Source organism: Psychrobacter sp. 1176_08 (genome assembly GCF_052850615.1).
Genome location: NZ_VXCU01000010.1, coordinates 57672 through 114301, shown reverse-complemented (window position 1 = coordinate 114301; position 56630 = coordinate 57672). Strand labels below are relative to the sequence as shown.

48 protein-coding genes (1 of these 48 only partly in view) are annotated in these 56630 nt (G+C 43.9%); 25 read left to right on the top strand and 23 right to left on the bottom strand.

Translation table 11 applies throughout. The features are described from left to right. Nucleotides 1-463: 463 nt before the first annotated feature. Nucleotides 464-1027 carry a DNA glycosylase gene (locus tag FW759_RS12880; protein ID WP_446443191.1) on the bottom strand — a complete coding sequence of 188 codons (564 nt, stop codon included), beginning with the start codon at nucleotides 1025-1027 and terminating at the stop codon, nucleotides 464-466. 419 nt (nucleotides 1028-1446) lie between these two features. Between FW759_RS12880 and upp the strand changes: the two genes are divergently transcribed. Further along, a complete protein-coding gene (gene upp / locus FW759_RS12875; protein WP_062845579.1) occupies nucleotides 1447-2106 on the top strand; it encodes a uracil phosphoribosyltransferase in 660 nt (219 codons plus the stop codon). A gap of 82 nt (nucleotides 2107-2188) precedes the next feature. Continuing rightward, the gene (locus tag FW759_RS12870; RefSeq protein ID WP_443530538.1) at nucleotides 2189-2941 is read left to right on the top strand and encodes an SDR family NAD(P)-dependent oxidoreductase; all 753 of its coding nucleotides are present in this window, start codon (nucleotides 2189-2191) and stop codon (nucleotides 2939-2941) included. A 24-nt stretch (nucleotides 2942-2965) separates the two neighbouring features. On the opposite strand, the gene FW759_RS12865 is transcribed toward FW759_RS12870, so the two are convergent. Next, nucleotides 2966-3649 carry a hypothetical protein gene (locus tag FW759_RS12865; protein ID WP_443530537.1) on the bottom strand — a complete coding sequence of 228 codons (684 nt, stop codon included), beginning with the start codon at nucleotides 3647-3649 and terminating at the stop codon, nucleotides 2966-2968. Nucleotides 3650-3982: 333 nt separating this feature from the next. On the opposite strand from FW759_RS12865, the gene FW759_RS12860 reads away from it, so the two are divergent. Together FW759_RS12860 and FW759_RS12855 are read left to right on the top strand one after the other, a co-directional pair. After that, nucleotides 3983-4936: an alpha/beta fold hydrolase gene (locus tag FW759_RS12860; RefSeq protein WP_443530536.1), complete on the top strand. Its 954-nt coding sequence runs from the start codon at nucleotides 3983-3985 to the stop codon at nucleotides 4934-4936. Nucleotides 4937-5154: 218 nt separating this feature from the next. Then, nucleotides 5155-5991: an alpha/beta fold hydrolase gene (locus FW759_RS12855; protein WP_446443189.1), complete on the top strand. Its 837-nt coding sequence runs from the start codon at nucleotides 5155-5157 to the stop codon at nucleotides 5989-5991. A gap of 76 nt (nucleotides 5992-6067) precedes the next feature. Here the strand turns inward: FW759_RS12855 and FW759_RS12850 are convergent, their stop codons facing one another. From FW759_RS12850 to tyrS, 3 genes are read right to left on the bottom strand one after another with little or no spacing between them, the layout of a single operon-like run. Beyond that, complete coding sequence (locus FW759_RS12850) at nucleotides 6068-6307, bottom strand: DUF1653 domain-containing protein (RefSeq protein WP_443530534.1); 240 nt, start codon at nucleotides 6305-6307, stop codon at nucleotides 6068-6070. A gap of 11 nt (nucleotides 6308-6318) precedes the next feature. Then, entirely contained in the window at nucleotides 6319-7095 is a 777-nt protein-coding gene (locus tag FW759_RS12845; RefSeq protein WP_446443188.1) for a TIR domain-containing protein, read from the bottom strand. Between the two features lie 2 nt (nucleotides 7096-7097). Beyond that, the gene (tyrS, locus tag FW759_RS12840; protein ID WP_443530532.1) at nucleotides 7098-8312 is read right to left on the bottom strand and encodes a tyrosine--tRNA ligase; all 1215 of its coding nucleotides are present in this window, start codon (nucleotides 8310-8312) and stop codon (nucleotides 7098-7100) included. A gap of 119 nt (nucleotides 8313-8431) precedes the next feature. On the opposite strand from tyrS, the gene FW759_RS12835 reads away from it, so the two are divergent. The 3 genes from FW759_RS12835 to FW759_RS12825 all read left to right on the top strand — a co-directional run bounded on the left by FW759_RS12835 (nucleotide 8432) and on the right by FW759_RS12825 (nucleotide 12292). Beyond that, on the top strand, nucleotides 8432-9802 hold the full coding sequence (locus tag FW759_RS12835; RefSeq protein WP_446443187.1) for an anhydro-N-acetylmuramic acid kinase: 1371 nt from the start codon (nucleotides 8432-8434) through the stop codon (nucleotides 9800-9802). 257 nt (nucleotides 9803-10059) lie between these two features. After that, entirely contained in the window at nucleotides 10060-11331 is a 1272-nt protein-coding gene (gene fabF / locus FW759_RS12830; protein WP_257011776.1) for a beta-ketoacyl-ACP synthase II, read from the top strand. 124 nt (nucleotides 11332-11455) lie between these two features. After that, the gene (locus FW759_RS12825; RefSeq protein WP_446443186.1) at nucleotides 11456-12292 is read left to right on the top strand and encodes a hypothetical protein; all 837 of its coding nucleotides are present in this window, start codon (nucleotides 11456-11458) and stop codon (nucleotides 12290-12292) included. Nucleotides 12293-12502: 210 nt separating this feature from the next. Here FW759_RS12825 and FW759_RS12820 read toward each other — a convergent pair whose 3' ends face one another. The 5 genes from FW759_RS12820 to FW759_RS12800 form a co-directional block, all read right to left on the bottom strand. Continuing rightward, on the bottom strand, nucleotides 12503-14320 hold the full coding sequence (locus FW759_RS12820; RefSeq protein WP_446443185.1) for an aminopeptidase P family protein: 1818 nt from the start codon (nucleotides 14318-14320) through the stop codon (nucleotides 12503-12505). Between the two features lie 338 nt (nucleotides 14321-14658). Beyond that, complete coding sequence (locus FW759_RS12815; protein WP_446443184.1) at nucleotides 14659-16221, bottom strand: peptide MFS transporter; 1563 nt, start codon at nucleotides 16219-16221, stop codon at nucleotides 14659-14661. A 370-nt stretch (nucleotides 16222-16591) separates the two neighbouring features. Continuing rightward, a complete protein-coding gene (locus tag FW759_RS12810) occupies nucleotides 16592-17041 on the bottom strand; it encodes a hypothetical protein (protein WP_446443183.1) in 450 nt (149 codons plus the stop codon). 144 nt (nucleotides 17042-17185) lie between these two features. Then, nucleotides 17186-18766 carry an apolipoprotein N-acyltransferase gene (gene lnt, locus FW759_RS12805; RefSeq protein WP_446443182.1) on the bottom strand — a complete coding sequence of 527 codons (1581 nt, stop codon included), beginning with the start codon at nucleotides 18764-18766 and terminating at the stop codon, nucleotides 17186-17188. Nucleotides 18767-19013: 247 nt separating this feature from the next. Next, complete coding sequence (locus FW759_RS12800; protein ID WP_062845593.1) at nucleotides 19014-19913, bottom strand: transporter associated domain-containing protein; 900 nt, start codon at nucleotides 19911-19913, stop codon at nucleotides 19014-19016. 251 nt (nucleotides 19914-20164) lie between these two features. Here FW759_RS12800 and FW759_RS12795 point away from each other — a divergent pair, with 251 nt between their 5' ends. After that, complete coding sequence (locus FW759_RS12795) at nucleotides 20165-21529, top strand: Lnb N-terminal periplasmic domain-containing protein (protein ID WP_443530525.1); 1365 nt, start codon at nucleotides 20165-20167, stop codon at nucleotides 21527-21529. Nucleotides 21530-21651: 122 nt separating this feature from the next. Here the strand turns inward: FW759_RS12795 and FW759_RS12790 are convergent, their stop codons facing one another. Continuing rightward, nucleotides 21652-22179, bottom strand: coding sequence for a YcgN family cysteine cluster protein (locus FW759_RS12790; protein WP_443530543.1), 528 nt, complete (start codon nucleotides 22177-22179; stop codon nucleotides 21652-21654). 236 nt (nucleotides 22180-22415) lie between these two features. Between FW759_RS12790 and FW759_RS12785 the strand changes: the two genes are divergently transcribed. From FW759_RS12785 to mutY, 4 genes are all read left to right on the top strand, one after another. Beyond that, nucleotides 22416-23153 carry a dienelactone hydrolase family protein gene (locus FW759_RS12785; protein ID WP_095569682.1) on the top strand — a complete coding sequence of 246 codons (738 nt, stop codon included), beginning with the start codon at nucleotides 22416-22418 and terminating at the stop codon, nucleotides 23151-23153. Between the two features lie 212 nt (nucleotides 23154-23365). Beyond that, nucleotides 23366-26500, top strand: a complete 3135-nt coding sequence (locus FW759_RS12780; RefSeq protein ID WP_446443181.1) for a DUF2339 domain-containing protein — start codon at nucleotides 23366-23368, stop codon at nucleotides 26498-26500. 211 nt (nucleotides 26501-26711) lie between these two features. Then, nucleotides 26712-27668 (top strand): ribosome biogenesis GTPase YlqF, encoded by a 957-nt coding sequence (gene ylqF, locus FW759_RS12775; protein ID WP_131401174.1) that lies wholly within the window; start codon nucleotides 26712-26714, stop codon nucleotides 27666-27668. A gap of 245 nt (nucleotides 27669-27913) precedes the next feature. Then, a complete protein-coding gene (gene mutY / locus FW759_RS12770; protein ID WP_443530522.1) occupies nucleotides 27914-29182 on the top strand; it encodes an A/G-specific adenine glycosylase in 1269 nt (422 codons plus the stop codon). A 163-nt stretch (nucleotides 29183-29345) separates the two neighbouring features. Here mutY and FW759_RS12765 read toward each other — a convergent pair whose 3' ends face one another. Beyond that, the gene (locus tag FW759_RS12765) at nucleotides 29346-30248 is read right to left on the bottom strand and encodes an acyl-CoA thioesterase (protein WP_443530521.1); all 903 of its coding nucleotides are present in this window, start codon (nucleotides 30246-30248) and stop codon (nucleotides 29346-29348) included. Between the two features lie 379 nt (nucleotides 30249-30627). Then, nucleotides 30628-33516 carry an RNA polymerase-associated protein RapA gene (gene rapA / locus FW759_RS12760; protein WP_446443180.1) on the bottom strand — a complete coding sequence of 963 codons (2889 nt, stop codon included), beginning with the start codon at nucleotides 33514-33516 and terminating at the stop codon, nucleotides 30628-30630. A 363-nt stretch (nucleotides 33517-33879) separates the two neighbouring features. Here rapA and FW759_RS12755 point away from each other — a divergent pair, with 363 nt between their 5' ends. Next, nucleotides 33880-34827, top strand: a complete 948-nt coding sequence (locus tag FW759_RS12755; RefSeq protein WP_446443179.1) for a D-2-hydroxyacid dehydrogenase — start codon at nucleotides 33880-33882, stop codon at nucleotides 34825-34827. A gap of 170 nt (nucleotides 34828-34997) precedes the next feature. On the opposite strand, the gene FW759_RS12750 is transcribed toward FW759_RS12755, so the two are convergent. Together FW759_RS12750 and FW759_RS12745 are read right to left on the bottom strand one after the other, a co-directional pair. After that, nucleotides 34998-36617 (bottom strand): flavin-containing monooxygenase, encoded by a 1620-nt coding sequence (locus FW759_RS12750; RefSeq protein ID WP_446443178.1) that lies wholly within the window; start codon nucleotides 36615-36617, stop codon nucleotides 34998-35000. Nucleotides 36618-36862: 245 nt separating this feature from the next. Beyond that, nucleotides 36863-37576, bottom strand: a complete 714-nt coding sequence (locus FW759_RS12745; RefSeq protein WP_446443177.1) for an RluA family pseudouridine synthase — start codon at nucleotides 37574-37576, stop codon at nucleotides 36863-36865. A 372-nt stretch (nucleotides 37577-37948) separates the two neighbouring features. Between FW759_RS12745 and trxA the strand changes: the two genes are divergently transcribed. From trxA to FW759_RS12730, 3 genes are all read left to right on the top strand, one after another. Beyond that, complete coding sequence (trxA, locus tag FW759_RS12740) at nucleotides 37949-38275, top strand: thioredoxin (RefSeq protein WP_062845604.1); 327 nt, start codon at nucleotides 37949-37951, stop codon at nucleotides 38273-38275. Between the two features lie 537 nt (nucleotides 38276-38812). Continuing rightward, nucleotides 38813-40081 (top strand): transcription termination factor Rho, encoded by a 1269-nt coding sequence (gene rho, locus FW759_RS12735; RefSeq protein ID WP_025651526.1) that lies wholly within the window; start codon nucleotides 38813-38815, stop codon nucleotides 40079-40081. Between the two features lie 502 nt (nucleotides 40082-40583). Then, nucleotides 40584-40829, top strand: a complete 246-nt coding sequence (locus FW759_RS12730) for a hypothetical protein (protein WP_062845605.1) — start codon at nucleotides 40584-40586, stop codon at nucleotides 40827-40829. A 162-nt stretch (nucleotides 40830-40991) separates the two neighbouring features. Here the strand turns inward: FW759_RS12730 and ypfJ are convergent, their stop codons facing one another. Beyond that, nucleotides 40992-41885, bottom strand: coding sequence for a KPN_02809 family neutral zinc metallopeptidase (gene ypfJ / locus FW759_RS12725; protein ID WP_446443176.1), 894 nt, complete (start codon nucleotides 41883-41885; stop codon nucleotides 40992-40994). Nucleotides 41886-42408: 523 nt separating this feature from the next. Between ypfJ and FW759_RS12720 the strand changes: the two genes are divergently transcribed. Continuing rightward, the gene (locus tag FW759_RS12720; protein ID WP_062845607.1) at nucleotides 42409-42777 is read left to right on the top strand and encodes a hypothetical protein; all 369 of its coding nucleotides are present in this window, start codon (nucleotides 42409-42411) and stop codon (nucleotides 42775-42777) included. A gap of 243 nt (nucleotides 42778-43020) precedes the next feature. Here the strand turns inward: FW759_RS12720 and FW759_RS12715 are convergent, their stop codons facing one another. The 5 genes from FW759_RS12715 to rpmI all read right to left on the bottom strand — a co-directional run bounded on the left by FW759_RS12715 (nucleotide 43021) and on the right by rpmI (nucleotide 48119). Next, entirely contained in the window at nucleotides 43021-43320 is a 300-nt protein-coding gene (locus FW759_RS12715; RefSeq protein ID WP_062845608.1) for an integration host factor subunit alpha, read from the bottom strand. Between the two features lie 258 nt (nucleotides 43321-43578). Further along, entirely contained in the window at nucleotides 43579-45984 is a 2406-nt protein-coding gene (gene pheT, locus FW759_RS12710; RefSeq protein WP_446443175.1) for a phenylalanine--tRNA ligase subunit beta, read from the bottom strand. A 103-nt stretch (nucleotides 45985-46087) separates the two neighbouring features. Continuing rightward, nucleotides 46088-47143 (bottom strand): phenylalanine--tRNA ligase subunit alpha, encoded by a 1056-nt coding sequence (pheS, locus tag FW759_RS12705; protein WP_443566552.1) that lies wholly within the window; start codon nucleotides 47141-47143, stop codon nucleotides 46088-46090. A gap of 302 nt (nucleotides 47144-47445) precedes the next feature. After that, a complete protein-coding gene (gene rplT, locus FW759_RS12700; RefSeq protein ID WP_011281252.1) occupies nucleotides 47446-47802 on the bottom strand; it encodes a 50S ribosomal protein L20 in 357 nt (118 codons plus the stop codon). A gap of 119 nt (nucleotides 47803-47921) precedes the next feature. Then, nucleotides 47922-48119, bottom strand: coding sequence for a 50S ribosomal protein L35 (gene rpmI, locus FW759_RS12695; protein ID WP_062845610.1), 198 nt, complete (start codon nucleotides 48117-48119; stop codon nucleotides 47922-47924). A 429-nt stretch (nucleotides 48120-48548) separates the two neighbouring features. Here rpmI and FW759_RS12690 point away from each other — a divergent pair, with 429 nt between their 5' ends. From FW759_RS12690 to FW759_RS12660, 7 genes are all read left to right on the top strand, one after another. Further along, entirely contained in the window at nucleotides 48549-48992 is a 444-nt protein-coding gene (locus FW759_RS12690; protein WP_446443174.1) for a thioesterase family protein, read from the top strand. A gap of 119 nt (nucleotides 48993-49111) precedes the next feature. Next, nucleotides 49112-49948, top strand: a complete 837-nt coding sequence (gene hisIE, locus FW759_RS12685) for a bifunctional phosphoribosyl-AMP cyclohydrolase/phosphoribosyl-ATP diphosphatase HisIE (RefSeq protein ID WP_443566554.1) — start codon at nucleotides 49112-49114, stop codon at nucleotides 49946-49948. A 197-nt stretch (nucleotides 49949-50145) separates the two neighbouring features. Continuing rightward, nucleotides 50146-50418: a Sec-independent protein translocase subunit TatA gene (tatA, locus tag FW759_RS12680; protein WP_446443173.1), complete on the top strand. Its 273-nt coding sequence runs from the start codon at nucleotides 50146-50148 to the stop codon at nucleotides 50416-50418. 50 nt (nucleotides 50419-50468) lie between these two features. Then, nucleotides 50469-51077: a Sec-independent protein translocase protein TatB gene (tatB, locus tag FW759_RS12675; protein WP_446443172.1), complete on the top strand. Its 609-nt coding sequence runs from the start codon at nucleotides 50469-50471 to the stop codon at nucleotides 51075-51077. 149 nt (nucleotides 51078-51226) lie between these two features. Continuing rightward, nucleotides 51227-51964: a twin-arginine translocase subunit TatC gene (gene tatC, locus FW759_RS12670; protein ID WP_443566595.1), complete on the top strand. Its 738-nt coding sequence runs from the start codon at nucleotides 51227-51229 to the stop codon at nucleotides 51962-51964. Between the two features lie 207 nt (nucleotides 51965-52171). Continuing rightward, complete coding sequence (locus FW759_RS12665) at nucleotides 52172-53671, top strand: UvrD-helicase domain-containing protein (RefSeq protein ID WP_062845616.1); 1500 nt, start codon at nucleotides 52172-52174, stop codon at nucleotides 53669-53671. 72 nt (nucleotides 53672-53743) lie between these two features. Then, nucleotides 53744-54763 carry a tRNA dihydrouridine synthase gene (locus FW759_RS12660; protein ID WP_446443171.1) on the top strand — a complete coding sequence of 340 codons (1020 nt, stop codon included), beginning with the start codon at nucleotides 53744-53746 and terminating at the stop codon, nucleotides 54761-54763. 48 nt (nucleotides 54764-54811) lie between these two features. On the opposite strand, the gene FW759_RS12655 is transcribed toward FW759_RS12660, so the two are convergent. Together FW759_RS12655 and FW759_RS12650 are read right to left on the bottom strand one after the other, a co-directional pair. After that, a complete protein-coding gene (locus FW759_RS12655; RefSeq protein ID WP_446443170.1) occupies nucleotides 54812-55237 on the bottom strand; it encodes an MAPEG family protein in 426 nt (141 codons plus the stop codon). A 14-nt stretch (nucleotides 55238-55251) separates the two neighbouring features. Further along, complete coding sequence (locus FW759_RS12650; RefSeq protein WP_353670546.1) at nucleotides 55252-55665, bottom strand: OsmC family protein; 414 nt, start codon at nucleotides 55663-55665, stop codon at nucleotides 55252-55254. Between the two features lie 645 nt (nucleotides 55666-56310). Between FW759_RS12650 and FW759_RS12645 the strand changes: the two genes are divergently transcribed. Continuing rightward, on the top strand, nucleotides 56311-56630 hold the 5' portion of the coding sequence (locus FW759_RS12645; protein WP_062845620.1) for an RNA pyrophosphohydrolase. Its footprint extends 202 nt past the window's final position; the window shows 320 of its 522 coding nt (coding positions 1-320); its start codon is at nucleotides 56311-56313; its stop codon lies off the right edge, out of view.

Below are 56630 nucleotides of genomic sequence, written 5' to 3'. Positions count from 1 at the left end.
GTCTCAATCACTGTCGTCCAGTCATCGATATATAGGGTATTACTTTCGCTATTCGCTCATCCCGTTACCGGTTAAGCTATCTAGCGAGCCGACTATCTTATCATAATGATTTGAATTGTCAAGCTTTTTTATAATTTGTTTCATCAGGTTAACTGCGTTAGTAATGTGTAATTCACACATCCTTCACTGCCAGTCCGTCTTGATGAGGGCGTATTATAGAGAGTTTGAACGAAGTGTCAACCAATTTTATACAAGTTTCTTCATTTATTTTACCAAAATATGGAAATACTAATTTTTTCAATAGCTTAGGTTTTGACTATTTTTGATAGATCGAAAGATCAGCTATAGGTATGTTTTTTATTATAGTTTGCCCTAGCAAAAATAGTCGGTTTCAGTAGATAGATGGCTTTTACTATTTTTAGACCTTCTTTTCTATTAGAGCAATCCTCCCTATACTTTTACTTTATAACTTTCCCATCTTTTCAAAAAATTCTCTATAAGCAGCGACTTTTTTGTCTAATGCTAGCGGATAAGCGCGTGAGGTAGATGGCAACCTATATAAAGTTAAGTCATTAACAGAACTGGTTTGCTCATCGGTTTGCCACTGGTAAGGATAGTCCATACTTTGATTGGTCTTAGGATATTTTGATTTGGCTGGTGGGGTCTCAAGCAAACTCATCAAAACTTCTGTTGCCTTACCGCCTGTGGTAAATAAAGTCTTTACTTGGGGCACTTGCGGCAAAATACTGTCCAAATCAACGCGAGTAACGACTGTTAGGTTTTTATCAGAAGCATTGCCCGTCTCTCGAATGGCTTGTTTGACCGTGGGACAAGAAGCGATGCCGCGCTCAAACATAAAGGCACGAATACGTTCAGGATCGAAACGTTTTTCGTCGTCTACCCGAAAATAGTCAGCATCATCGAAGAACACACGACCATAAATCCGCCACATATCATTATAAAAGTTAGGGTAATGAAAGCTCATTGCCCATTTGTCAGCCGTGGGCGGGAACGTTCCCATCATCATAACAGTGGCATGCGCTGGCAGCACAGGAGGAAATGGATGCGTTTCTATTGCAGCGGCTCTTGTATTGGATAATATTGTCTGCTCAGCATCTGAGTGATTATGGTTTTGAACATTAGCAGGTTGTGTAGTCATGATATTCTTCATCAGAAAAGTGGTTTTTTTGGTATCATAGCAGGCCTAAACACTGCCTCACTTAGAGTGGCTTTATATAGCCAAGTATAGTGAGTGAAATACGGCCGGCTTTTATAGTGGTTATAGGCGCTGAAAAAATAACGCTGAGCCAATCTGGCTGTTATGGCTTTGATCTTACTATGTGGCCATAATTTATAGCGTTAAAGTGCGGTAAGTGTTTGTATCTTTTATACTAATAGCAACCGCAGTGACTGCGCAAGCATCAGACCAAAACCAAGAGAGTTCTTATGAGTGACTTAAACAGCGATTTAAACATTACGGTAATTGATCATCCACTAGTCCGTCATAAGCTCAGCCTAATGCGCGAAAAAGATTGTAGTACTTATAAATTTCGCACATTGACCAAAGAGCTTGCGCGCTTGATGGCTTATGAAGCAAGCCGTGATTTTGAGATTGAAACCTTCCCAATGCAAGGCTGGTGTGGCGAAATCACTGGTGAGCAAATCATCGGTAAGACAGCGACGATTGTACCGATTTTGCGTGCGGGTATTGGCATGCTTGATGGGGTGCTCGATTTGATTCCTACTGCCAAGATTTCTGTTGTGGGTTTACAACGTGATGAAGAAACCTTACAGCCAGTGCCTTTCTTTGAAAAGTTTGTGAGCCACATGGACAAACGCCCTGCACTTATCATTGATCCAATGCTCGCAACGGGCGGCTCAATGGTTGCGACCATTGAGATGCTAAAGAAAAACGGCTGTACCAATATCAAAGCGTTGGTTTTGGTTGCGGCACCTGAAGGCGTACGCTTAGTCAATGAAGCGCATCCTGACGTGACCATTTATACCGCTGCGCTTGACAGCCATTTGGATGAGCACGGTTATATCATTCCTGGTCTGGGTGATGCGGGTGATAAAATCTTTGGTAAGCAATTATCAAATAGATAAATCGAATGGATAATTAGTATCAAGATAAAAACCGTCATCAAGATTATATAAAAGCACACAGCATCAATGATAAGGAGCAGTAATGAACGTATTGATTACAGGAGCAAGTGCTGGTTTTGGTAAAGCACTGGCTGAGCGTTTGGTCGCAAAAGGTCACCGTGTCATTGGTTGTGCCAGGCGTTTAGATAAGCTTAATGCCTTGGCAAAGACTTTGGGCGAAAACTTTTTACCTGTGGTGATGGATGTCAGCGATACTGATTCGATTCCGAATATCATTGCCAATCTGCCGGACGGTTTTAATCAAATCGATGTCTTGGTCAACAATGCTGGTCTCGCACTCGGTACAGAGCCTGCACACAAAGCCAGTCTTGGTGACTGGATGCGCATGACCGATACCAATGTTAAAGGTTTAATCGCACTGACTCATGCTGTCTTGCCAGCGATGGTGGATCGTGACAGCGGTTACATCATCAATGTCGGCTCGATTGCGGGCAACTGGCCATACTTTGGCGGCAATGTCTACGGCGCAACCAAGGCATTTGTCAAACAGTTCAGCTTAAACTTGCGCGCTGATCTGGTCGGTACGCAAGTGCGTGTGACCAATATTGAACCGGGCGTCGTGGCAGGTACTGAGTTTTCAAATGTGCGCTATCATGGCGATGATGATAAGGCTGCAAAAGTATATGATGGCTTTAAAACCATGACGGGTGAAGATATTGGCGATATTTTATTATGGCTGATTGAATCGCCTGCTCATATCAACGTCAATCGCTTGGAAGTAATGCCAGTGGCACAAACTTATAATGGTTTGACAATTGCCAAGCAAGACAAATAAACTTTTATCTTACGGTAAAGTCTATCAACGTAATTCGTAAGACCGAAGCAACATAGTCTCTATAAACATAGATTCTATCAACATAGACTCTATGTTGCTTTTTTTTATATCCTCGATGGTTCTCTCATTGACCAAGCGTAAATCCTGAAAATCTAAAATCAAAACCTCATTTCGCAGGCGCTCACTGGTGCGTTTGTTGTGACGTATAGGGAATCCCAATACTTGCTTACCTGTGACTTTTATTTCATTAACAATCATCTTTGAGCCGTTTGTAGTCTTTTTTTCCATCATTTTTTTTGCATTGGCTATGACGGTGGCTGGATTGACTGTGGTGGTAAGTAGCTTGGTTTGTCGAACGCTTTTTGGCAAATCCCCTGCAAAAAATAATATCTGCTCTAGTGGCAAATACTGCGCGTGACGCGTCAACTCTTGACGAAATAATGCAGGCATATCGGTATTGAAGCTGTCTTCTGTTTGCTGAGAGTACGCTGTAAACTGCCTGTGCAAGTAACGTCCAAACACAGTGGTGTTGACCCATTCTATATAGACATCGTTTGCAAGCAACTGCTTGGTGAATGTCTGCGCATCTGGTGTGATACGTCCTGTCAGCATCGCTATCAAAAAATCTTGCGGACTGATAAAGGTTTGCTGCTGCCAAACTTGCGGATAAAGACTATTATCCAATAGTGGTAAGGTTAACTTACTCATGCACTAACCTCCTTGTTTATTGGCAAACAGATGACTTACTAACCATCGAAGTTTTTACCGCTGGTTTTTATGCTATGGTTCTTTTGATGATCCTAATATGTAGTCAATTCAATTTAAAATAAATACAGCAATGCCAACGTCATATTTGCTTGCTGTGCCTTAGCAGATAGAGGCGACGAAAATATACCGTTGGCAGTGGATTATCATTGTCGTACCTTTTTTATTTAGAATTAACTATAGCAGTCTTTTCTTGGTGCAGGTTACCTAAAATGGCTGGCTAAATAAGTGGACATAAAATCGGCTACATTTACTTTAGACTTGCTGTGACTTGATATGAAAATAAACCGACTTTCTCTACCGACTCATTATCCATTCAAGACCATATATATCGCGGCGGCTGATGGCACGCAATTACCAGTTTCTGTTATTGGCAACGGTCAACCTATCATGATGCTACATGCTTATGGGATGGATGCGCGTGAATTTTTGCCATTTATTTTACCGTTAACAGGGCAATATCAATTTTACCTTCCGCACTTTAGAGGGTTTGGCGCGGCAAAGGATATCAAACTCACTCAGTTTGATTTCGTACGTGAGTATGCTGACGATATCAACCTTGTGGTTGAGCACATTTGTCTTGCTCACAAGGTAGAGTCCTTACCCATCGCAGCGATTTCTATGGGTGCACTCGTCATGTGGTCTTACTTTACCTATTTTGGTGTATCTCGCGTCAATCGTTATTTAAACATCGATCAAAGCCCTGTGATTCACAATCAATCAGATTGGGATGGAGGATTGTTTGGTGATCGGCAAGAAGAAGTGTTTGGTATCTTACAAGATATTGTTGATATGACATTACCCTACGCACAAGTTGAGCACTTTACTCACCTGCCCTTTGCACTCAAGCGCCGAGTGACGGATGTTGAACGTCTGTTTTCTTTACTATCGGTAAGCCGCCCGCGCTCAAAAGCCTTGGTAAAGATACTGACTCATCAAAACGATCATAAACTAGCATTTTATGACCATAGTACGTGGCAACACAAAATGCGCTGCCTACAAGCCTATTTGGCGATACCTTATGACTTTCGCTCTGTCACAGCCGATGTGACTATTCCAGTCGTTAGTCTTATCGGGGCCAAGTCAGAATTATACGATCCTAAATGGCAGCAAAAAATCACAAAGATGTTACCCAATGCCACTGATATCATTCTACCGCATTCAGGCCATGCCGTACCTATAGATGAACCTATTCAGTTTTTTAAAACAATAAAAGAATTTCTACAATAGTAACTAGGATTTTACACAATCACTTCATAATTACCACTATAACTTTACGACTTGTCATAGCAATGGATTTAGACCAGTCTTATACTAAAAAGCGGTATTGAGCTGAACAGTCATAGGTTAAATAAGTACTTACCAAACAAGTACTAGGCTAGTTAACAGACACCAGCAAGTATCACTCATAAGCAATAAAAATAAAATAATTTCAAAAGGATAAAATCATGCCCTACGTTACAGTTGCAACACAAGACAATGAACCTGTCGATATCTACTATGAGATTCAAGGAAGCGGTAAACCTGTTGTGCTGATTCATGGCTGGCCGCTAAGTGGACGTGCTTGGGAAGCCCAACTTCCTGCACTGGTAGAAGCTGGTTACCAAGTCATTACCTACGACAGACGCGGCTTTGGTCAGTCATCTAAACCTTGGGAAGGCTACGATTACGACACATTGGCACAGGATTTAAAAGCGCTGATGGACACGCTGGATTTAAATGGCGCCACCCTTGTTGGATTTTCGATGGGCGGCGGTGAAGTCGCACGCTACCTCGGTAAATACGGCTCAGATCGTGTTGCCAAAGCGGTGCTTGCCTCTGCCGTTCCCCCGTATTTGTACAAAGCCGATGACAATCCCGATGGTGGTCTTGAAGATGCTGACGTACAAGCGTTTTTGGATGGCGTGCGCGAGGATCGAATCGCTTTCTTAAACGACTTTACTAAGAATTTTTTCACACCAAAAGATGGCTCATTGTTGGTGAGCAAACCCATGCGTTTATATAACCGTGATATCGCAGCATTTGCCTCGCCCAAAGCCACTTACGATTGTGTAAAATCTTTTAGCTACACTGATTTCCGTGATGATCTAAAAGCGTTTGACGTGCCAACTTTAGTGATACATGGTGATTCGGATCAAGTCGTACCGTTTGAAGCGAGTGGTGAACGCTCACATGATATGATTGCAGACAGCCAGCTTCATATTGTTCAAGGTGGCCCGCACGGTATCAATGTCACGCATAAAGACGAGTTCAACGATGTGTTGATTGCATTTTTGAATAGCTAACGGCTTTTTAAAGTATAAAAAAGAGCGACCTTAATAGGTCGCTTTTTTTGTTTACTCAGTTATCAATCATATAATATTAATCATCCAACGCTTTAATGAGCTCAAAGCGTGGTATTTCTTGACCATCTACTATGACCGTTTCGGTAAACATACTCAAAGGACGCACCCAAACGTCGTATTCACCATAGAGACAGCGGTACACGACTAACGATTCTTCTGTTTCTGAATGGGTTGCCGTATGCAGCACTTGATATAAGCTGCCTTTATAATGGCGGTAAATGCCTTGAGAAACTGAATTTTGGTTTTGTTGAGTCATGGCCGTTTCCATTAATCCATTTTATTCATATCGACATTATAGCCAGAGCTTTTCATCTCCCTAGCAATACTATATTTCCAAGCTCCACCTGAATCCATAGACTTATAGACCACACCTGATATGTCATTCGGAATTTCAACATCACCTTTTACAAGTGCAACGACATTTGCTCGACCAATTTTACCAATTAAGAGTCCATGTTCAAAAATTACGTTTTGTCGTGCTCGTGGTTTTAAATTATTTGGTTCGGACTTAACTCCACCAACATCACAAGCCGTATAAAGCACAATAGCAAAACCGACATCCGTATATTTTTCTAACTTTTCTATGATGGTAGCGCCTGAATCGACCTGTTCATGAAGAATCTTGGCTTCAAAACCAAGTTTTTCAACAAACCGTGCTACTTCATTCTTAGCGCCATCATCGTGACCGTGAACGATAAAGACTTTGTTGCAATCAGTCTTTTCAACCTCTGCTTCGATGTTAATCATACTAATATTTTTCGGAAATAATTCCAGCTCTTCGATAATAGTATCAATCAAATTAATAGTTCTATTTTTACCAAAATTCCAAGCGTCAACACGTATCGACTCTGACATACCTGAATAACTATAAGATGAAGAGTAAGTTATTGCTACTATTTCATTATAGTAACTTGAACCCTTACCAAGAATATTTGTTACTAACATTCTTAATCGACGCTTTAATTTATCTAATTGATCCTTGTCTTTATATTTTAAATCGTAAAACTCTTGTTTAATACCATAGAATAACTCGATACTTTCCATATTTATTCTACCGTCACTTTGGCATAGGCTTTTTTGCCTGCTTGGATGACGACTGTCTGGCCTGAGGTTAAGCTAAAGCCAGCATTGACCTCTTCGCCATCTACTTTTACTGCATTGCGTTTTAGCATGTCTTTTGCCGCCGCGCTGTTCTTGGTCAATCCTGCTTGGTTTAGTATCTGCGTGATAAACAAAGCATCTTGACCATCCTCAAGCGTTAACGTCACTTCTGGCAAATCAACCGGCAACTCACCATCTGCTAATACGTTACCCGCTGATTTATGCGCGTTGGCAGCAGCATCGGCATCATGGAAACGCTCGATCAATTCTTCCGCCAAAATGCGTTTGATTTCTTGTGGATTACGACCACCTTCCATCTCACTCATCAGTGCTTCGACTTCTTCCATTGGTTTAAAGCTTAAAAACTCAAAGTAGCGACGAATCAAAGTATCTGGCATTGACAAGATTTTTTGGTACATGGTTCCTGGCGCATCGTAGATGGCGACATAGTTACCAAGAGATTTGGACATTTTATTCACGCCATCCAAGCCTTCTAGGATTGGAACAGTGATACACACTTGCGACTCTTGACCGTAGCGGCCTTGCAAAGTACGTCCCATCAATAAGTTAAAGGTTTGATCGGTACCGCCAAGCTCGACATCGGCTTTTAGTGCGATAGAGTCATACCCTTGTACTAAGGGATAGAGAAACTCATGAATAGAAATCGGCGTTTGCGACGCATAGCGCTTGGAGAAATCATCGCGCTCAAGCATCCGTGAGACCGTTTGCTGACTGGCGAGCTGAATCATATCTGCCGCTGTCATGTCGTTAAACCATTCTGAGTTAAAGACCACGCGGGTTTTTTCTTTGTCCAAAATTTTAAAGACTTGCTCAGCGTAGGTGGTGGCGTTGGCTTTGATTTGCTCGTCAGTCAACGGAGGGCGCGTGCTGTTCTTGCCAGAAGGGTCGCCAATCTTGGCCGTATAATCGCCGATTAAGAAATAAATCTCATGACCCAAGTCTTGAAAATGCTTGAGCTTATTGATCAAAACCGTGTGACCCAAATGCAAATCAGGGGCTGTGGGATCGAAGCCTGCTTTGATACGTAGTGGACGATTGAGCTTGAGCTTAGCAACCAAATCCTCTTCCGATAGGATTTCTTGTGTGCCGCGCTGGATAAGGGCAAGCTGTTCTTCTAGGGTGTAGGTCTGAGTGGTCATGAGGATCTCTTAATGGTCTTTATAAAATGGTGAAAGTACTTGGGCTATTTAGAATCTCGTAGCCGTCAAAAAATGTTAGAATTTGGCAGATATACTAGCGTTTTTTAAGGTAAATTGCCATGACCAAGCCCGTATCAATAACTGATAACCCTCATAGTACCGATATAGATTTAAGTATAAATAGTGGTTTAGACGACCACGTACACAATAATGATGACTTAAATTACGCCACCTTGACCGAAGCACTTGAGCAAACGGTGTTTGAAAACTTCGATGATGGCTTATATATCGGCATGATGTCGGGCACAAGCTTGGATGGTATGGATGCGGTTCTTTGTCAATTTAGCGACTCAGCTAGTCAAGAAAGCGATACGCAGCAGCCCATGCGCTTATTGGCCACTTATAGCCAAGATTTTCCGCCACGACTGCGTGAGGTATTGTTGGCGCTCTGCCAGCCAAATGGTGTGAGTCAATTAACACCAACAGCGGACGAGCCAAGCAGCGAGTTGGATTGGTTTGGCTGGGCAAGTCGTGAGTATGGTGAATTTGCCAGTAACGTGGTCAATAGCTTATTGCAACAAGCCCAAGTAGAGGCAGAAACGGTTTTGGCGATTGGCTGTCATGGTCAAACTGTCCGCCATCGTCCGCACATGGGTTTTAGCTTGCAGCTAGTCGATGCCAATATCATTGCTGAGCGTACTGGTATTAGCGTTGTCAGTGATTTTCGCCGCCGCGATATGGCAGTTGGTGGACAAGGCGCGCCTTTGGTGCCTGCTTTTCATCAAGCGCTATTTACCGCCACGGACAATACGCGTGTACTATTAAACTTGGGCGGTATCGCCAATATAACCGTCTTGCCAGCCGTCTCTCACGAGACGGCAAATCATCACTCAAGTCACGTAATCGGTTATGACACAGGTCCTGCCAATCTGTTATTAGATGCATGGACGACACTGCATACCGACAAAGATTATGATGCAGGCGGTGCGTGGGCGCAGTCAGGACAAATCGTTGAGCCACTATTGAATCAGCTTTTAGAGCATCCTTTTTTTGCTAAGCCTTATCCCAAAAGCACTGGTCGTGAAGACTTTAATCTAGAATGGCTACAAGATGAGCTGCAAAAATTCGATCAAGCGTCTGTTTATACGCGCTATTCATCAGCAGATGTGCAAGCCACCTTGACCGAACTGACGGCGATCAGCGCTAGTATACAAATCAAGCAAGTCTTACTTAAAGAAAAACAAGACTGCGGTGCCATCTACGTGTGCGGTGGCGGTGCGCTTAATGATTATTTGATCGAGCGTTTGCAGGTAAATTTGCCTCATTGTACCGTGGCAACCACCGCAAGTTTAGGACTTGATCCGACATGGGTAGAAGCCGTTGCTTTTGCGTGGTTGTCAAGGCAGACATTGATGGGAGAATCGGGTAATTTGCCTGAAGTAACGGGTGCAAACAAGGGCGTGGTACTGGGTCAAGTTTGTTTTGCCTGACCAGTTCATTTAAGTTTACATGCGTAAACTAATGTGTTTTATAATGGTTGCCAAAATATAGTGATAGCGTTATAAATAACATGACGTTATCACATTAAAATATTAGGAAAACATCATCCTCTTAGGACCATAAGTATAGGATATATCGCATGAGCCAACACAGCAATTCACCTTCCGTGCAAGCTGCAAATAATACTGATGCTGCTCCAGAACAGAAAACGCGCCATAAGCCACCCCACTACGAACGCTCTGATGATATGCGAGTTGTGATCACAGGTATGGGTGCTATCACACCGCTTGGTCTAGACGTGGATAGTTCATGGACAAGCCTACTCAAAGGCGATAGCGGTATTGTGCCCATTACTCATTTTGATGCGACAGAGTACCGTGCGAAAATTGCAGGCGTTGTAAAAGACTTTGATGCCAAAAACTATATGAGCGCCAAGGACGCACGCCGCTATGATGAGTTTATTCATTATGGTATTGCTGCCTCAGCAATGGCATTGAAAAATGCAGGCTTCATTGATGAAGTCAGTGCGGCTGACAGTCCTGTAAAAGACGTTGATCAAGAGCGTTTTGGCATTATCTTAGGTTCAGGTATTGGCGGTATCCAAACCATTGAAAACAGTCGCGATATGCTACATGAAAAAGGTGCAACTAAAGTCTCACCTTTTATTATCCCAGGCTCTATTGTCAATATGGCAGCAGGATTGGTCGCCATTAAGCACAAGTTGCAAGGTCCTAATCTTGCCACATCGACGGCCTGTACCACTGCCACGCACGCAATGGGCCTTGCCGCCCGTTTGATTGCCTATGGTGATGCTGATGTCATGCTGGCTGGCGGTAGCGAAAAAGGCTCCAGTCCACTTGGTATGGCAGGCTTTGGTGCCATGCACGCCCTATCGACCCGCAATGAGGAACCAACCAAAGCCTCGCGTCCCTTTGATAAAGATCGTGATGGGTTTGTACTTGGTGATGGCGCAGGTATGGTGGTCTTAGAAAGCCTTGCTCACGCCAAAGCTCGCGGTGCAACGATTCTAGCAGAACTGGTCGGATTCGGTATGAGTGATGATGCCAGTCATATCACATCGCCACCAGAAGATGGTAGCGGCGCGGCAAGAGCGATGAAAAATGCGCTGAAGGATGCAGGTATTGAGCCTGCTGCAGTTGGATATGTCAACGCGCATGGTACGAGCACGCCTGCAGGTGATGTCGCTGAATCGATTGCTATCGAAACGGTATTTGCGCCAGTGAAAGACAGCATTTTAGTGAGTTCAACCAAGTCCATGACTGGGCACTTACTGGGAGCAGCTGGCGGTATCGAAGCTATCTTTACGATATTAGCCTTACAGCATCAGCATGTGCCGCCGACCATCAACTTGGATAATGTCGAAGACAACTGCAATCTCGATTATGTGGCCAATCAATCACGCAAAGTGGAAAACCTACAGTACGCCGTGTCCAATAGCTTTGGCTTCGGCGGAACGAATGGCTCACTAATTTTTGCACGCTGGCCTATCAATCAGTAAGATGTAAACGCTGACAACGTGAGTCATCCTTACGTTGTAACGTTGTTGTCAGATTGGCTACGTTTGTCCACTTGCAGCCCCTTATCGTACTTGCGTATGATAAGGGGTAATTTTTGGAACATTTATGGACGATACCATGTCAAGCTACTCATTTTCCCAACATTTTTATCAGCGCTGGACGTGTGCTCCTGAACCGATACGCGCTGCCATCACTCAAGAGCTAGAAGATATCACCAACTTATTGCAGACAGAAACCCCTTTTGAAAGCTTTGTTTTTCGCACGCATGATTTGGACGCTCATGTCGATGAGCTGTATGAAAACCATGAAGCTGAGCAAGCCATTGCAAAAGCCATCATCGATAAACAAGAAAAGGAGCGTGCAGCAGCTGAACAACAACGCTTAGAAGATGAAAAAAGCCAAGCAATAGCAGCTGCTAAGCAGCAAGAAGAAGACAGACGTCTTGAAACAGAAGCAACCGCGCAAAAAGAATTAGAAAAAAATGCATTATCAAAGTCAGTGACGGATAACAACAATCCGAATGCCTCTACCGCAGCAAACGATGCAGATAAAATAGGTATTGACGGTAAGAATATCGAAAGTACTGAAAATAACGCTATTGACAATACTGGCAAAGCCTCAGCTGACACAGACACTAAGACCATAGGTGAACCTGCCAATACCATGAATGAGACAAGCATCAAAACCGACAGTGCTATTAAGGCAATTAATACTAAAGCCAGCGCTGCCATTAGCTTGGCATTAAAAGATGCAAACGCAAATACCAATCATCAAGCATTGATTCGTGAACTAGAAATGCAGATTGATGACTATCTTAGCGATCAGATGATGCTAATGTCTGAAAACCTAAAATCTTGGCTACGGGCCGAAGTCACTCAGCATTTAGGTGATCAAGGTACGCCAGTGAAGAAAGAAGAGGACATTAAGAAAAACATTCATTAACAGTGAGCGCCTGATTGACCGTAAGTTTCTACTAAAAGCTTCGACTGAAAATAGTCAAAGGCTCCGTACCAAAAAACGCATAAAAAAGAGCCCCGCCTATGACTGACGGGGCTTTTTTGTATTTTATTCACGATACAAGGCCGTAAAACACCTTATCTTAGTCGCTCTCTGCGCGTTTTGTCCTCATTTTCAGACAAGCAATATTTCTGATTAGATGGCTTGTGTTCGCTCAGTCAACCACTCAAGTGCGGCGCCGTCCACGCGATCTTTTAACTCTGCAAACACTTGGCGATGATACTGATTGAGCCAATCAGTCTCTACTTGGTCCAATAGTGACGGTTCAATCAAACGCGTATCAATTGGGCAGTAAGTGATGGTTTCAAAGTGTAAGAAATCACCAAATTCTGTCTCAGTAGGATTGCCGACTGGCGTGTTGATTACCAAGTTTTCAATACGAATACCCCATTTGCCTTCACGATAGAGACCTGGCTCATTGCTTGAGATCATACCGACTTTCATAGCGCGCTCTTTTGGTGTACTGGCGCTATAAGCAATGACCTGTGGACCTTCATGTACGTTTAAGAAATACCCAACCCCATGACCGGTGCCATGACCATAATCCATCTGCGCTTGCCACAATGGTGCGCGGCAAATGGCATCGATTAATGGAGAAGCAATACCGTCTGGGAAATGAGCGCGTGCTAAGGCAATGTGTGCTTTTAATACTGTAGTAAAGTCACGTTTGTGTTCAGCATTGACCGCTCCGATACCGACCACACGAGTGATATCAGTCGTACCATTTTGATATTGTGCGCCTGAATCAATCAGTAACAATCCGCCTTCCCCTTCATTCACATCGAGGTAGCTAAATTTTTCTGGTGTTGCGCGGTAATGCGGCAATGCGCCATTTTCATTAAACCCTGCAATGGTCGGAAAACTTGGCGATACATAGTGTGGCTGCTGACTACGTACCTCAATCAGCATACTATCAACATCCAACTCGCTTAGACGCTCGCCTGCCTCAAGACGTTGCTCAAACGTCGAAAAGAATTCGCACAGTGCTGCACCATCTTGACGCATGGCTTCACGCACATGGTCAATATCCGCATCAGATTTCACCGACTTTAGCAAAGTACTTGGCGCCATTTGTTCGATAAAACCCACATCATCTGCCATTTTTGATAAGGTGCCGACGGCTACTTTATTTGGGTCTAATAGTAACAAATCTTCTGGCGTCAATGTACCTAGTGCCTCTTGCACAGCCTCATAAGCCGCCAGCGTGATACCGCTTGCGTCCAAATGGTTGGCAATCTCTTTACTGACCTTGCTGTTCTCAACAAATAAGGTAGCACTGTCTTCACTGATTAGCATATGCGCCAAGAATACAGGGTTATAATCGACATCAGCGCCACGTAGATTGGTGAGCCAAGCGATGTCGTCTAAGCTTGATAGTAAATGATGTGTGGCGCCCGCTTCTGCCATATCAGCACGTACCGCAGCCAGTTTGGAAGTAGCAGATTGCGCGACAAACGACGCATCGTGCGAATAGAGTGCAGCATCTGGTAGCGCTGGACGATCTGCCCATATTTCTGCCAGCACATCACGCTCAGTGATTAGAGTAATCTCATGAGCATCAAACGCATTTAACAGACGATCTTGCTCAGCGATAGACAAGACATTGCCATCAACGGCGACACTATCGCCCTCGACCAAATGCTCAGCCAACCAATCAATGTGGCTTGGCTGACCAGGAGCGAGTTTTTCTAAGCTAATACCTGTGTCTTGCAATTGGTCAGCTGCGTGTACCCAGTAGCGACTGTCCGTCCAAAGACCTGCAAAATCTGCCGTCACAACCAATGTACCCACTGAACCTGTAAACCCTGACAACCAGAGTCTTGCCTGCCAATACTCTGGCAAGTATTCAGACAAATGCGGATCTGCTGATGGCACGATAATGGCCGTGAGGTCTTGTGCTGTTAAGGTCTGACGTAGAGTTTCAATACGATCATGGATGATTTGTTTAGTCATAAATTACTTCCTTATTCATATTAGATAGAGCGATGAGGCGGCTATGGATAGCCGTCTTATTTGAATCGGACAACGTGCTGCTTAAAGTGTGTAGAGTCAGTTTGGCAAAAAATAAATTGTAAATAGGCTCAAATATATAAAAACAGTCAGCACACGATGATTGCCGTTGGATATTATTAGATGTTTGGGCAGAACATAAGCTTTCAATAGCCCATAAAAAATACTGCGCTAATTAAAACAATAAAACGTGCTACCAATCATGGTAACACGTCTCATCAGTTATCACTGCTTTAGGCAATACGTACAATCAGCAGTTGATAAAAGGTGCTATCTACTAATTAGCTGACTTGATCTGCTTGCTCGCTCTTTTTGAGCATATTATTGATAGGTTTGGCCAGTACCAATAGGATAACTGCTGTCACCACCAAAAAGACAGTCATCGTTGTAAATAAGGTCGGTAAACCTTCGATTTTGTCAGCAGACACATGACCACCGAAGAAAGCTGCAACCAAGTTACCCATAGCGATAGAGGCAAAGAAAAGCCCCATCATCTGACCTTGCATGCCCTTTGGCGCAAGTTTTGTCATTGAAGACAGACCAACCGGACTCAATGCCAACTCACCAAGTGTCAATAACAACAAACTGCCTACCAACCATAATGGTGATGCCAAGCCGCCATCATTGGTCAAAATGCTTTTTGAAGCAAAGATCATCAAGGCAAAACCAGCGGCCGCAAGTAACATGCCGAGTGCAAACTTAGCCATACTACTTGGTTCAAGACCTTTATTAGCAAGCTTAACCCAAACAATGCTGACGATAGGTGCCAAAATTAAGATAAACAATGGGTTCAAAGACTGGAACCAAATACTTGGGATCTCAAAACCTAAAACATTCAAATCGGTATAACGATCAGCGAACAAGTTAAATGACGTTGGCTGCTGCTCAAAACTTGACCAAAATAGCGTTGAACCAATGATTAGAATAAAACAAATCAGTAAACGCAGTTTGTCCGTCTTATCCAATCTTGGTGAGATAAACATGATGGCAAAATACAATATAACGACCGCTGCAATAATATAGGTCATATACTCTGCGACCATTTGAGGATTGAACGAGATCATACCCGTCGATACCAAAAGCACCACTGCCACCAATAATGCTACAAACCCTGCAACCCAGCGACCTATGTTTTTGTAAATACCGTTGGCGTTTTCCCATTCAGCTGTAATGCCTTTGGCGCGTGCATAACGTGTTAAGTTCTTTTGTGCTGCAAAGCGATAGACCAGTAGCGACACAAGCATGCCAAGACCACCAACACCAAAACCTGCATGCCACATGCCTTTTTCTTTAAAGACACCTACGATAAGGGCGGCCAGCAACGCGCCAATATTGATACCCATATAAAATAACGTAAAACCCCCATCACGGCGGACATCACCTTTGGGATATAAGGCACCAACCATGACTGAGATACAGGTTTTGAATAGTCCTGAACCCAATACGATACATATCAAACCGACAAAAAACAGCGTCATACCGAATACGGCAGACAAGGCAATACACAAATGCCCAACGGCAATAATGATACTACCCCACCACAGTGCGCGCTCTTGACCAAGCCAATTATCTGCCAGCCAACCACCTGGCACTGCTGCCAAATATAACGATCCTGCAAAAATACCGTAAATAGCAGAAGCCGTTACTTCATCAAAGCCGAAACCGCCGCTGCCAACCGTCGCTACCATGAATAATACGAGTAAGGGACGGATACTATAGTAAGAAAATCGTTCCCACATTTCGGTAAAAAATAGAGAACGCAATGGCTTGGGGTGTCCCATAAAACCATTATCTAATGCTTCCAGTTCAGCAGTCCTCGCCTCTGATTTTGATTCTATGCTCATAACTTTATTCCTTTAAAGACCACTGTAATCATGACCAAGCCTCTGATTTCATCATCAGTAGACCTCTGACTTTACCGTCAGACAGTCATGTAAGCGCGTCATTGTTTCATTTGGTTATACTCAAGTAAAGAAAAAGTTGGCTAGGAATTACACAAATACATACAAAGAAAAACCCGAGCTCACAAAATGAGATCGGGTTTTTTTATGAATACTAACGACAACCATACGGTGTTTGTAGCATATTGCACTCAAGCTTTAAATAGGGCAAATATCTCGCGCTTCCCTTTAAAGCCTTGACGTTTGAATACGCTTCTAGTGAGGTAAATGTGCAATAAAGCAACTTTTACGACAAGTTCTTTTTTGGAAAATATTACTGTGCAGCCGTTGGTGTATCAGTCGTATCGCCTGCATCTAAGTCACCATCTGCTTGCTCAGCCGTTAAATCTGCATCGCCAACCGCTGCTTGATTGACAGTACCAGAGGCTGTCGCTGTACCAGACTCTGCCGCAACCACGGCACTATCACCTTCTGTTACTGGAGTGACGGTCGCATCTGCTGCTGTATCCGTTGTTGAGGCATCTGCTGTTGCCGCAGGTGCAGCTGTAGTTTCTGCTGGCGCTGCATCGTCTTCAGCAGCAATTGCTTCAGCCTTATCAGCAGCGGCTGATGCTGCGGTAGTCTCAGCCTTAATATGTTCGCCTGCTGGACGCAAAAATCCAGAAATGCCAATCAATAAGACAATACCTAAAAATAAGGCAATGCCGCACAAAGTATACAGCAGCTCTTTCTTCGGATTGTTGTTGACGATACCTTCTGACATACCTTATCCACCTTGCACAAAATATTTGAAATATTGACCTATTATATCGCAATTTATACTGATTTGTTAAAGCCCTTAAGTATTTAAAGGATTTATTATCGACTACTTCTCTCAATGGCCTTTATGATAAATGATGTCGGCCTACTATACCTGCTTGCTAGAACGAACCTGTGCGCTTGATCCTTTGCCAAAATAGCTCAATACCAATAATAACGCGATGATAAATAAGATAGGATACTGACCAAAACGCATAAAGGGGGTATTGCCAACACGCGCTTGCACCTCACCGCGTAATACCGTGCGTTCAAACTGCGGCGCGCGCTCGACAATATGACCTTTATGATCAATGATTGCCGTCACACCCGTATTGGTTGCCCGCATAAACCAGCGGCCATTTTCAAGCGCGCGCATTTGCACCATTTGTAGATGTTGTAACGGACCGGCTGACGTACCAAACCAAGCATCGTTTGAGATGGTCAATAAAAAGTCCGTACCAATGGCGTTTTTGCGTGTGGTATCTGGATAGGCAACCTCATAACAAATGGCTGATCCCAAATTGTGTCCACGAACGCGTAGCGGTGCCTGTTTATCGCTACCACGACTGTAACTCATGATGTCTTGGCTACCTGCCAGATTCGGCAAAATATCTAACAATCCTTCAAAGGGAATGTACTCGCCAAACGGTACCAGACGTTGTTTTTTATAGAGTCCTTCTGCGTCTGCGCCTAAGGCAATGACACTATTGTAAAATGGCGGATATTTATCGGTACTGGCATCAAACGCTGCTTCATCTTTGTAAGGAATACCCGTAACCCACGTGGTATCCGTCTCCTTGGCCATTTTGACCATTTCATTGATAAAGCCAACCGCTTCCGTCTGAAACATAGGGATAGATGATTCAGGCCACAACACAAGATCGCGATCCCATTCGGTACTCGTCAAGTTTGCATAGATTTTGAGCGTTTCTATCTGATACTCAGTGAGCCATTTGAGATCTTGAGGAATATTGCCTTGGATCAGCGACACAGACAAATCTGGCGTGCCTTTTGGCTTCGTCCATTGCGGATTGATTAACCATAATGCAGTACTAATAACCAATAGCGCCAATGATGGAATCATATAACCACTACGGCGACGCAATAGCTCAACCACACTTGCGGCCAATAAGACCGCGACAAAAGAGATGGCAAAAACGCCCGCAACAGGCGCCAATGAGGACAGCCAATACTGCTCGGTAAAGGCATAACCCACAAACAACCACGGAAAACCGGTAAATAACCACGTTTTCATCCATTCTTGCAAAACCCAAAGCGCTGCAAAAGACAGCGGCTGCTTACCGACTACCTTATTGAATGTTAGCGCCATAAATCCATGAAACAACCCCATGCCCAGCCCCATGAGTGCAATCATAATGAGTGCAAGCCATACAGGCGTATTGCCGTAAACGTGAATAGAGGTATAGAGCCAAAAAGCGCCCACGCACCACAGTCCTGTGCCATAAGCCTGACCGATCAAAAAGGCACGTTTGCCATTCATTGCAGGAATTAACAAGGCGTACAAAATAGCAGGCGACACCAGTGCAAGCGGCCAAATATCATAAGGCGCAAGCGCCAAGGTAAATATTGCGCCTGCCAGCCACGCAATCAGTACCGTCACAAGCATTGGTAAGCCTTTTGGCTTATCAGGGTTCAGACGTTTTTGCAAATCAACAGTAGACAGGCGCATAGCAGTTATCCAAAACCATATTTCTCAAAAATTTAAAGCTTTAGTATCCAAGTAATACTCAAGCCAAAGTAGACCGTATCCAGTTTGATACTGTATCTAAAATTAAACCCGCCCATGATACCAGCCTAGCCTACTGAATGGGTAAAATTGCGTAGCAAAATCCCAATTCTAAAAAGAAAAAAACACGATCGCAATCGTGTTTTTTGAGTGTCGCCTGTCGTCTTTTAATCGTTCATCTAGTAACGCATTAATGACTGCCTATCAATATTTGATGATCTGGATTCATTTTGGTCAGCTCTAGGTTTTGGATAAAACGTCCTTCCACATCGGTAATGGTGATTTTCCAATCGTCTATTACCACGCTCTCCCCTTCCAAATCTCCCACATGACCCAATGCTTGCATGACCAAACCGCCCATGGTATCGACATCGGTATCATCAAATTGGCTACCAAGCTCATCGTTACAGTCTTCAATCACTGTAGAGGCTTGCACACGCCACGTGTTAGATTTTTCGGGATCAGCAATGATGTTATTGATGTCACTGTCTTCATCAAAGTCGTCATGCTCATCGACGATATCGCCGACAATCTCTTCGAGTAGGTCTTCCATCGTGACCACGCCACCAAAATTACCAAACTCATCCACCACAATGGCCATGTGTACTTGTGTGCGCTGCAATGAGCGTAACAAAGTATCAGAGCGCGCGGTCTCACTGATATATAACGGCTGGCGCACCAAATCTCTTAGACGTTTGCTGTCAATTTTTTCTTCTTGGTTGCGAACCATATGAACCAGAATAGGAATTAAGTCTTTTGCCAGTAAGATTCCAATGACGGCATCGTCGTCTTGACTGTCAAATACTGGGTAGCGTGAGTGTGTGGTATCAAGGATGATATCCATCACTTCAGAGATGCTGGTACTTTCGTGTAAACCTATCACTTGCGGACGCGGCGTCATGATTTCACGCACTTGAGTCGCTGGCAGATCTAGCACGCCTTCTAACATATCAACGGTATCAGGTTCTAAAAACTGGCGCGAGTCTTGTACCAAACGAACCAGTTCATCACGGGTTTCAGGGGCGGTCGATAGCCAGCGTTTTAAGCCGCGCATCGACCAACTACTCGGGCTGGGAGTGTCGTCAGACATGGTGTTGTGATTTAACCTCTTTAGTTAATGACAATAAATATAATAAGTAAATAATAGATAACGTGTAGATGGGGACAAACGTCGTGAATAAAACCAATCTTTTATCATTAAACAATAAATAGACCAGCATAAATCAGCTTCACTTTATCGCATGGGTGACTGACATTCAACGACAAATTCACTCAAATTGTATTGTCAGTGTGTTATAAACTTTGCTATGGTCAAAACCTGTGTCTATCAAAGCAATCCTTATGTCGCTACGTTCGTTTTTCTCCCGCCTGTTTAGTTCTCACTCTAATGACCGCCAGTCAAATCATGGTTCACATAGTCGCGTCAGAGAAAACCAAAATCACAGCAAAGAAAACCAAAGCCCTGGTAGAGAAAATAAGGTATTTGGGCATCGACGCGGGTTATCTATATGGCGACACTACATCGTTCAATTTTTTATTGCCCTCACCCTGATATTGTCTGCGATCTGGTTATTGCTGGCTGTTTGGTACCAATTTGGGATAACCAGCGCCATCACTTGGCTGACAACGATTGTGGTGGTTGGACTGTTAGCCACATTGCTTGCAGCGCGTTACTGGCCTCAAATTTTTGATAAAACCCTATTTACTAAAAAAAACGCTACCTCGTACCATAATGCAGACAGCCACTCTTACAAAAGCACTCGTGTTAAATGGCTGACAGGGATTTATGCTGCGACTTGGTTTGCAGGGGTTGGTTGGTTTTTGTCTATCGAACCCAAACAAGATCGTGACTGGATGGCTGAAGTCAGTCAGCGGGTAGATTATAAGCGTGATGCCGCCAACCCTGATTTGATTACGCTCACCAACGTCCGTAATTTTGATTGGCGTACAGATACCGAAGCAACGGAGCATTGGGAAACGCGCACGGTCGATTTGTCCAAGCTGTCTGGTGTTGATGTGACCAACTCTTATTGGATGGGGCCACTCATTGCCCATACCTTAGTCAGTTTTCGCTTTGAAAATGATCGACCACTTGCCTTCTCATTTGAGATTCGTAAAGAAAAAGGCGAATCTTTTTCTGCGCTGGCAGGATTTTTTAGGCGTTATGAGTTAAGCCTGATTGCCGCCGAAGAGCGCGACATTATTTATACTCGTAGTAACGCCCGCGGTGAGCAAGTGTATTTGTTTCCTGTCAGTCATTTGCAACAGCATGAGGTGAGATCGTTATTTGAAGCTTATTTGACTGCTGCTGATGACCTAAATGCTTCGCCCGACTGGTACAACACGCTGCTCAGTAACTGTACCAATATCATTTTTTATATGGCGCGTATTGTTAGTGGCGATCGCCTGCCATGGGATTATCGAATTTGGGTATCAGGCTGGCTACCCAATTACCTATATGATGTCGGCATGTTAGATGCAGCGCCCGAAAATGATAATCAGCCTTGGTCGATGGACACATGGTATGAACGCACCCACATCAATCCAAAAGCACTCGGATTTAATAATCAATCTGGTGCCACATCTGATGATAATGGCCGTGCGTTTTCTCAGCAGATTCGTCAAGGCATTCCTATTCCCCCACTTGCCGATTCGCAAGCATCTGCTGAGGCAAATGCACAATCTACCGCTCAAATTTCTCAATAATATCGCTAGGTTTGGTATGGGGCTTGGATATCATGATTAGGTATAGTGACTAAAATTAATAGGGGTAACCATTAGGTGTAGTGAAAAATAGTGAAAGAGTAATAACAGAAAAGTCATGCAGGCTAAGGGTTTACCCAATTGACCACTCGCATCTCCATCTCTTCATCACTCATGTCCATTTCGCTCACGCAGCGCCCAGCCACACCAACGTTGGCAGCACGCATTTGATGCTGTGTAAGCACTGCATCCCCGGTCAATAACAAATGCCAACTTGGTAACGTCTGCCCTTTATACAAGCGCTTATAGGCACAGTGTGATGGCAACCACATCATGCTTGGCAAATTTTCCATGGTCAACTGAATACAATCTGGTACGTGCTCTTGGCGCGTGGCGTAATGCTGACAATAGCCCGTCGCACAATCCATCAGCTGGCATGTCACATCGGTATATTCAACCAACGCTTCGTCTACATCGCCATTTTCGTCTTCATCAATGTACTTAATCAAGCAGCAACTGCCGCAGCCATCGCACAAGGCCTCCCACTCGCTGTGATTCAATTCATTCAATGTAAATCGCGACCAAAACTCTGGACGCAAGGATGCAGAGGCTTTGGTTTCAGGAAACAAAGTCACAGATGGTTCTACCTGCATATTTGGCTGAGCACCTGAGTGAGGGTTTGATAAAAACTCTGATTCAGTAGTCGAATTGGTATTGTCTTTGTTTAACAAATTGATAGTCATAAATGTGCAGTAGCATTTTGATAAAGAGCGTTACAGTATTATAGCTGTTTTTGCTTGTCATGGGCGTTAAGGTAGTAAAAGTAAAAAACGAGACACTATAAATAATATAGATAACCAAAACTCATAACATAAAAAAGGACAATAATATGTCAATCAAGACTTTTGAATTAATCAGCACAACCGAAAACAATGTTGAACTTATCAGCTATGTTGCACTACCAGAAAACGCCTCTGACGATCATCCCGTTGCTGGTGTTTTAGTTGCTCCAGAATGGTGGGGAATTAGCGATCATACAAAATCAGTGGCCGAGCGTTTAGCCAAAGCTGGTTATGCAGCAGTGGCCATGGATGTATATGGTGAAGGCAAAATTACTACTGATGCGTCCATGGCAAACATGTGGATGGAGCAAGTAACTGCCGATCAAGACATGCTGATGGCTCGCTGCCGCTTGATCCTCAATGATTTTAGCGACCAACTGGCCGTTGATGGTAATAATTTAGGTGCAATTGGTTACTGCTTCGGCGGTAAAATCGTACTCGATATGGCGCGCGAAGCCATGCCATTAAAAGCCGTCGCCACTTTCCATGGTAATCTATCAGCCAAGCAGCCAGCAGATAAAAACTTCACAGCAAAAGTATTGGTTGCTCATGGTCGTGATGATTCAATGGTGTCTATGGACGCGGTTGAAGGACTAAAATCAGAGCTAGATGCTGCTGACGTCGACTATACAATTGATGTCTATGACAATGCTAAGCATGGCTTCACCAACCCGCATGCAGACGAAAAGGCTGCCAAAAATGAGATAGATCTTGGCTACAATGAAGCGGCTGCCAAGCAAAGCTGGGAAAACATGCTTGAGTTCATGAAAACCAACTTGGCATAATTTTCGCTCAAGCATATAAAACAACTGCTTTGTAATATTAGAGCCAATAAGAAATCCATGAGAGGTCAGCTTAATCATTAAGCTGACCTTTTTTTATTAGTATCAATTTTTTATTGCTGTCCGTCATTCGAGGATTCAAGTGACATAGGCAGGCTTGTACTTCTCAGTAAATAGCGTCATTATCCCTTTATTATGAGACAGATTGAGTGACGATGATGTTATATCTCTTGATAACGCAGCTGGGCTGGTTGGCTTTTACGGCTTTACTGATTGTGGTTGTCGCGTTATATAGTAGGATAAGTCAGCAAGTCAAGCAGCTACGCCGCGATGTATTAAAACTACAAATAGCGCTTGAGCAACAAAAAACGCGTGATACAACGTCTGCGCACGCTGACTTAGCTGATAAAAAAGATAGAGACGATGGCTCTGTTGCAAACAATTACATTGATAACTCTTTTCTTAATCAACAAGACTTATCCGTAGATAGCTCTGCTAAGCCACCTACATGGCCACCATCTCGCCCAACCATTGCTACAACCGATCTTTCATCACCCGCTTTTAGTGCTGATTCATTAGACAGCAGTCCGTTAGTCAACGATCAATCCGCCACAACAGCCACCGTTAGACGCAAAAAACAGACCTCACCGATAGAGCCTGATGAGCGTTCATTGCCGATGGTCACATCGTTGATTCATTCTATTAAAAATTGGTTTTTTGGTGGGAATTTAGTCGTACGGGTTGGCGTCTTGGTATTGCTGGTGGGTGTGGTATTATTGCTACGGTTATTGAGCGAATATATTGAGATTTCTATTGCGACTAAGCTCATGGCGATTGGGGTTGCTGGGCTTGGATTGGCAGGACTTGGCTATAAGCTGACGGCAAAACGCTTTTCTTATGGCATTACGCTACAAGGTACGGGCCTCGCGATTGCTTATCTGAGTACCTTCTTCGCTTATAGCGTTTATCAGATTCTTCCGAGTATACCCAGCTTTATTGGACTCGGCGTATTATCAGCTGTCACTATTGCATTGGCGGTTCGGCAAAACGCTTTTCCACTTGCATTACTGGCATTGTCTGGTGGGTTTTTTGCCCCTATTTTGACCAGTGAAGACACAGGTAGCTTGGTTGTATTATTCAGCTATTACCTTTTATTAAATGTCACCATTGCGGTGATTGCTCATTATCGACCTTGGAAAATATTGAATCTGTTTGGGGCGGGCGTGACCTTTGGGCTGGCCTACTATTGGGGCTTAAGTGAAAATCTAACGACGGTCATTCAATCACAGCGCTGGCTTTTGGTGCTGCTAGTCGCGTTACACTGGCTTCTATACCTCTTCGTCGTCATTCGCTACGCGCAGCAAATCATCAGCTACAATACCTTTAATGAATCTGCATTCAACAGCACTCACCCAACCCATAACCCAACAGACGACCTAAAAAATCGGGACAATGAACAAACAACGTATCTGTTTCCCATCGATACGGGCTTATTATTTTCGGTGCCTTTGCTTGCCTTTGGTTTATTCGCCGCGTTGCTAGATGATATTCCCAATGCTTTATCGATGACCAGCGCAATCTTTGCGGCTGTTTATTTTGGTTTGGGCTGGATATTTATCAAGCGCAGTCAGCGCTATGCCTTAATTACAGAAGGCATGTTGGCACTTGGGTTTGGGTTTTTAGCATTGGTCGTGCCTTTAGTGCTCGATGCAGAATGGATTGCCTTTGGTTGGTCCATACAAGGACTGGCACTGGTTTGGTTTGGCAGGCGCTCATTACGTGCGTGGTCCGTATTGTTTGGTTTATTGTTGCAGCTGATTAGCATTGGCATGCTTGTGACGACAGCCGTATTTACGGGTAAAGATTATCCCGTATTGGCCTTGAGTATTTCGGCTCTCAGTTATCTGGGGACTGTCTTTATATTACGTGCCAGCAACTCACCGACGCTATTTACTGTCAAAGCTGGTGATGTATCAGAACCTGCATCAGCCACCATATCTAGCTACGCCGACTCGTTAGGCATCAGCACACGTGCCGCTCACCAATGGTTGCACTCAATCGACAGTCAAAGCCAAGTATTTAAATTTGTGTGGCACAGCCCTAGAGTGATCTCATTTTTGACTTTTACGGCAGTGGTATGGATGCTACACGTACTGATGATTGATTGGGATCATTGGTTTGATATTTGGCAGTCCACAACGACGCTCATTGCGCTCGCGGCGCTCATAAGTCTGTCTGCTTATTGGCTGATTGATCGGTATCAATCGTGGTCAGAGATCAGACACCTGAGCCGCCCGTTATCATGGCTATTTTATGCGATGTTGGTGCTACAGCTACCACAAAATTTTGAGTTTGATTGGCATTGGATAACGGCAGAATGGCTGGTGTTTGCAATCCTAGTAGCGGGTTGGTTGATTGTCGGTCAGCTCTGGTTAAAGACATGGCATGCCGCTGGTGATATATCACGCTACTCTCGAGCAAGTTGGCTTGGCACAGGGATTTTACTGATCGCTGTCACTGCCCATTATGTACTGCCGGATTCTGATGGCGTCATGGCTATCTTAGTCCCTGCTGTTTTAATATTGGCAGGATTGTGGTTCGGCTATCGCTCTATTAATAATTATTCTGGTAATAATCGTTTTGGCAATAATCACAAGCAAGATGCGCAAATAAATGATGAGCAATCTCAAGGATGGCTATATTGGTTCAACTGGCAAAAGGCGCTATTAAGCTGCGCGGCTGTTTTTACTCCGATTGCCCTACTGTGGGTCATTATTACCAACTGGTCGTATGACGGTATGATTTGGGATTTACCTTACTTCCCACTGTTGAACCTATATGATGTCACATCATGGCTGGTGCTATTGATTGGCTTTGGTCTGTATTACCTGTACCAACATCGCCACGCTGACCCTTCAACTGCCTCAAATACCGATATCAAACGCCAGCAAATATTAACCACGGACAATTTCCTCATTGTCTTGGGATTAATCAGTTTTTGGCTGATATCTAGTATGTTAATCAGAACGCTACATGCCTTTATTGGTACACCACTGTGGGACGGCGCTCAAGGCGGTGCATGGAACAGTGAACAAGTACAAACAGGGCTGACGATTTTATGGACACTCCTCGCATTGGTTGCCACCATCATCGCCAGTCGCTACTGGCAGCGCGCACTTTGGTTTATGGGTATTGGTCTGCTTGGCATTGTCGTGCTTAAACTGGTCTTGGTCGATTTGTCACAGACCGACGCGATTTGGCGAGTGATATCGTTTATTGGTGCAGGCAGCTTGATATTGTTAATTGGTTATTTGGCACCCTTGCCGCCAGTTGATAAAGAGCAAGTGTAGTCAACCCAATATAATTATAGTGCTGCCAACATTAAGTTTGTCCCCTTTTTTATTTAGGATTCACTATAGATCAGCCTCAAGAATGGCTTTACGTCGTGCCCGTGTGAAATTGTGCCGTGAGCATGCGGGTTCTGTAGTAAACTGGCATCATTAGAAAGTAAACGTTCATTGTTTTACTTTTAGCATTTTTTATAAAAGGTTATGAAGTCAGATGGATAAGAGAGCAAGTATTCAGTGGTTCCCTGGGCACATGAACAAAGCCCGCAACGAAATCAAAGAAATCATGCCGCAGATGGATGTGGTCATCGAAGTGATTGATGCGCGCATTCCTTATAGTAGTGAAAACCCAATGGTCGCAGCGTTGCGCGGCGAAAAACCCGTCATCAAAATCCTAAACAAAGCCGACCTTGCTGATCCTGAATTGACCCAAGCGTGGATGGATCATCTTGAGCAGCAAACCAGTGTTAAAGCGATTGCGTGCGATACCGACAAGGCCAACGATGTCAAACGCATCATCGCCATCTGCAAACATCTTGTTCCCAATAAAGTAGGCACAGGCCGTCAAATCAAAGCCATGATTATGGGTATTCCAAACGTGGGCAAATCTACTTTGATTAATACCTTGGCGGGGCGCGCTGTGGCAAAGACGGGTGATGAGCCAGCGGTGACCAAATCTCAGCAGCTGATTAAACTTGACGATGACATCATGCTCTATGACACGCCTGGTATGCTATGGCCAAAGGTTGAAAATGAAAATTCTGGCTATCGCTTAGCCGCGACGGGCGGTATTCGCGATACCGCGTTTGATTTCGCTGATGTGGCAAGCTACACCGCTGAGTATTTGATACACGCCTATCCTGAGCTGCTAAAGACTCGCTATAAAATTGACGAGCTACCCAAGACCGACTGGGAGTTCTTTGAAATAGCGGGCCGTAATCGTGGCTGTGTGCGTTCGGGCAATCAGGTCGACACCTACCGCATGTCTGAGATTCTCATCAACGAGCTGCGGAGCGCTAAGATTGGGCGTATCACGCTTGAGACACCAGCTATGATCGAAGCGGAAGAAATCGTCGTCGCAGAACAACGTCTCGCTGCTGAAGAGAAGCGTAAAGCTAAGGAAGAAGAGAAGCGTTTACGTAAAAAGCGTACGCGGCAGAATCGGAAATAGGTTTGGTTTAAAACTTGCTTCTTAAAAAATTATCTTCTATAAAAAAGCCCTCATGGGCTTTTTCTTATTTTGCTTTAATCAAATTTTGCGCCAACACTTATGCTATAAATAATTTTCAGCTTCCATCTATCGTTAAGTAATTATTTTTACTCAATTATTTGCTTTAAACTTCTTGCTACTGGGTCGTAGCAAATACGTATATCAGGTATAATTGGTTACCTTCAAAAAACCAAATAATAGAGCCTATGACCCAGCTAACCGCCAATTCTGAATCTTTTGACACAACTTTTAACCACGCCACCTCTTCCCTAAACTCCTTCGCCCCGCGCCTACTCGATTGGTTTGCCGAAAATGGTCGCCACGACTTGCCGTGGCAACAGCACCAAACCGATACGCCAAATCCTTATATCGTTTGGCTATCAGAAGTTATGCTCCAGCAAACGCAGGTCACCACCGTACTGCCCTACTTTGCGCGTTTTATGGAAACCTTTCCAACCGTACAAGATTTAGCCGCAGCGGATTGGGATTTGGTTGCCGAGCATTGGGCAGGTCTTGGTTACTATGCGCGTGCCCGTAATTTGCATAAAGGCGCTAAGCAGTTGGTTGCAGTTATCGATGAGACAGGGAATTTTCCACAGACTTTGGAAGGCTGGGAGGCGATTTCTGGCGTTGGGCCATCGACTGCTGGGGCAATTATGGCGATGGGATTGCATCATTATGGCGTCATCTGCGATGGTAATGTCAAACGGGTTTTAACACGCTGGGCAGCCATCGATGGTGATATTACCAAATCTGCCACGACCAAAGAGCTGTGGGCATTAGCAGAACGCTTGACCCCAATGGAGAATTCAGGATTATTTGCGCAAGCGATGATGGATATGGGCGCAACCTTATGTACGCGTAGCAAACCTGCTTGTCTCTTGTGTCCGCTGCAAGACGACTGCTTGGCACATGCCGAGGGACGCGAGACTGATTATCCCGTCAAAGCAAAAAAGCAGCCCAAGCCCAGTAAGTTTAGTGATGCGTTGCTGATAGAAAATGTAGACGGTGACATACTATGGCTACAACGCCCTGATAATGGCATCTGGGGCGGCCTGTGGAGCTTACCATTACAGTTTGTGGAAAAAGTTGACAGTAAAGCAAATGGTAAGACTGCTACTAAAAAATCAGAAAGTAGCGAGGATAAGCCATCATGTGATGTACGCAGTAATGAAAAAGTATATGAAGCAGAATTTACCACGGCTGAGCAAATTATCAATGAATGGCTGACAGAAAATGACTTAGTCGCCGCATCAATCAGTCGCACATTGCTGGATGACGACCCTATTAAGCATTCACTCACGCACTTTCATTGGTATCTGACGCCGCGAAAATTGACGGTTGATACGGCACAAATAACCGAGCTAAATAATAAAATGGAAGTGGCTGAGATTGCCTTTAAATGGCTCGACGAACAAAAAGCGCGAGACAGTTTGGGTCTGCCTCGCGCTATGGAAAAAATTATTGAGCGGTAAATCTAGAAGCGATAGTTAAACGTTGATGTTAATGCAAAACTCTAAGCGCTATTTTTAAAATATTTTTAAAGGTAGGGCTTAGAACTTTTTTATCATTCAAGGTTCTACAATATCCGTCTAAATTTTAGGATATGCTTTTCAGGCTAAATTCTAAGACTAGATTTTAGGACTTTGGTACACGCAAACGCATCAAACCTTCTTGTTGTACGGTGGCAACCAGCTTACCATTTTGCCAAAACTGTCCGTGATTGAGCCCTTTGGCATTAGAGGTTGTATCACTCCACATGTCGTACAGCATCCAGCCGTTCAAATCAAAATTGCGATGGAAATGCATCGAGTGATCAATACTGGCCGCTTGCAAACCACTGGTCATAAAGCTCACACCATGGGACATTAGTCCTGTACCGACCAGATAAAAATCCGATGAAAACGCAAGAAGCGCCTGTTGAATAGCAACGGGCTGATTGCCCAGCTCACGAATACGCACCCAGTTAGCTTGTTTGGGTTTCATGGGCTCAGGATGAATTGGGTCACGCGGTTTAACTGGCTTAATCTCCACATGGCGACGACGCATAAAGCGTGCTTTGAGCGCATCTGGCACTTTACCCACGTATTCTTCTTTTAAATCTTGCTCTGCCAGTAAATCTTCAGGTGGCGGATAAACGGGCATATCTTCTTGATATTCAAGCCCCTCTTCCATCGGTGAAAACGAGGCAATCATCGAAAATATGACTTGCTCCACTGGTGGTTTGCCGCGCACTTCTTTGTATTGAATCGCCGTCACTTCACGTGCTGACAGACTGCGACCATCTCGCAATCGGCGCACTTGATAGATGACAGGCTGATTGATATCACCACCACGCAAAAAATATCCATGCAATGAATGACATGGTTTATCTTGATCCAGCGTATGCGCTGCGGCCATCATCGCTTGGGCGAGTACCTGCCCACCAAAAATACGACTGCCAACATAGTCATGGCTTTTACCCTCAAAAACATCAGGGGTCACTTCAATAAGCGCTACCGTAGCGAGCAGCTCATCAATCAGTTGCGAATAATCGGACATGACGATATGTTTCCTTATTTTTATAAAAAACGCACAGCAGCTATCGATATCAATAAGGTTATGATATTGCGACAGATCCGTTGCGTTTGAATTTACAATAATATGAAATCACTTGTTAAAACACACAAGTGAGATTTTAGAACAGAAAATACAGTCATAGCAGTGCTATCACTAAGCGTTTGTTACCTAGGTATTTGTTACAATTTGGCAAGGTAAACATCTTACCCAATATTGGTGGCTTTGACTAGAGACTAAGCGCTTACTTACAAGTATCGCTCGATTTATTTAACGGCGCTGATACAAAACGCCCTGTCTACACAAGCAACATAGATGATAAAAAACGAGATACTCGGTGGCATCTCGTTTTTTTATTTTAAGTTTAAGGTTTTACGGCGACCAATACACGAATAGAATCTGGCACTAGGGATAAATTACCGAGCGCTTGCTCACCTTGGGCTTTTAGTTGCTCTAGACGCTCAATCTCTTCAGGGCGTACGTTAGGATTGATGGTTTGCAGATGCTTGAGGCGTTTGATTTCACGTGACCATTGCTGGCTAAAGCGCGCACTTGCCTGCGCACCAATCTCTGTTAATTGCTCACGAGCAATGTCTTCGGCTTCATAATAACGCTGCTCAATCACATCCCCGCGCACTTTAATCACTTGGCGCGCACGATTTTTATCCAAACGCTCAATGTGCGGCATAATCATGTCGGCGCTGATACGGGCTGACAAATCGCTACCCTGCTCACTGATAAAGACGCGAATGTTCTGTGTGGTCAATGTCGCTGGCAGATTCAGGACTTTTGGCGCAATCGCTTCCACACGAAAATTCACTTCAAGCAATACCATGCCTTGTGGTACTGCAGCACTTTTTAGCATGGCAACCGTGGTATTACCAAAGGTGCTGGTGCTCGCCAGCTCATAGATGGCACGCATCAATGGATGCTCATGCGTGATGAAGTCAATATCTTCGCGCTGTAACGCTTGCTCACGCTCAAAGGTCAGCGTCATGCCGTCTTCGTCACCCAGTGGCAAGCCATCGATATAATCACTGATCTCAGTGCTATCAATCGGGGCAATGACCCATGAGCCATCACGTTGAATATTGTGATCGATATTGGCTGAGGCAAAGAAGCGCTCGATAAATTGCGGCAATAAATTGTGACTATCAAAATCACGCATGGCATCAGCGATACGCCCTGCAACGCGCGGACGGCACGAATTGTACTCAAGCAGACGATCACGGCCGGCTTGTAGCTGAGCTTCTAGCCCCAAACGCGTCTGTAGTGCCTCTGCAATCACATTTTGTAAAGTGGTACGATTGTCATCGGTATCCGCACCCTCAAGCATTGGCTTCAACTCTTGGATATACTGCTCTTGCACGCTTTGGGCAGTCGGTGAAATCTGATTAAACATATTCAGCGCATCGTTATACCATTGGTACAGACGCTCTTGCGCCGTGCCTTGTACATAAGGCACATGCAGCATGATTTGCTGTGTTTGCCCGATACGATCTAGACGACCGATACGCTGCTCTAACGTGTCTGGATTGGCAGGCAAATCCCACAATATCAGCTGGCTTGCAAACTGAAAGTTACGACCTTCAGAACCAATCTCTGAACACAGTAATATCTGTGCGCCTTCGCTATCGGCGAAGAACGCAGCCGCTTGGTCACGCTCAAGTAAGGTCATTTGCTCGGTAAAGATAGCTGTCTTAATACCTGCATGTAAGCGCAATACCGCCTCTAAACTCTCAACCGTCGCACCACTACGAGCAATCAGTAACACTTTATTGTGTTTGAGATCGCCTTTTAAGATATCAATCAACCAAGGCACACGTGGGTCATCTTCTAACCAGCCGCCATCAGGTTGATTCTCTTCGCCCCATAGCTGCTCACGCAATTTGCCATTGGTTTGATAACTGTCTTTCCAAGCGTCAGGTAATGGCAGTGGGTAAGGCTGACTGCTACGACCATAAAAGCCTTTTACACTCTCACGTGTATTGCGGAACAAGATACGGCCCGTACCATGACGATCGAGTAACTCGTTAAGCGCATAGGTTCGCAATTTTTCATCGTCGTTGATTGCTGCAAGCTCGTCAATATTGATGTCTAACAAACTACTCAACGCGGCAATTTGACCCTCACTTACTGGCTTGTCTTCTATCAACACGCCAGCGACTGCTGCTGTTTCAGCAAATGCTTCTTGACCATCGATGAACTCATCTAAATCATCAAAACGATCAGGATCTAATAGGCGCAAACGGGCAAAGTGACTTTGCGCGCCAAGCTGCTCAGGTGTCGCGGTCAATAGCATGACGCCTGGCGTCTCTTCTGCAAAGTCTGCAATTAGGTCATATTTATCATTGCCGCCTTGCGCTTCATCCCAATGCAAGTGATGCGCCTCATCGACGACCAATAAATCAAACCCAGCCTCCATCGCTTGGTCATACAAATCAGGATGGTCAAGCAGCAGATCCATACCAGCGATAATACATTGCTCAGTAGCAAAAACGTTTTGTTCAGGATCGTGCTCTTTAATCGCCGCAGTACGAACCAAATCAAACAGCGCAAAGTTCAGATTAAAGCGGCGGCGCAGCTCGATCATCCACTGATACTGTAGACTATCTGGTACTAAAATCAGTACGCGCTCAGCCTTACCCGTGAGTAATTGCTGATGAATAATCAAACCTGCTTCAATGGTTTTACCAAGGCCAACTTCATCGGCTAGCAACACACGCGGAGCGATACGTTTGCCCACTTCATGCGCGATATAGAGTTGATGTTCGATAATATCGACACGTGCGCCCATCAAGCCTTTTAATGGGTGACCGGCAAGCGCCGACTGCATACGCAAGATATCTTGACGCAGCTCGTACCAATCACCGCGCTCAATACGACCAGCGAGCAGACGTTCAAGCGGCTTTGCTAGCGTAATATTGGCCGCAAGACGGGTCTCCATAATGCCTCTTTCGTGCTCATCGACACCGTACTTGAGTACGCCCATGACTTCGTCAACCGCATTGACTGTATAGCATTTGCCGTCTTGGTCATAAATGCTGTCACCAATTTTGAACACCACACGTGATAAAGGCGCAGAGTTTTTGGCATAGACGCGTGTCTCTTCACTTTGAGGAAATAAAATATGGACACATCGGTCGTCTACATCGATGACCACACCCAAGCCCAGCTCGGACTCCGTATCAGATAAATAACGTTGACCAACGGCGAATTCGGTGCTGTGCAATGAAGCAATAGAAATAGTCATAGGGCGATGTCTTTTGTACTCAGATGATAAGAAAATAAATAGCGATGGTGGCTATCATACGGCTAAAGTGACTCACGCATCACTACATCAAAATTCGGATGCGTGATACGGTCACATAAAACAAACCAGCCATTAAACCGAACCATTATATAACGTTAGCGGCTAGATGAGTGCGTTAAGTTGAATTTTCAAGAGAGGGCGTGCGATAGCCATTGATATTATAAGATATTTAGCAGATTCGTTTTTGACTAAGCTGAGATTTAACTAAGTACTAAGCTGATATTTGACTAAGCGTTGTCACGTGCTACATTAAGACGCTCAATGCTTTCAATATAAATTCAAAACAATAACTAAGGATGACGCATGCAAGCGGTTTTTTTAGATAAAGGCACTTTTTCTGATGGCATTGACTTGCCTGCACCAGCAGGAGTCAGCGACTACATCACATATAACGACACGCCAAAAGACACAGACACCATTATTGAGCGTTGTAAAGATGCCGACATCATCATCACCAATAAAGTCCAAATTGGCGCTGACGTCATCGAAAGCTTGCCCAAGCTCAAGCTGATCCAGCTGACGGCCACAGGCATGAACAACGTCGATAAAGAGGCTTGCGACAAGCATGATGTTGCACTTTACAATGTCGCTGGTTACGCCGTCAAAAGCGTCCCTGAGCATACCTTTATGCTGATGCTAACGGCTATGCGCGCAGGTATTCACTATCATCAAAAAGTCGCTGATGGCACATGGCTTGCCAATGGCAATTTTTGTCTGCTTGATATTCCGCTCATTGATCTAGAAGACAAAACGCTTGGTATCATTGGGGTTGGTACGATTGGCAAACGCGTCACCGATATTGCTCGCGCCTTTGGCATGACCGTTTTATGGGCCGAGCATCAAGGACAAGTGCCTCGTAATGAAGATTACACAGCATTTGATGAGGTACTCGCCCGCTCGGACGTCATTACCCTGCACTGTCCACTAAATGAACAGACTCAGCATCTTATTAACAAAGACACGTTGGCAAAAATGACCAAACAGCCACTCATCGTCAATGTGGCGCGAGGCGGGGTTGTCGATAGTCAAGCACTGACCGATGCCATCAACCATGAGCAAATCATCGGCTATGCCAGCGATGTGTTTGAACAAGAGCCAATCGCAAATGATGATCCGTTACTCACCCTTTCCAATCATCCACGTGTGATATTTAGCCCGCACAATGCTTGGGGCAGCAAAAGCGCGCAGGAAACCTTGTGGCAAATGCTCAGCAAACAAGTGACTGATTTTATTGATAAGCAGTCAAAATAACTGATAATCTCAGTATTAAAGACTTGGTTGTGACCAAGTCTTTACACCATTAGGTTAGTATAAAAGGAATTAGCAGAACCGGGATAAATGTTACCAAACCTCTGTCGCCATAGGCACAGTAAGCAAGAAAAATTTATACCCGTTCTGCCTGATAACGCCCTGTATTTGTTTTAACGACTAAACTGCAACCAATCGTCTTTTATCTGACGATATTTGAGCATTACGCGGTCACTGAGATAATTATTGGTCACGTACCAAGGATAGCGATCGCCTTGTTTGGGCAGCTCATTTATGGCTCGTCTCACATACCCCGCTGATAACGCTCCCATCACAGTGTCTTCTTGAATGTGTGCCTCGCTATGGTCGGTTTTTGCTTGTGGTAATGCCACCTTATAACGATGCTTATGCATGTAATCCAGCAGGCGTATGACATACTGACACGCCAGATCAATTTTTAGTGTCCACGAGGCGTTGGTATAGCCAAACAGAGCGACCATATTTGGTATCCCTTCGATCATGGTCGCCTTGTAGGTCATGCGACTGCCGATATCGACTGCCTGACCGTCGATATACACGCTGGCACCGCCAAGCATTTGTATCTTTAGACCCGTCGCCGTGACGATGATATCTGCCTCTAGATGCTGACCTGACTTAAGCCTGATTCCTGTTGGCGTAAAGCAATCTATTTGATCAGTGATGATATCGGCACGCTTATGATGTAAAGCGTTGAATAAGTCACTGTTTGGCACGGCACATAAGCGCTCATCCCAAGGATTGTAACTGGGTAAAAAATGTGCCACGTCTACGTTACTGCCTTTTAACTCTTTTTTGACCCCGTGTTTTAATATCGCTTTCATGGCTCTTGGTGCAAAGATAGCCGCTCGGTAAATGCCTTGTTGCATCAGTACATTACGGGCACGCAGCACAGTATAAGCTTGCTCCTTTGATAAAGGTGACAGACTGCCGGATAACCAGTCAAGCGCATAATCATCGCCCGGTACGCTGGCCACATAGGTTGGCGTACGCTGCAATAACGTCACATGCCGTGCGCATTGCGCGCTTTCTTGATCGACTAGCGCTGGCAACAGTGTCATCGCCGTCGCGCCACTGCCAATAATTACCACTTTTTTGTCATCGTAATGAATATTTTGCCAATGCTGCGGATGCACTATCTGACCCCGAAACGCCTCTTCTTTCTCAAAATGAGGTCGATAGCCTTGCTCATAATCGTAATAGCCAGTAGCACCCACGACAAAATTGGCAGTTAGCGTAAACACTTCACCACTACTCTGGTTTTTTACCATCGCCGTCCAGCGCTGGGTCGTACTTGACCAAGACAGCTGCTGCACCTCGTGCTGGTAGCGAATGTGCTCCGTCACCCCAAACTCGCGCGCGGTATCGGCAATATAGCGCTTGATATCCGCGCCTTTTGCCAACATTCTGTGATCCAGCCACGGGCGAAAGCCATAACCAAAGGTCAGTGCATCAGAATCAGAGCGAACCCCAGGATAGGTAAATAAGTCCCATGTTCCGCCCAAATCTGCCCGTTTTTCTAATATCACAAATCGCTGAGCTGTCTTTTTCTTAGGTGACTGGTTGCGCGTTGCCTTATTGGCGCCTTTACGACCAAATAGATTCTTGTGCTGTCGTTGCTGTAAACGGCATGCCATACCAACGCCAGCAAGACCTGCTCCAATGATCAGCACCTCATAATCTACCGGCACGTTTGACGGTTTTTTAGAGGTAAAACAGTTTTTGAGCGCCTGTTTGGCAGAAGTCATATCAAGCATATTTATTATCCTTATAGTGGCATGCATCCTTGCCTTGCATGGTTTTGTTAAGCAATAACGTTTATATAGCCTATCAATTTTAAAAGAGTACAGTTCTACTAGGATGAATTTTTTGAAACCTCTGTCACGCTTGCGAACAGCCAGTAAGAAAAATTTATACCAGTAGAACATCATAACTGTATGTGCCACTTCTGTTCTGGGTTGACTATTACTAACAACCTAAACCTACGAGTACTTATATCATGCTAAAAAGGACACGGGCTTTCCCAATCCATCCATGCGCCAAGCGTGGGATGTTTGAGGCGTAATTGCTGCGCGTGCAGGTTAAGCCTTGGCGCAATCTCTAATGCAGCACCTTCAGCATAAATGGGATCACCAATCATCACATGACCAACATGTACCATATGTACGCGCAACTGGTGACTGCGACCTGTCACGGGTTTCAACATGACGCGCGTGACTGGTTGACCACCGCACTCTTCATGAGCCACGACTTCATACAAGGTCAGCGCGTGCTTTGACCAGTCAGGATCGACGATATGGCGCGGTTTTGTCAGCGGCTCATAACGTACTGGCACGGATATCTCACCAGTGGCACCCACACTTTCCCACTGCCCAAAAACACGTGCTTGATATTTTTTTTGTGGCAATCGCTCAATAAACTGCTTACTGATATGGGTTTGCGCAGCAGCATTTTTGGCAAAAATTATCAGCCCTGAGGTATCCATATCAAGGCGATGAATCAGTTTAACCACCGGATTGGCGCGTTCAAGCCGAGCAAGCAGGCTCACCTTGAGCGTTTTGCCATCGACACTTAGCAGTCCTGCGGGTTTATCGACCACCCAAATGTCATCATCTTCGTAGACAGTAATGTCTTGCGCAAAGGTCTGAAAAAACTCAAGCGGATAAGCGTTTTCTTGAGCGTTTAGAGTAAGGACTTCTTCATCAGTAAAAGGCATAAAATGAGCTACTTATGTGGTTGGACTTGAAGGTACTGAACTATGAACCAGTTATTATGGGCGAACACAAAACGGGTAAGCACTTGAATTAGGAAGAAAAAAACAGATATAAATGTAAGTTTAAGAGAATGCCAGAAAACATAGGTGACAGAGAAACCATAACCTGTATCGTTATGTTTTGATTTATTGTGCTAATAGTAATTGTTGAGCAATTTAACTGGCATACCTCTGCCAATCGCTGCCAAACATGTTAATATAATCGCACATTTTCACCAATTCTAAACCATTCTTTGGCTTCTTATCCTCTATCATGACACCACTATATAGAGAGATACACGCTAACAGAAATAATAAAACAAGAGAGATAATATTATGTCAGACCTTATTGTTAACACCACCGATACAGATTTCGACCAAGACGTATTACAATCAGATGTACCAGTACTGGTAGATTTTTGGGCGGCTTGGTGCGGTCCATGTAAAGCCATTGCGCCTATTTTAGAAGAACTGGCGACTGAATACCAAGGTAAAGTTAAAATCGTCAAAGTTGATGTGGACAGCAACCCACAAGCAGCAAGCCGTTTTGGTATCCGTAACATCCCAACACTGTTTGTATTCAAAGACGGTGAGAAAGTAGATTCAGTCATGGGTTTACAGCCAAAAGCGGAATTGGCTAAAGTATTAGACAAGCATCTATAAGTTAATATTTGTTGGCATCAACCCGTTTGATGTTCACGTTTTACAACGTAATGCTATGTTTCAGAAAGCTATCATCTGTCTTAGATGATGGCTTTTTTGCTTATTTTTTATGCAAAAAACTCAATTATATGACTTTTTTGGCAAAATTTATTGACAACGTCATTGTGAAGACCGTATAGTCTGCTGACAACAGAAAACTAACGGTTTTCTTAAGTGTCTTATTGCTATTCTCCTCGTGTTTATCAACAAAAACACAATCGTCATTATAAACACCATTGCTGAACGAAATGACTGAACACAATTACTGATACTGAGTTTTTGACGCAGACTCTTATGTGGCCTTCTTTGCCTTTATTTCTTATTACCTTGCATCAAACGATTGCAATCCGTACATAAGCTGACGTGTAAAATCAAAACTACATAAATTCTCGTTCTGTGCACACACCCTCTATCACTATACTATCGCTGTTTTAATCAATGTCGTGACTTGTGCTGCTAATGGCATCTCTCATCTGATCAATTGCTAATGACCTATCTATGAATCTAACTGAATTAAAGAAAAAATCAATCGCTGAGCTATTGGCAATCGCCAAAGAAATGGGTCTTGACAACATGGCGCGTAGCCGTAAACAAGACATTATCTTTGCTATCTTAAAAACCCATGCCCGTAATGGTGAAGCCATTTACGGTGACGGCGTGCTTGAGGTTCTTCCTGACGGTTTTGGCTTTTTACGTTCCTCAGAAGGCTCTTATTTGGCAGGCCCTGACGACATCTATGTCAGCCCTAGTCAAATTCGTCGTTTTAGTCTCAAGACGGGTGACAGTATTGCTGGTACGATTCGTCCACCAAAAGATTCTGAGCGTTACTTTGCGCTATTGAAGGTTGGTGAAATCAACTTTGATACGCCAGATCGTTCACGTCATAAGCTTATCTTTGAGAACTTAACCCCTCTATTTCCAACTGAGCAATTGAAGCTTGAGCTTGGTAATGGCACTACTGAAGATTTGACGGGTCGTATCATTGACTTGATTGCTCCGATTGGTAAAGGTCAACGCTCTATTATCGTGGCACCGCCAAAAGCGGGTAAGACGATGTTGCTACAGACCATCGCTCAGTCAATTACTCGTAATAACCCTGAGTGTTATCTGATTGTACTACTCATCGACGAGCGTCCAGAAGAAGTGACCGAGATGGTACGTACCGTGCGCGGTGAAGTGGTTGCCTCTACCTTTGATGAGCCGCCACAGCGTCACGTACAAGTTGCCGAAATGGTCATCGAAAAAGCCAAACGTTTGGTTGAACATAAGCAAGACGTGGTCATTTTGCTTGACTCTATTACTCGTCTTGCCCGCGCTTATAACACCGTCATTCCTTCATCAGGCAAAGTATTGACTGGTGGTTTGGATGCCAATGCGCTAGAGCGTCCAAAACGCTTTTTCGGTGCGGCGCGTAATGTTGAAGAAGGTGGTAGTTTGACCATTATCGCCAGTGCCTTAATTGACACCGGTAGTAAAATGGACAGCGTTATTTTTGAAGAGTTCAAAGGAACGGGTAACCAAGAGATTACGCTTGAGCGTGATTTGGCCGAAAAACGCGTTTTCCCAGCCATCAATATCAAAAAATCTGGTACGCGCCGCGAAGAGCGCCTATTGGATGAAGACAAATTGCGTAAAGTTTGGATTTTACGTAAATTGCTACAGCCGATGGATGGCGTACAAGCCACTGAGTTCTTATTGGATCGTCTCAAAGAGGCAAAAACCAATGATGAGTTCTTTGAGCAAATGAAGCGTAAATCACAGAACTAGGGACAGCCAAGAATTTACTTGCTGACTAAGTAAAAATAGCGTTATTTATTAAGACCGCCTCTGTGCGGTCTTTTTGTTTGCGACTTTTCTCATTTAGAAATATACCGCATGTCTTTATCAAAACAGTTATCTTACTATCTATTTGATTACAATGACTCTATGCAAAACGACTACTATGGATACAGTGGGGCAACATATTTTACAGACATCTTGCAAAGCTTAGCGCTTTTACTACGCCTAGAAATAGTAATATGGGTTAGCATAAGAGCCAGTATAGATATACTCTGCTATCAGATATCGATAGTAGTATTTTTGAGATATTTGCTATGCTTAATAATCCTTACTAATGCAGACCTTATTATGTCTTGCGGTAGCACAATAGATTATTTTAGGATAATTACCCACAAGCTTTACTCCATTATGTTGGTATAAGCAGCTAGGGTAATGAAAATATCGTCTCCTGATTTTGACAAACCAAATTGATAACTTAATAGGTGATACTATGAAATTTGCTAAAACTATCGCAATGACTGCTCTTACTAGCTCAGCTCTTATCATGGGTGGCTGTGCAAGCGGTGGCTACGGCTACAACAGTGGTGTAAGCAATACTGCAAAAGGTGCTGCTGCTGGTGCAGCCGCTGGTGCATTGATTAGAAGTGGCGGAAACAGCAAAGACATCGCACGTGGTGCACTTGGTGGTGCTGCAGTTGGTGGCGCAGGTGCTTACATCCTTAATAACAGCAGATAATCGCTAAAGCCTATTTTAGGAACTTGAGGCTTTACTGCTTTATGATCTGATTCAAAGTAGTTAAGCCAATCAAAGATATCTTAAAATACAAAAAAGCCTGCAATATATATTGCAGGCTTTTTTAATGGGTAATTTTTATAATTAGAGGTATTTTATAAGCACCTATGACAATGCACCACTAAACGTATCGCAAGATTGAATGTTGCCACTCTCTAATCCACGCGTGAACCACTGAATACGTTGCTGGCTTGTGCCATGAGTAAAATTATCTGGCACCACTTCCCCACCACTTGCTTTTGCTAGGCGATCATCACCAATTTGACCTGCCGCGTTAATGGCTTCGTCAATATCACCTGCTTCTAAGAACTGTACACGTTCTTGGTTGCGCTGTGCCCAAACGCCAGCAAAGCAATCTGCCTGCAACTCTTGTAGCACTGACAATTTATTGGCTTGTGCCCGCGTGACTTGACGGCCGGCTTCATTGACTTGTTGCGTGATCCCTAATAAGGTCTGAACATGATGACCAACTTCATGCGCAATGACATATGCTTGAGCAAAGTCACCAGCCTTACCTTGATTGTCTTCACCACCTGAGCCTTGTTGATCACCAGTAATACCTAAGTTCTGACGCATCTCTACAAAAAATGATGTGTCCAAATATACGGTCTGATCACCTGGGCAATAGAATGGACCAGTTGCTGCACTAGCACTACCGCAGGCCGAACTGACTTGTCCATTAAATAGAATCAGTGACGGCTCTTGATAGGTGCTACCTGCTTCATTAAAGACCTGATGCCAAACCTCTTCTGTATCTGCCAATACCACTTTTACAAATTGTGTGTCCCTATCAGTCTCTGTTGCAAGTTCAGTCGACGCCTCTCCACCACTGCCTCCTGCAATTACCTGACCTGTTTGCAAAGCGGTCATTGGATTTACACCAAATACCAACCACAAAATACCAGCAATGATAATACCGCCGATACCACCGCCTATCATCTTACCACCGCCCTTACTTGAGCGTACGTTCGTGCTGCCTCGTCTACCTTGCCATTTCATAATGCTATTCCTCAAACTTACGATAGACATTGCTATTCGTGTCAATAGTTATTCATATTATGTGCTTTTACGCTCAACGCTCTACTCTGCTCTGCTATGTACATCTAATACAGCAAAATCAAATCTTTTGAAAATTCTTTAGATATTTTGTTTCTTCTTATGCAATTAGAAACGCCGCAAATGCCTCGTTTACTTCGGATTTTACTCATCACATCACAATAAAATGCTAAAAAACATAGCAGAAATCTAGACGTAGCAGGCGCTTGAGACTAGAGTGATGTCATTGATTATACGTCGATTAATAAGGATTGCTGTATTAAAAATTATACTGTGTAAACAATATAAAAAATTATTTCACATTTTATTGTTACTTAATTGTACAAGCTATTTCTATTTAAATAAAAAACATATAGAATGCGTGAAAGCTGAGTAGCTGTGACTAAGATGAGTTGATTTCCGGGGTATCTTGGATTTCAACCTTTGTTGCTGCTACTGCTCATTTCATTTTTCCGGAGAATACCTTATGAAACTTAAATTACTTGCTCTAGCTGGTATCATGACTGCAACTATGGGCCTAACTGCCTGTGACAGCAACAAAGAAAACGCTGCTGAAGATTTATCTGACGCGCAAGAAGAAGTGCAAGACGCTTCTGCTGAACTAGACGACGCTGCTGCTGAAGGCGAAGTTACTGCTGATGCTGACGCTGCTGTTGCCGGCGCTGAAGCTGATATCGCTGAAGCTCAAGCTGCAACTGCTACTGACGAAATGGACGCTGAAGTTCCTGTAGACGGTACTACTACTAGCGTAGATATGGCTAGCGAAACTCCTGCTACTGATACTGCTGCTGTTGAAGCTTCTGACGAAGTTGTTGTTGAGCAACCAGCTCAGTAATTTTATCTTTTATAAGATAAAAACAGTGTAATTAAAAGAGAGAGCGTATGCTCTCTCTTTTTATGTGTGCGATTTATTAAATAAAATATGGTAAAGACCAGTCATCGTTAGCGTCTTGCATCACACGTATGCTCTCGTCAACATACTTCTACAATATAAGAAACGATGGTAGATAGTAAACTAGGGTAGCAAAGCTATCTTAAAATGCCAAAGCAGTCAGATAGCCAAGAACACCCATCATGCCTAGGCATCAAATAATTTCTCATCAACTTGCTGACGAAATTTTTGTCCCGTTTTAAAAGTTACCACACGGCGTGCAGATACGGCCACCGGTTCACCTGTCTTAGGATTGCGTCCTGGACGACTATTTTTATCTTTAAGCTCAAAGTTGCCAAAGCCTGAAAGCTTGACCTCTTTGCCATCAATCAAACTCTCTGACAACTCATCAAAGAAGTTCTCGACCAAACAGCGGCCTTCTTGGCGTGTTAGGTTAAGGTGACTCATCAAATGCTCAATCATGTCAGATTTGGTTAAGGTGCTCACAGTACGACTCCTATGCTATGTCGTGATGTCGAATATCATGGTTTAGCGTTACGAAGGTTAGTGTCAGTTATTATAAAGCTTTTTTGACGTCTTTTTAACAAAGATGGCATAAAAATCTTTTATTAATAACGACTTAACTTATATTCAAACTGGATTTTTTAGAACGATATCTTGTCTTCATAATGATTGCTATGAATAATAATGCTCCATAGTCAAAAAAATAAGACTATAGAGCATCTAGTATCTTAATATGACGTTTTAACTGTCACGCAGCTGTACAGCATGCTGCTCAGCCAACGCTTGCACCACTTTATCAGTGGCTGTTTTTACCGCCTCATCAGATAAAGTTTGCAGACGGTCTTGCCATATCAAGGCAAAGGCTAGTGAGCGCTGACCTGCTGGCACTTTATCGCCTTGATAAACATCAAACAACCAAAGATCCGTCAACATGCTACCTGCGGCAGCGCGTATCGTTGATTCTAGGGTTTGCAAACTAATCTCACTGTCTACTAAAATTGCAATGTCGCGGCGTACTTGTGGGAATTTACTTGGCGTACTGATAGTATGCTGTTCACGTGCAAGCGTCAGTAATGGCGCAAGTGACAATTGAGCGACCCAAGTAGCTGGTAAATCTAGTTGTTTGGCCGTATTAGGGTGCAATTGTCCAAGCCAGCCAACGTACACGTCATCGATATATAGCTTAGCGCTCTGGCCTGGATGCAAGAAGCTTAGTGCACTACGCTCATAGCGGATGCGGGCATTATCGATCTGTGCAGGAAGTAATTGCTCAATGTCATGTTTTAAGTCGTAGAAATCTAGTGCACGGTTTTGATAGGCTTGTTCATCCCAAATATCACCCACTGCTACCAAGGCGATGCTTGGTGTTTGTACCAACTCGCTGATACTCTGACCAACAAAACTTAACCCTGTCTCAAAAAACCGCACACGTGGCTGCTGACGGTTTAGATTATATTGTACACACGGCAATAAGCTTGACAATAAAGTACGGCGCATCACTGCCAAATCACTAGAGATTGGATTGGCCAATGCCAGCACTTCTCCCAATGCTTTATCATCGAGCAGTGCTTCTAGTTTGGCATCACTAAAGCTAAAGCTGATCGCTTCCATATAGCCATTATCGACCAGCGCCAGCTTCATTTCGTGCGTCAGGTCTGCGGTATCATCGTAGTCCATGCTGACTTGCAAATGTGGCAACACGCTCGGAATATTATCATAACCATAGATACGAGCAATTTCTTCGATGAGATCCTCGCGAATACTCATATCGAAACGGTACGAGGGCGGCGTACAAATCAGTGCGTCCGCTTGTTGCTCTACTACAAACCCTAACTGAGTCAAAATGCGTACCATAACCGTAGGCTCAATATCGATACCGATGACATCACGAACCTTAGTAATCGGTAAAGTAATAGGCGCGCGTGCTGGCAGCTGCTCTTGGTTTTCTACATTTACGATTGACCCTGCTTGACCAGCCGTGACACCAGTAATCAAGTCACGAGCACGTGCTAGTGCAAGCACTGGCAACTCAAAGTCTACCCCACGCTCAAAACGTTGCGATGCATCAGTGTGCAAACCAAAACGACGGGCGCGCGCAGCGATTGCTAAAGGATTAAAGAAAGCACTTTCTAGTACAATATTACTTGTACTATCCGTCACACTACTACGCTGACCACCCATGATACCAGCAAGCGCAAGGATACCTTTATCATCAGCAATGACTAGCTCATCACCTGTTAAGGTAATGGTTTGTTCATTCAATAGAGTCAGGCTTTCCTTGGGTTGCGCCAAACGCACCACAATGTCACCAACAATAGTATCGGCATCAAAAGCATGCAGTGGCTGACCAAGCTCCATGAGCACATAATTGGTCACATCTACCAAAAAATTGTGCGATCGTAGTCCGGACTGTACCAATGCATCTTGCATCCATTTTGGCGTGTCAATGCTACGATCAATATGGCTAATTGACTGTAATAAGTAACGTGGACAAGCTTCTACCGCCATTACCGTCACGGCGGGCGTCTGACCGTTATCAGTGTCTGCTACATTGTCAGCGATTTCTGGCATTTGCATAGGCAAATCATTGAGCACTGATATTTCACGGGCAATACCGCGTACACTGAAGCAATCACCACGGTTTGGCGTGATTGAGATATCTAGTATCTGATTGTCTAAGCCCAAATAACTACGGATATCGGTACCAATCGGCGCATCCTCTGGCAGCTCAAGCAAACCATCAATGCTATCAACCAAATCAATCTCAGAAGCACCGCATAGCATACCGTTAGAGGCCACACCGCGCAGCTTGCTTTTTTTGATTTTGAAGCCTTGTTTATCATCGCTCGGTAGTACAGCCCCAACCGTCGCAACAGGCACTTTCATACCAACCGTCACATTCGGCGCGCCGCAGACAATCTGCAATGGCTCAGCGTCACCGATATTTACCTGTGTGACACGCAGCTTATCCGCGTCAGGATGCTGCTCGACGCTCATGACTTCGCCAACGACCACGCCTGTAAAGGCACGAGCAACCGCATAACGATCATCAATTTCTAGTCCAGCCATGGTCAACTGTTCGGCCAACTGTTCACTGGTATTATCAGGGTTCACCCATTGACGTAGCCACTGTTCGCTAATTTTCATAAGTCTCTCGGATCAGAATTTTATAATAAAGATTGTGAAGTAAAGGTTGGCACATTCACTTGTTATATGAACAAGGAGCACTTTTATATAAACAAAAAGCCCTCTAGCCAAACTGCTTTAAGAAGCGTACGTCATTTTGGAAAAACAAACGCAAATCATCAATACCATAGTACAGCATGGCAAAGCGCTCAATACCCATCCCAAAAGCGAAGCCTGTGTATTTGTCGCTATCAATACCGCAGTTGGTCAGTACTTGTGGATGCACCATACCGCAGCCCATCACTTCAAGCCATTTACCATTATCATCTAGAATATCCACTTCGGCAGAAGGCTCAGTGAACGGGAAAAATGAAGGACGGAAGCGAACGGTCAACTCTTTGGCAAAAAACGCTTCTAAAAATTCGCTGATCAAGCCTTTTAGTTCAGCAAAAGTACTCGACTCTGTGACCATAAGGCCTTCTAGCTGATGGAACATCGGCGAATGGGTCTGGTCAGAATCGTTGCGGTAAACACGACCAGGACAAATAATACGAATCGGTGGCTCATTCTTTTCCATCGTACGAATCTGTACCGGACTGGTATGTGTACGCAGCAAATAATGGGCATCAAAATAGAAGGTGTCGTGCATGGCACGTGCAGGATGGTGTGACGGAATATTCAAGGCTTCAAAATTGTAGTAATCACTTTCAACTTCAGGGCCTGTCGCCACATTGAAACCCGCCTGTACAAAATACTGTTGCATACGCTGGGTGATCATCGTGACTGGATGCAAATGGCCTTTTTTGCCACCACGAGCAGGTAAAGTGATGTCAATGCTCTCAGCTTCTAGCTTGGCATTTAGCGCAGCGACTTCGAGCTGTTGTTGCTGATCGGTCAATACCTGCTGAATGCGGCTACGTACCTGATGCAACCAGCCACCGTAGGTTTTTTTGTCATCTGCTTCTAGCTTGCCCATCTGTTTTGACCAGCTGGTGAGCAAGCTTTTTTTACCAGTCAATTGCACACGCAAGTCTTGCAATACACGAGTATCAGTTACTTGTAAGATCAGCGCTTCAGCCGCATCGGTAAACGCGATCAATTGCGCTTCATTAAGATCATTCAGTTCTGAGGATAAAGTCGGTAGCGCCGACAAGTCGATAGTGGCAGCAGGGGTAGTCATAAGACGCATCATTCCTGATTTGAACGGACTATTAATTGTAGGGATTTGACCAAATATTGCAAACCATTTACTCAATCATTTTGATAAAAATTGAAGATTATGAATGGCTTGAATATTTAGACAGGGGCCAGCGTGGCCTGTACTAAAATTTAGTTTTATATGCACCACAAGCAAAATCATATAATATAAAAAAAGCCACCGACCAGCGGTAGCTTCTATTAATATCGTACTATTAATCAATATCAGTGCTATCCATTTAAATACTCACTTAATAACCTGAATATCTAAAGGATGGCTAATATTTAGGCCAATTCCGCTTTTGCTTTTTCGACCAATGCGGTGAAAGTTGCAGCATCATGCATAGCGATGTCAGCAAGTACGCGACGATCGATTGCGATGTTGGCTTTTTTCATGCCATTGATGAAGCGGCTATAGCTTAAGCCATTTAAGCGTGCACCAGCATTGATACGTGCAATCCAAAGACGACGGAAAGTACGTTTTTTGTTGCGACGGTCACGATAAGCATACTGACCAGCTTTGGTCACTGCCTGTACCGCTACGCGGTAAACACGTGAACGGGCACCGTAGTAGCCTTTTGCGCGCTTTAAGATTTTTTTGTGACGGCGATTTGCCTGTACACCACGTTTTACACGGGCCATAATTTACTCCAAGATATTTTAATCACTGTTAAGCGAATGATGATGCTGTTAGATAACAAACATCATTGTCAGATTGCAAAGTCAAATATGTTTAATTAAAGATAAATGACGATAGGCTATTAGATGTATGGGCACATACGACGAACTGCTGCTTCGTCAGACTTGTGCACCAACTTAAGACCACGCAACTGGCGAATACGCTTAGGTGATTTCTTGGTCAAAATATGGCTTTTGAATGCTTGCTTACGCTTGAAGCCGTTCGCTGTTTTTTTGAAACGTTTAGCGGCACCGCTTCTGGTTTTCATCTTAACTTTCATGATGATTTGCCTCTTTTTCTGTGTTAGAACCTGGTCGTCAAATAGTCGTACTGAATAATTGTCACTTAAATAACAACTAAACCTCTATTTGCCTCGAGGTGGGAGGCGCTATTTTAGCAGATAGTGCGTTGTTTTGCCAAGCAAAGTTTTAACGCGTCTTTAGCAAACAATGAGAATAACCCATTCTTATGAGCCGACTCCTCACATACCCTCTCAAAACCCCATTAAAGTTACGAATTACCGCCAAATAGATTGAATGTCAGCTTAAGCTGTGCTTTAGTAGACACTAACATTTGGTATAATCTAAGTACCAAAAATATAAGTCCCAATGATTCTGAATCATCTACCCTACTGCTCAACCATACAACCTTGCTCCTTTAATATCATGATAAGCAGAACACATCGCCTGTAATCGCTAGGAGAAACAACATGTCAGAAAAAAAATTAGACGTTGATGATGAATTCTTAGCTTTTGAAACCGTGATGCGCGTACGCCACGCTGAAATCGATGCAAATCAGTATCTAACACTCGAAGCATTGACAGCCCTTTTGACTGAGTCTTGGCTGAGATTTTTGTACGCTCAAGGCATCAAAGAAGTCAATGCAGACTATCAAGGTTTGATTATTGATGAGTTACAACTAAATATTCGCAGTCGTGTCAAAGTGCGTGAAGAGCTTTTGTTTGAAGTAGGCATTAAACCTTCCTATGACAATGGCGGTCATGTAGAAATAAAGGTCTCTCGGATGCACACAGGTGAGTTGGTGGCACATGCAAGGAAGCATTTTGTCAATTACGACTTTAGGCTCAATAAAGTGACGGCACTTGATAGCACGATTAAAAAAGCGCTTTACCCACGTTTATGCAAGCATTAGTGCTATTTATTCCAACAAATAGTACTTATCAAATGAACCATATTTTTTATACATGGCGTTTTCTCTCAAAATATAAATAGAATGACCAAATAACGACACCTTTAATAAACGGATGAATGATGACTTTACCTGCTTGGCTAGCTGCCATAAAATTTAATGCTGATGGCTTGATTCCTGCAATTGCCCAAGATCACAAATCTGGGCGTATTTTGATGATGGCCTGGATGAATGCAGAAGCGCTACAACTGACCGCACAGACCCAAACGGCTGTTTATTTTTCGCGCTCACGTGCCAAGTTATGGCACAAAGGAGAGTCCTCAGGGCATACCCAGACTGTCCATGATATCCGCTTAGATTGTGATGCCGACGTTATTGTGCTGAGTGTCACTCAAGCGGGCGGTATTGCCTGTCATACAGGACGAGAGTCTTGTTTCTATCGACGTTTGGATCTATCTGGTCAGACCCCAGAATGGCAAACCGTGGACAAAGTTCTAAAAGACCCCTCTGACATTTATCATTTAAATACATCAGACGGTGAGACTGTTCAAAACACCAACTTGAGCACTCATGCCGATACTGAATCTAATCATACTTCAGTCGATGAGCGCTCTATCCTGCAACAACTGGATCACGTATTGGCAGAACGAAAACAAGCCGATGCCGACAGTTCTTATGTGGCAAGTTTATATGCCAAAGGATTAAATAAAATTTTGGAAAAAGTGGGTGAAGAAAGCGTAGAAAGTATTATCGCTGCCAAAGATTTTGCCCACTGCGATGAAAATAGAGACAAAGCGCAATACGATGATGCCCGTCATGAGCTTATTTATGAAGTGGCAGATGTCTGGTTTCATACCTTGGTTGGGCTGGCGTGGTTCGATATAGAATCAGATGCAGTATTAAATGAGCTGGGTCGACGCTTTGGTCTCTCAGGTATTGATGAGAAAGCAGCACGATAGATAATAGGCAACATGACAAAATAATCTTCTACCTGCGAGGATTGTATTTGGTTTCACCTATTTGTCATAAGCGCAGGTTATAATACAGTCTTTTTACTTCATACTATATTTGGGTGCTTTTTATTTAAGAGATCAATCTCCTATCTATTTAAAGCACTTATGATAAAGACTGAAAACCAAGTCAAAAGGATACCATTATGGGCAGTTTTTCTATTACACACTGGCTGATTTTATTGGTTGTGGTGGTAGTCGTGTTTGGCACTGCAAAACTCAAAAATGCAGGCAAAGATTTGGGCGGCGCTGTCAAAGGTTTTAAAGAAGCCGTTAAAGACGAGAACACAGAACACGCTAAAAAGCAGGTAGTACTCGATCATGAGGGCAACGCATATAAGGGCGAGCGTACAACAAGCAACAAGGTTGATACTAGTAATACCCACTCTACTCCTGTTGACGATAAGCACAATATATAATGTTTATCGCATTTAGCCTGTCTCAATTAAAATAGTGATATTCAACCATTATGTTTGATATTGGGTTTTCTGAATTACTCCTCTTTGGCGTTATCGCCCTGATTGTCTTGGGTCCAGAAAAACTGCCTCAGGCAGCACGGACGGCTGGTCAATGGTACGCCAAAATTCGTCGAACCGTCTCTACCTTACAGTCTGAAATAGAAGCAGAGCTAGACTTGGCTGAAACACGGCAACAAATGCAAAAAGAGCTTGCCAAAATTCGTCAAACTGAGGCGGATATGCGACGTGAAATGGCAGAGATGCGCGGCAATATGAAAGAGTTTGCACACTCTCACAATCAGCACCTAAAAACCTCCCAGACTAAAACGGATAGCACTGACGATATTCAAAGCAATAAGACAGATCGCGATGATATAGCCGTACAAAATACTGAACAAAGCACTGACGATATTTCGACCACCGCTACTGTACAGACAACTCAACCTCCTCAACCCATTGTTACCAGACCGTGGGAAAACATGTGGTTCCGTCTGGGTGCCTATGATAAGGCTCGTCGTCTACCTATGCCGCCCTATTTACCGAACCACAAAGCGGACACCCTATTAAACGCTCATTCATTAGAACAGCCAGCCTTCACCAAAAAACAGGAGGCTAATTGATGGGATTGTTTAAGCGTAAAAAAAGCCGCCAAGAAAAAATCATGGATGCAGAGATTGCTGGAACGGAAAGCGAAGATCTAGATATCAATGTCAAGACAGATAATACCTATGAGGAGTCGACCACCGATGTGTTAAGTACATTGGGCGATATGCCGATTACTGAGCATTTGATTGAGCTGCGTCGACACTTGATCAAAATATGTGTGGCAGTATTGGTGATATTTTTGGCACTAGCAGGGTTTTCGCGCGAGCTGTATAACTTTTTATCAGACCCTTTAGTGGCTCAGCTCCCTGCCAATTCCACCATGATTGCGACAGATATTACCTCCAACTTTATGGCACCGATACGTCTGACGGTATTTGTCGCAGCGTTTTTGGCAATGCCGTATATTTTGTATCAAATTTGGTCATTTGTAGCACCCGGTTTGTATAAAAAAGAGAAGAAAATTGCGATTCCAGTACTACTCTCCTCTATATTTTTATTCTATGCTGGCGTGGCTTTTTCTTATTTTATTGTACTAAAAGGCGTGCTGAAATTCTTCATTATGTTTGCTCCGCAAAACGTCTTACCGATGACAGATATCGACAGCTATCTGAGCTTTGCCCTAAAACTGTTTATGGTATTTGGGTTAACGTTTGAGATTCCAGTCGTCACTCTGCTCTTGATATTGACTGGCATTGTCTCCATTCAGAGCCTAGAAGACAAACGTCGTTATATTATCGTGGGCTGTTTTGCAGTGGCTGCTGTCGTGACGCCGCCTGATGGGGTATCTATGCTGATGCTTGCGATTCCCATGTGGTTATTATTTGAGCTTGGTTTATTGTTGGCCAAAATTTTAATCAAAGAAGAGCGTACGCCTGTTTTATCCACGACCAATAAAGAGTAAAATAATGACATCCTCATTTGGCTCGATGTGAGTCTAGTCAATATATAAAATACAGTTTTGACTGTTTGACTCTTCTTATCCCATCAATAAGCGTAATGCTTATTATCATGATTGCGCATCATCACAATCTATCAGCCATTGTCTATGCAGTGGCTTTTTTTACCGTCGTTGTTTTTAATCACTCTCTGTACTTTAGGTAGCTTTATTATGTCCGCATCTATGCCAGCTTATATGAGCGACCCCACTGATGAGCAGCTGAGCGCGCTGAATATGGCCATGGATCATAAGTCATTCAAAGTGGTTGCTTATGCAGGTGCTGGTAAAACAACGACGCTTAAATTGATTGGTGAGCGCTTGCGTGGACGCGGTTTATATCTCGCCTTCAACAAAGCGATTGCTAATGACGCACGGCAGAAGTTTCCGCCCCATGTAGAATGTCGCACGTTTCATTCGCTTGCTTATCGTCACGTCGCACGTGATATTACGGCAAAATTATCTTTGCCACGCTTTTCACCCAAGCGTTTGGGCGATGATTTGGGATTGCAGCCTGTACAAGTCCGTCGGCAAATGGATGGGGTCAATAAGTACATTACACTGACGCCAGCACGGTTGTCTCGTTTTGTTAGCGATGCCGTCAGCAATTTTTGTAGCACACATGCCAGCTACCCTGCGCCAAGGCATTTATTGTTTCCCAGCTGGCTCGACGAATCGGACTCAGAGCAGCTGCGCGAGATGCTATACCCTGCTGTTGAGCAGCGCTGGCTACAGTCGATTGATGCCCGTCATCCTGCGGGTATTGGTCATGATATTTATCTCAAACTTTGGGCGCTATCCAAACCCAGCATTCCTGCCGATTTTATTTTATTTGACGAAGCGCAAGATGCCGATCCATTGATGATGGGTATCTTGACCCAGCAGTCAAGGCAGGTAATCTATGTGGGTGACGCGCACCAGCAGATTTATGAATGGCGCGGTGCGGTCAATGCCATGAAAAAATTGCCACTGCCGCAGACCTTATTGACGCAGTCGTTTCGTTTTGGTGAACCCATTGCAGAAGTGGCCAATACCTTACTAAAGGCCTTACAAGAAGAAGTGCCGTTAAAAGGCAATCCCAATAAACAATCCTCAACTGACAAAGGCATGGTGCATAGCAAAAAAGATGCCATCCTATGCCGTACCAATGCTGCTGCTATGGCACAATTATTGACAGGACTAAAACTCGGGCATCGGGTGGCGCTGCAAGCGGATACCGATCGTATGCTCAAATTCTGTCAGGCGGCAGAAAACTTAAAAAACGGTAAATCGGCATACGGCGTCCCTGAGTTAGCGTATTTTTATAATTGGGGTGATGTACAAGAATACTCTGAAACCAATGAAGGCAGTGATCTAAAAACACTGGTAAAACTGGTCGACGATCATGGCACCAATGTATTAAGCCAAGCGGTCAATAGTCTCACCAGTATCGAAAATGCCGACTATGTCATCTCAACGGCGCATAAAGCCAAAGGGCTGGAATGGGGCAAAGTACAGTTAGACGATGACTTCTATTATGATGTTACAACTAATGCCGTTAAGATAAGCCCAGAAGAATTACGCTTGCTTTATGTCGCCTGTACACGTGCCCAAAGTAACTTGGATATTCATCATATTAAAGACTTAATATCAGGATTACAGACAGGCAAAAAAGTAATTTTTGGCAATACTTAATTACTCTTTGTAGTTACCTATCCAGACTTTCAATTTCTATTTATCACGACTCTTTAGCAGTGAAACACAAGCATGAATACCGATCAGCCATGTCAAGTACGTAAAAACACGATCAGCCAACTGTTTGCCAATCCCGTTCGTCTCCTCGCCCCGATGGAAGGCTTAACTGATCCTTTAATGCGCCAAATCCTAACGCAAATTGCATCAGACTTGGGTCGTCCCTATGATTGGTCAGTGAGCGAGTTTATTCGTATCACTCAACATGTCTTGCCGGCGCATGTCTTTTATAAATACGTGCCAGAGTTGCATCATGATGCCAAAACGTCCTCTGGTACGCCTATTCATGTGCAGCTACTCGGTAGCGAGGCACAGCTGATGGCAGAAAACGCCGCTTATGCTGCCGAGCTTGGTGCGCCCGCTATCGATATTAACTTTGGTTGCCCTGCCAAAACCGTCAACAGCCATCGTGGCGGCTCCGTCTTGCTCGATGAGCCTGAAGTTATGTATGACATTATCAGCGCGGTGCGCGGTGCAGTGCCTGACCACCTTCCTGTCTCGGCTAAGATTCGTTTGGGCTATACCGATACCAGTCGTATGGATGATATTCGCGGTGCGATTGCGTCAAGCGGTGCTGATTGGCTGACTATTCATGCACGCACCAAAACCCAAGGCTACAAACCACCTGCTTATTGGGACAAGATTCAGAATTTTAATACGCTGAGCATTCCCGTGATTGCAAATGGCGAGATTTGGAATGTAGAGCAAGCACAAAACTGTATGGAGCAAGCAGCAACTAAGCATCTTATGTTAGGTCGCGGCGCGGTCACTCGTCCTGATTTGGTTGCACAGGTTGATAATAACGCTGAAAACCTAAACAACACGGCTACGCTATTATGGCAAGATTTGATTGCGCATCAGATTAAATTTTTGGAAGGTGCAGCGAAAAGCGATGTGGTCTTGGTCGGTCGTTATAAGCAATGGCTAGGCATGCTCACCAAAGGATTTAGTGAAGCGCAAACCCTGTGGGAAGAGATCAAGCGAGAAAAAAATAAGACAGTCATTATTAACGCACTGCAAGCCAGTGTACGATAATGACCAACTGTCTTTTTTTGATAAATGACGGTGAGAACAGCTGTTAAATTAAGTGCTGATGCGAATTGCTAAATAAAATAGCATCAAACAACAAGCAATAGACAGCACCCAAAGTATGGAACGAAACGTTGCCAAATTGGTGATATAAGCTACGCAATAACCAATCCGAATCAACACATACAGCCACGCCAATGTGTTAATAATCAATTGCGGTACAAAGAACAGCATCGCCACCAATACGGCAGCCAAAAATACTGGCAACGTCTCATAACTGTTTTGCTGTGCCGCATTTGCACGGGCGGCCGTACCTGTTGTCTGTTGCAAAAAATCACGCGGATGCGCGTTATCAGCCAGATGAAAGCCGCCAAATATCTTTGACAACATTGCCATCGTTACTGGCAGTAAGCTTGCCACTACCATCGCCCAAATGGCGGATGCGGCTGTATCAGAGACCATTCCAAAGAGTGCATTCATTAGCGTCTCTGCCCCTACCCTGCAACAATTTCAAAATCATGAGTGATGTTTACGCCACCTTGCGCCAACATACGACTGGCTGAGCAGTACTTTTCTGCTGATAGATTCACAGCCTTTTCAACTTGCTTGTCCTTGATGTCTTTACCAGTCACGATGAAATGTAGATGGATATCCGTATACACCGCTGGTATGGTCTCAGCACGCTGTGCCGTCAGCTCGCAGCGTACATCTTGCACTTCTTGACGAGATTTTTGTAAAATCGATACCACATCATAACTGGCACAGCCACCAAGTCCTAACAGAATCAGCTCCATTGGGCTTGCACCCTTTTCTTTACCGCCATCCATTTGTATATTGTGCCCTGATGGTGACACGCCCATAAACGCTTTGTTTTCTTGCCATGCAACACTTGCTTTTAACTCTGACATTTCGAGTAATCCTTATAGTAATTGATAAATTATCTGTTTTTTATTTTTAAAAACGATCTAGCTTGCTAGAACGTGCCTTAATTTTGATTTTTATAATCACATGCAGTAAATATGAGCCAATTGAAAAGATGCTCACAGGCAATATCAATCAATTGACTTATTTTCTGATCATCATTCAGCCATTTAGCTATTAATATCATCTTAGCTATAATGATTCGAGCAGAAACCTGTCCTAGTGTAGCACAAGCCAATATGAGGTTTTATAGCACCCTTGTCTTAGATTGTCGTCAAAGTAAAAGTAACACAAGCTCAAATTTTTCATTTTTGCCGTTCATTTTTTACCAATAATGTCTGTTAGAGGTTATCAGCATTTTTTCGTTCTAACAGCAACCTATCCTTAACGTAAAATTTTCTAGAAAAGTTTACAAAAGTCCAATTATAACTACCTGATTTTAAACAGTAAAACTCGTGAAACATTTTATAGCAAAATACTGTTACACATTTTGCTTGTTTCTTGGTTTAATGATGGTAATGAATCCTATTCTAACTGGATGTCGATAATAATCACCCTATAATAATTATGATTGCTGTCACGATGTCTTGTCTGAATAGGCTATGTTTTAAACAAATTAAAAAGGTTTAGTCATGATAGATGCAGACGGCTTTCGCGCCAATGTCGGCATCATCTTGGCAAATACACAAGGGCAAGTACTGTGGGCAAAACGCATTGGTCACAACGCTTGGCAGTTTCCGCAAGGTGGTATCGACCGCGGGGAGACGCCGATGGATGCGATGTATCGAGAGCTCTGGGAAGAGGTCGGCTTACATCCGCGTCACGTAGACTTATTGGCAGTGACGCAAGATTGGTTGCGTTATCGGCTGCCAAAACGTTATGTACGGCATGGACAGCACCCTTTATGTATTGGGCAAAAACAGAAATGGTTTTTGCTGCGCTTAGATGAGCC

What these genes read in the sequence shown, in the direction of transcription:
- FW759_RS12880 (WP_446443191.1), bottom strand. Translation starts at nt 1,027, where the DNA reads ATGATGATGGGAACGTTCCCGCCCACGGCTGACAAATGGGCAATGAGC.
- upp (WP_062845579.1), top strand. Translation starts at nt 1,447, where the DNA reads ATGAGTGACTTAAACAGCGATTTAAACATTACGGTAATTGATCATCCA.
- FW759_RS12870 (WP_443530538.1), top strand. Translation starts at nt 2,189, where the DNA reads ATGAACGTATTGATTACAGGAGCAAGTGCTGGTTTTGGTAAAGCACTG.
- FW759_RS12865 (WP_443530537.1), bottom strand. Translation starts at nt 3,649, where the DNA reads ATGAGTAAGTTAACCTTACCACTATTGGATAATAGTCTTTATCCGCAA.
- FW759_RS12860 (WP_443530536.1), top strand. Translation starts at nt 3,983, where the DNA reads ATGAAAATAAACCGACTTTCTCTACCGACTCATTATCCATTCAAGACC.
- FW759_RS12855 (WP_446443189.1), top strand. Translation starts at nt 5,155, where the DNA reads ATGCCCTACGTTACAGTTGCAACACAAGACAATGAACCTGTCGATATC.
- FW759_RS12850 (WP_443530534.1), bottom strand. Translation starts at nt 6,307, where the DNA reads ATGACTCAACAAAACCAAAATTCAGTTTCTCAAGGCATTTACCGCCAT.
- FW759_RS12845 (WP_446443188.1), bottom strand. Translation starts at nt 7,095, where the DNA reads ATGGAAAGTATCGAGTTATTCTATGGTATTAAACAAGAGTTTTACGAT.
- tyrS (WP_443530532.1), bottom strand. Translation starts at nt 8,312, where the DNA reads ATGACCACTCAGACCTACACCCTAGAAGAACAGCTTGCCCTTATCCAG.
- FW759_RS12835 (WP_446443187.1), top strand. Translation starts at nt 8,432, where the DNA reads ATGACCAAGCCCGTATCAATAACTGATAACCCTCATAGTACCGATATA.
- fabF (WP_257011776.1), top strand. Translation starts at nt 10,060, where the DNA reads ATGCGAGTTGTGATCACAGGTATGGGTGCTATCACACCGCTTGGTCTA.
- FW759_RS12825 (WP_446443186.1), top strand. Translation starts at nt 11,456, where the DNA reads ATGGACGATACCATGTCAAGCTACTCATTTTCCCAACATTTTTATCAG.
- FW759_RS12820 (WP_446443185.1), bottom strand. Translation starts at nt 14,320, where the DNA reads ATGACTAAACAAATCATCCATGATCGTATTGAAACTCTACGTCAGACC.
- FW759_RS12815 (WP_446443184.1), bottom strand. Translation starts at nt 16,221, where the DNA reads ATGAGCATAGAATCAAAATCAGAGGCGAGGACTGCTGAACTGGAAGCA.
- FW759_RS12810 (WP_446443183.1), bottom strand. Translation starts at nt 17,041, where the DNA reads ATGTCAGAAGGTATCGTCAACAACAATCCGAAGAAAGAGCTGCTGTAT.
- lnt (WP_446443182.1), bottom strand. Translation starts at nt 18,766, where the DNA reads ATGCGCCTGTCTACTGTTGATTTGCAAAAACGTCTGAACCCTGATAAG.
- FW759_RS12800 (WP_062845593.1), bottom strand. Translation starts at nt 19,913, where the DNA reads ATGTCTGACGACACTCCCAGCCCGAGTAGTTGGTCGATGCGCGGCTTA.
- FW759_RS12795 (WP_443530525.1), top strand. Translation starts at nt 20,165, where the DNA reads ATGTCGCTACGTTCGTTTTTCTCCCGCCTGTTTAGTTCTCACTCTAAT.
- FW759_RS12790 (WP_443530543.1), bottom strand. Translation starts at nt 22,179, where the DNA reads ATGCAGGTAGAACCATCTGTGACTTTGTTTCCTGAAACCAAAGCCTCT.
- FW759_RS12785 (WP_095569682.1), top strand. Translation starts at nt 22,416, where the DNA reads ATGTCAATCAAGACTTTTGAATTAATCAGCACAACCGAAAACAATGTT.
- FW759_RS12780 (WP_446443181.1), top strand. Translation starts at nt 23,366, where the DNA reads ATGATGTTATATCTCTTGATAACGCAGCTGGGCTGGTTGGCTTTTACG.
- ylqF (WP_131401174.1), top strand. Translation starts at nt 26,712, where the DNA reads ATGGATAAGAGAGCAAGTATTCAGTGGTTCCCTGGGCACATGAACAAA.
- mutY (WP_443530522.1), top strand. Translation starts at nt 27,914, where the DNA reads ATGACCCAGCTAACCGCCAATTCTGAATCTTTTGACACAACTTTTAAC.
- FW759_RS12765 (WP_443530521.1), bottom strand. Translation starts at nt 30,248, where the DNA reads ATGTCCGATTATTCGCAACTGATTGATGAGCTGCTCGCTACGGTAGCG.
- rapA (WP_446443180.1), bottom strand. Translation starts at nt 33,516, where the DNA reads ATGACTATTTCTATTGCTTCATTGCACAGCACCGAATTCGCCGTTGGT.
- FW759_RS12755 (WP_446443179.1), top strand. Translation starts at nt 33,880, where the DNA reads ATGCAAGCGGTTTTTTTAGATAAAGGCACTTTTTCTGATGGCATTGAC.
- FW759_RS12750 (WP_446443178.1), bottom strand. Translation starts at nt 36,617, where the DNA reads ATGCTTGATATGACTTCTGCCAAACAGGCGCTCAAAAACTGTTTTACC.
- FW759_RS12745 (WP_446443177.1), bottom strand. Translation starts at nt 37,576, where the DNA reads ATGCCTTTTACTGATGAAGAAGTCCTTACTCTAAACGCTCAAGAAAAC.
- trxA (WP_062845604.1), top strand. Translation starts at nt 37,949, where the DNA reads ATGTCAGACCTTATTGTTAACACCACCGATACAGATTTCGACCAAGAC.
- rho (WP_025651526.1), top strand. Translation starts at nt 38,813, where the DNA reads ATGAATCTAACTGAATTAAAGAAAAAATCAATCGCTGAGCTATTGGCA.
- FW759_RS12730 (WP_062845605.1), top strand. Translation starts at nt 40,584, where the DNA reads ATGAAATTTGCTAAAACTATCGCAATGACTGCTCTTACTAGCTCAGCT.
- ypfJ (WP_446443176.1), bottom strand. Translation starts at nt 41,885, where the DNA reads ATGAAATGGCAAGGTAGACGAGGCAGCACGAACGTACGCTCAAGTAAG.
- FW759_RS12720 (WP_062845607.1), top strand. Translation starts at nt 42,409, where the DNA reads ATGAAACTTAAATTACTTGCTCTAGCTGGTATCATGACTGCAACTATG.
- pheT (WP_446443175.1), bottom strand. Translation starts at nt 45,984, where the DNA reads ATGAAAATTAGCGAACAGTGGCTACGTCAATGGGTGAACCCTGATAAT.
- pheS (WP_443566552.1), bottom strand. Translation starts at nt 47,143, where the DNA reads ATGACTACCCCTGCTGCCACTATCGACTTGTCGGCGCTACCGACTTTA.
- rplT (WP_011281252.1), bottom strand. Translation starts at nt 47,802, where the DNA reads ATGGCCCGTGTAAAACGTGGTGTACAGGCAAATCGCCGTCACAAAAAA.
- rpmI (WP_062845610.1), bottom strand. Translation starts at nt 48,119, where the DNA reads ATGAAAGTTAAGATGAAAACCAGAAGCGGTGCCGCTAAACGTTTCAAA.
- FW759_RS12690 (WP_446443174.1), top strand. Translation starts at nt 48,549, where the DNA reads ATGTCAGAAAAAAAATTAGACGTTGATGATGAATTCTTAGCTTTTGAA.
- hisIE (WP_443566554.1), top strand. Translation starts at nt 49,112, where the DNA reads ATGACTTTACCTGCTTGGCTAGCTGCCATAAAATTTAATGCTGATGGC.
- tatA (WP_446443173.1), top strand. Translation starts at nt 50,146, where the DNA reads ATGGGCAGTTTTTCTATTACACACTGGCTGATTTTATTGGTTGTGGTG.
- tatB (WP_446443172.1), top strand. Translation starts at nt 50,469, where the DNA reads ATGTTTGATATTGGGTTTTCTGAATTACTCCTCTTTGGCGTTATCGCC.
- tatC (WP_443566595.1), top strand. Translation starts at nt 51,227, where the DNA reads ATGCCGATTACTGAGCATTTGATTGAGCTGCGTCGACACTTGATCAAA.
- FW759_RS12665 (WP_062845616.1), top strand. Translation starts at nt 52,172, where the DNA reads ATGTCCGCATCTATGCCAGCTTATATGAGCGACCCCACTGATGAGCAG.
- FW759_RS12660 (WP_446443171.1), top strand. Translation starts at nt 53,744, where the DNA reads ATGAATACCGATCAGCCATGTCAAGTACGTAAAAACACGATCAGCCAA.
- FW759_RS12655 (WP_446443170.1), bottom strand. Translation starts at nt 55,237, where the DNA reads ATGAATGCACTCTTTGGAATGGTCTCTGATACAGCCGCATCCGCCATT.
- FW759_RS12650 (WP_353670546.1), bottom strand. Translation starts at nt 55,665, where the DNA reads ATGTCAGAGTTAAAAGCAAGTGTTGCATGGCAAGAAAACAAAGCGTTT.